We start from the raw sequence: 57,671 nt of genomic DNA, 5'->3' as shown, positions 1-57,671 counted from the left end.
TATTGATCGTATCTTGTTTCTTCAATCTTCCTCGATACTGAGTTTGAAGAAAATCACTTTTGTAACCATTGCTTAGCCAGACAATCTCGCCATCAAAAATGGCAGAATGAAAAAATGAACCGAGTAGACAAGCCACAGATTGAACTAGTTCAGGGAATTCGTGACTCAAATCCTTCCCATTTCTACTCAAAAGCTTAATTCCGGCTTTTGAAACAATGAGAAGGCAACGAAAGCCATCGTATTTTGTTTCAAATAGCCATTTGCCGGTTTTCGGAACATCCTTTACTGCTGTGGGTAGCATAGGTTTTAGCTTCATGTAATCTATCCTCCTTCTTATATCATTTTTCTCAAAAATAATGAGCCTTACACTTTCCAAAAGTTATGATGTTTTTTAAAAGAGAATTAGTAAGATAATAATGAAAAAAAGTAGGTGTTCATGATGCATACGATGTGGAAAGGAAGCATCAGTTTTGGACTTGTTAATATTCCTGTAAAACTCCATGCAGCAACCGAAGATAAGGATATCTCACTACGAAATCTCCATAAAGAGTGTCACGCTCCTATTAAATATGAAAAGGTTTGTTCTGCATGTGGGAAAGAAGTGGAAAAAGAGGAAATCGTACGTGCCTTTGAATATATAAAAGGGAAATATGTAGTGATAGAAGATGAAGAACTTGAGAAATTGAAAAAGGAAAATGAAGATAAAGCAGTAGAAATCATTGATTTTGTGAAGTTAGAAGAAATTGATCCTATTTATTACAACAAAAGTTATTTTTTGTCGCCAAATGAAGGTGGAGGAAAGGCATATAGTCTATTAAGGAAAGCTTTAGAAACGTCAGGAAAAGTAGGGATTGCTAGAATAGTCATACGTACAAAAGAACAGATCGCTATCATCCGTGTTATGGAAAATACTTTGTTAATGGAAACGATCCATTATCCAGACGAAGTTCGCTCCTTTCAAGATGTACCTAACATTCCTGCTGGTGATAATGTTACCCAAAAAGAATTGGATACTGCGATAATGCTGATTGACCAGTTGACAGAAGTTTTCCAACCAGAAAAATACAAAGATGAATATAGAACCTCTCTAATGGAATTGATTGAAAGCAAAAAGAATGGAGAGACTGTCACTGCTAAGGAAACAGCTGCTAAGCCTACGGGTAATGTAACTGATTTAATGGCGATGTTACAAGCATCCATTGATAAAACAAAACCAACAACAGCTAAACCAACAACAGCTAAAAAAACGACAAGGAAAAAAACTACACCAAAAGAAAAGAAACAAGCTTAATTTCTGTTTATTTGATGGATTGGCAGGGAAGCTTCTTTGTAAACCGTTAGGATAAAAGGTGATAGTAATGGGGAAAAAACTGAAACGGAAAAGAATTCAGTATGGGATATTTATCATTAGTTTACTAAGCATATATTCGATCGTTTTCTTTAATCTTGTTGACGAGCTTCGGGAAAATGAACTAGAGCAATTCGATTCGATGATTATAAACTTTATCCAAAGTCATGTTTCTGAACGATTAACAATCCTAATGAAATTTTTTTCTTACCTTGGTTCTGTGAAATGGATAATTGCTATTGTACTAATTGTATCAATCATTTTGGTGATAACACGTAAGAGTAGATATGCATCCTATTTGATCATTTCATCTGGAATTGGTGCATTATTTAACTTAGCATTAAAATGGCTATTCCATAGAGAGAGACCCGATATATTTCCCATCATCATTGAACAAGGTTTCAGTTTTCCAAGTGGCCATTCTATGGGATCATTCATATTATATGTGTCCTTGGCTGTCGTTTTATCAAAGATATCTCGGTACTATATCCTCGAAGTAGTAATAGGAATAGTATTTGGTTTTTTGGTTGTATCGATTGGGATAAGCAGGATTTACCTAGGTGTCCACTATCCAAGTGATGTGATTGCTGGTTTTTCGGCTGGAGGTCTTTGGGTTACTATTTGTGGACTAGCATTGAATTATTATGAAATTCGAACTAAGCAGTATGTTCCTTACTATGAGAGGAAAATGAGAGTAAAAAAATAAGATTAAACAAAACCGTGGATATACCCACGGTTTCAGATTGTCGACAAAAGGTATCGAGAGTACGCTCTCTCGATACCTTTTGTCATTTTTGATATGTATGGAAGACGAAAAGGTGGATTTCCGCTCCAGGCACTTTCTTTCCGGAGGGCGTTCGCCGAGCCTCCTCGTCGCTACCGCTCCTGCGGGGTCTCGCCTGTAACGCTAATCCCCCAGGAGTCTAGCGCCTTCCGCTCCAATCAACCAGTGTCCTTGAAAAATCAACTTAATAACCTGTTCATTAAGCTTTATAAATCATCCTTATAAATCATCCTTATAATGTTTGGCTGGTCACTCGTTATGATTGGAATATTCATTCATTTCTCAACTCAATTTAAAGACTTCTTCAAGTCATACGAACAAAAAGAAAACAAAGAATAAAAAAATTCGCCCTATTAGGACGAAGAGTGAGGAAATCTTTTAAACAATATATAGACGAATTCTGAAAGTTTCGTCTATATATTGTGTACCTATTGTATCACGGCAATCTAATGTAGTGCAATAGTCTATCTTTTACCAATACTGGTAACCATTTTGAAGTTAATATAGGATAGGGCTTTACAGCTATTTTGTCTAAAAATAAGAACAAGTGTTCTTGTTTTGTGGAAATTTATGCTATAATTAGAAGAGTAATAGAATCGTCTTTAATGGTCGGCCGACTCCTTTGAAAGGAGGTGAGGCCATGACAATATTTGAAGCTCTTATGGTTATGTTTTCTTTTGCCACATTACTTATTTCCATTCTAGCTTTTCATAATAAAAAATAGACCTCCTGATTAATGGAAGAGGTCTATTTCTTGGCAAAAGTCGATTTTTAAAGATCTTTATTCTATTACAATCCGAAGTTGTTGCAGCAACTTCGGATTCTTTTCACTTTATGAAAAATATAAATTGGAAGCAGAGAACTAAGTCGAAGTAGCCGAAAATTTTAGAAATATAGAATACATGTAACTAGGCATCGTGAGCGTTAAATGGACTCTAGCCAAGTTTTCTATAAATGTTGTTTCTTATTTCTCTTACATAGATTACCATAAAGCTATATATATGTCACGAGCTTCTCACGAATGACACTTAAATTAAGATAGATCTTCGAATTTGGAGGAATACAAATGAAAAGCCTCATGAACCTTAGTATCGGAAAACCAGCCAAACATATCTTTACTTCAGGTGAAATTGTGACCGGAATTGTAAAACAATCTGTTGAGCAAGCCAAACTTACTTATGATTGCTTTGAAGGAGATGGAGTAGCTAATACAGATTTTCATGGAGGTCGGGATCGGGCGATATGTTTTTATCCGTATGAACATTATCAATTCTGGAATTCCGAATGGAAGACGGAATTGACCTTACCTGCCTTTGGTGAAAATGTGACAGTCAAGAATATGAAAGAAGATGAAGTCTTCATTGGTGATATCTATCGTATTGGTGAAACGGAGGTATTGATCACGCAAGGTCGAATTCCTTGTGCAACCATCTCACAATATAACAATTTACCTCCTTTACTAAAGCGGATAGTTGAAACAGGATTCACTGGATATTTTGGAAAAGTCCTTAAAGAAGGAACCATTCAGAATGGATCTGAGATTCAGTTGTTAGAGAGAAAAGACCATTCAATCAGTATTCTTGAAGCTAATCAAATATACTTTCACGATAGAAAAAACTATTCTAGAATGCAACAATTGTTGAATGTGCCAGACTTAGCTGAAGCATGGAAAGAAAATATCAAAAGAAGATTGGAAGCTTGATCACTTTAACTTTGTTAGTGTAATTTATCTATAACAGTCTGAGTTGATTGAAGCGGGGGTACTTACTTACTCCTCGAAAATGCATTCCCATTTCCTTCGTGCGGTGTTTAATCGAGGAAGCTTTTTCAATGGCATGCTGAATAAAGGAGGGAAGTGGGACACCCCACAGGCTGTAACGCCGAGGTGGCTCCCTTTCCTCCCCACGGAAAGCAAGTGCCTCTCGCTGCAATCAACGGGCAAACGAAAAGAGCCTTTCTTTTTCTACAAACCACAAATGAAACGATGATAAATCCACATTAGACATGATAAAACCACAACATCTATGGGATGATTTATATTTATTATCAAAAACTGTTTGTATGATATTGAAATTAACGGAATATTCATGTAAAGTGAAGGTTATTAAAATTATATAGAATTCTTATCAAGAGAAGCGGAGGGACCTGGCCTAATGATGCTTCAGCAACCTGTACAACCGTACAAAGGTGCTAATTCCAGCAAGCATTGCTTGAGTGATAAGAGGAAGATAAAAAGGCTTCTTCTTTTGAAGCCTTTTTTGTTTGCTTGGAATGGTTAGAATTCGATTTCACTACTAACTTTCAAAGATACATAGAGAAATTTTATAGGGGGGGTACCATGGATTTCAGAGAAGAGTTATCAAAGAGAATTTTGATTGGTGATGGAGCAATGGGAACTCTTCTTTATTCAACTGGCATCGACCATTGTTTTGAAGAATTGAATATCATTTCACCAGATAAAATCGAACAAATTCATAAGACGTATGTGGCGTCAGGATCTGATATCATTCAGACCAACACTTATGGAGCAAACTATTATAAATTAAAGAGATATGGTTTAGAGGATGAGGTCCAGCAAATTAATCGGCAGGGAGTGATAATTGCTAGAAAAGCAGCCAACAATCAAGCATTCGTGTTCGGCACTATCGGGGCAAGCAGAGGGTTAAGGAAAAATGACTTAGACCTATCAGAAATTAAGCGCCAATTCAGAGAGCAGCTTTATGCCCTGTTGTTGGAGGATCCAGATGGTATTTTACTAGAAACTTACTATGACTTAGAGGAAATAGAAGCAGTACTTGCAATCGTAAAAGAAGAATCGAACCTTCCTATCATAGCGAATATTTGTCTTCACGATATGAAGTATTTACAGAATGGTATGCATGTAAGCGACGCATTAATTAGACTGGAACAATTTGATGTTGAAGCGGTTGGATTAAATTGTAGATTAGGACCGCATCATATGATCCGATCACTAGAAGAGGTACCCATTCCACAAAAGTCAGTATTATCGGTATATCCGAATGCGAGTTTGCCAGATTTTCTAGACGGGAAATTAACTTACGAACCCAATCCGGATTACTTTGGTAGCAGTGCCATTCAGCTGGTTGAACAAGGTGCCAGAATCATAGGCGGCTGTTGTGGGACGACGCCTCTTCACATCGAATCAGTGAAAAAAGCGCTAGCTGGAAAAAAACCAGTTCTAGAGAAAATTGTAAAACCTAGGAAAATAGAAATTTATAATTCTTCCTTCGATGACAATGGACCATCTGTCCTAAAAAAAGGCAAGACTGAACGAACAATCTTAGTGGAATTAGATCCACCAAAAAAGTTAGGAATAAGTGATTTTCTTCAAGGAGCCAAGGCACTGATTTCAGCTGGTGCAGATACTTTGACGCTTGCGGACAATTCGCTTGCATCACCCCGTATTTGTAATGTGAGCCTATCTTCAATTTTACAAGATAAGCAGAAGATTAAACCGATTGTCCATATAACATGCCGTGATAGAAATTTAATAGGATTACAATCACATTTAATGGGACTTCATACTCTAGGGTTAAATGAGGTACTCGCAGTGACTGGAGATCCATCCAAAATTGGAGATTTTCCTGGGGCCACTTCAGTTTATGATTTGTCGTCCTTTGATTTGATTGGGCTGATAAAACAATTCAACGAAGGTCGTTCCTATAGTGGTCAATCTCTTGGTCAGAAGACGAACTTTCATGTTGCAGCGGCATTTAATCCAAATGTGAGGTACCTTCACAAAGCCGTTGAAAGGATGGAAAAAAAAATAGCCTGTGGAGCGGATTCATTTATTACACAACCCATATTTTCCATCCATCAATTAGAAGAGTTACATGAAGCTACGAAACATATAGATGCTCCTATTTATATTGGCATCATGCCATTGACGAGCTATAAAAATGCGGAATTCCTTCATCATGAAGTGCCAGGTATTCAACTTACGGACCAAGTAAGAAAGGCTATGTTTTCTGCAGGAAATGACCGAAGACAAGCTGAGATTGAAGGATTGGCGATTGCAAAGGAATTGATAGATGCAGCTTTGGAAAAGTGGAAGAGCATTTACTTGATTACTCCTTTTATGAGATATGGGATGACCGTAAACCTAACAGAATATATACGGGACAAAGACAAGCAAGAATTGAAGGAGGAACGTCAATATGCAAGTAAGCTTACTTGAGGATCAACTATCCAAAAAAATATTAATACTTGATGGTGCTATGGGAACGATGATTCAACAAGCTAACCTATCCGAAGCTGATTTTGGTGGGGAAGCTTTAGAGGGATGCAATGAATACCTTACCATAACCCGTCCAGATATTATCAGTGACATCCATGAACAGTATTTGTTAGCGGGTGCGGATATTATAGAGACCAATACATTTGGGTCAACAAGTGTTGTATTAGAGGAGTATGGTCTTGAAAAACAGGCATTCCAATTAAATGTTGATGCGGCCAAGCTTGCGCGGGCAGTTGCAACCCAATACTCTACTTCTGAATGGCCAAGGTTTGTGGCGGGGGCAATCGGACCTACTACGAAAACGCTGTCTCTTACTGGTGGAATTTCTTTTGATGAGCTTACCTTAAGCTATAAGGAGCAAGCATGTGGATTGTTAGAAGGTGGGGTCGATCTTTTTCTGGTAGAAACCTGTCAAGATATGTTAAATGTTAAGGCGGCTTTTATCGGGATTGAGGAAGCCTTTTTAGAATACGAACGAAAAGTACCTATCATCATATCTGGAACAATTGAACCAATGGGAACCACTCTTGCTGGCCAGTCCATTGAAGCATTTTATATTTCCTGTCAGCATATGAACCCACTTGCGATCGGTCTAAACTGTGCAACTGGTCCAGAATTCATGGCTGAACATATCAGAAGTCTTGCAGAAATTTCATCAGCAGCAATTAGCTGTTATCCGAATGCAGGACTACCAGATGAAGAAGGAAATTACCAAGAAACAGCCAAATCATTGGCAAAAAAAATCAAACAATTTGCAGATCAAGGATGGATCAATATTGTGGGTGGATGTTGTGGAACAACACCTACTCATATAAAAGCTATTTCTGAAGCTATGGCTCAAGTCAAACCTCGAAAATTATCTAAACAGATTAAAACTAACATACATATGGTTTCAGGAATCGAACCCCTCCAGTATGATGATTCGATGAGACCGTTATTAGTGGGAGAGCGCACCAACGTAATCGGGTCAAGAAAATTCAAGCAGCTAATTACGGCTGGGAATTTTAATGAAGCAGCAGAAATTGCACGACATCAAGTAAAGAAAGGTGCACATGTAATCGATATTTGTTTAGCGGACCCTGATGGAGATGAAGACGGGAGCATGGAGCAGTTTATCACCGAAGTGGTCAAAAAAGTAAAAGTGCCGATTGTAATTGATAGTACCGATGAAAAAGTGATGGAAACAGCTCTAAAAAAGACGCAAGGAAAATGTATCATCAATTCAGTAAACCTGGAAGATGGGGAAGAGAAATTCCATAAAGTTGCGGGGTTGGTCAAAAAGTATGGGGGTGCACTTGTAGTCGGTACCATTGATGAAAAAGGAATGGCGGTTACAGCTGAAGAAAAACTCGGAATTGCCACTAGAAGTTACCGGATATTAGTTGAAGAATACGGATTTTCACCAACAGATATTATTTTTGATACATTGGTTTTCCCGGTAGGCACAGGGGATGAACAATACACAGATTCAGCTAAGGAAACAGTTGAGGGAATCAGATTAATCAAAACTGCATTTCCTTCCTCCTTAATAATACTTGGAATAAGCAATGTTTCGTTTGGATTACCTCCACGAGGTCGGGAAATCCTTAATGCTGTGTTTTTGTATCATTGCGTCAAAGCAGGTTTGGACTATGCCATCGTAAATACTGAAAAACTTGAGCGTTTTGCCAGTGTTCCTCCTGATGAGATAAGACTCTCAGAGGCATTGCTATTTGAGAATTCAGAACCCAACTTGCAAGCTTTTGTTGCGCATTTTAGAGATAAAAAAGAAACCAAACAAGTATCACAAGAGAAATTGCCGGTAGAGGAACGATTAGCAAATTACATTATTGAAGGAACAAAAATTGGACTAGTTGAAGATTTGGATGAATTGCTTGCAAAACAGGTTACTCCTTTAGATATTATCAATGGCCCATTGATGAAAGGAATGGCAGAAGTAGGTCGCTTATTCAATGATAATAAATTAATTGTAGCTGAAGTTTTGCAAAGTGCTGAAAGTATGAAAGCGGCCGTAGCACATTTGGAGCCGTTGATGACAAACGATAAAGCCTCCTTACATAAAGGGAAGATGCTTTTGGCAACAGTTAAGGGGGATGTTCATGATATCGGCAAAAACCTTGTAGAAATCATTCTTTCAAATAATGGTTATGAAATAGTTGATCTCGGTATTAAAGTCGCACCTTCTACATTAATTGAAGCAGTGAAAAAACATCAACCGACTGCCATTGGTTTATCAGGACTATTGGTCAAATCTGCACAGCAAATGGTTATCACTGCCATGGATTTGGCGCAGGAAAGTATTCAATTGCCAATCGTGGTTGGAGGGGCAGCCCTTTCAAGGAAATTTACGACAGGAAAAATAGCACCAGCATATGACGGCGAAGTCCACTATGCAAAGGACGCAATGGATGGGTTGCGAATTATGAATGAGATTCATTCAAGCACAAGGAACTCATTAACAATTAAGAAACAACCTTCTGTTATTGAAAAAATTGAGTGGGTACGTCCTTCTGAAAATCATTTAGTTAAAAAGAGCAGTTTGCCAGATCATGAAGTAAAAAGACCGTTACATTTAGAACGACGGTTGTTTAAAGATATAGCATTAGAAGAGGTCATTCCATATATCAATCGTCAAATGCTATATGGGCATCATCTGGGGCTAAAGGGGAAGGTAGAGCAATTACTATTAGAAGGGGATCCTAAAGCCCAATCGATCCATCTTTTAATAGAAGAATTACTTCATTTCCTAAAACAATACCAACCTTTTGCTATCAAAGCAGTCTATCGGTTTTTCCCTGTCCAAAGTGAAGGAAACCAACTTCATGTTTATCCTACTGATCAAAAAGACTTGCCTTTACAAACTTTCGATTTTCCTAGACAACAGTCAGATCCGTTCCTTTGCTTATCTGACTATGTTAAAAGCATTGAATCAAATCAAATCGATTATGCTGGATTTTTCGTCGTTTCAGCAGGTTCTGGGATACGTCAAAAAGCGGAAGAATGGAAGCGAAATGGAGAATATTTGAAAAGCCATGCGATACAAGCATTGGCTCTTGAAATTGCAGAAGGAACTGCAGAATATATTCACCAAAGGATGCGTGAAGTGGCTGGAATCTCGGATGATCCTAATATGACCATGAAAGAAAGATTTGCGGCAAAATACATTGGCCAGCGCTTTTCCTTTGGGTATCCAGCATGTCCCAACTTAGATGATCAGGAAAAATTGTTCGAACTCATACAACCTCAAGATCTTGGCATTACCCTTACAGATGGCTGCATGATGGAGCCTGAAGCATCCGTATCAGCCATTGTATTCAGTCATCCGAATGCACGATACTTTAATGTAGAGAGATAATAAGGCTTTGTTAAATTAGAAAAAAGACTGTATTTTGAACTGCACCTCGAATGTTATGTCTAACAAATGGGGTGTAGTTCAATTTAATCAGTCTTTATTTTTTTATCTGAAACTTTATTTTAAGTGCATCCCTTCACAATGATAATGTCAATTTAAATTTGAAAAAATAGTTTCATTTAAAAGAGTTCTTTTCCAGTAAAGTAAATTTGTAAATTTTGTGGGAATATTCTGTTCATTATAAAAACTACCGAATATAATTTATGTATCAATGGTCAAGGAGGAATTACAAATGAAAAAGATTAAGAATCAAGCCATTCAAACATATAGGGGAGGAACACTATCTAAAAAGTAAACGGTGTACCCCCTAATATGTGTTTAATTAAATAACACAAAAAGGGGTATCTTATGGATTTTCCAGTAAAAAAATTTTTATCTTATTACAAACCGTATTTAAGGTTGTTTCTTTCCATTTTGGCAAGCGCCTTAATTGTATCTTCCTTGTCTTTATTGTTTCCTTTGCTCGTACGCTATATTACAAAGGATGTACTTGAAGGAGACTTGTCCACGGCACTTAGTAAAGTGTTTTGGATTGGAGCATTGATGATTGTACTGGTCCTAATTCAAAATATCGTGAACTATTTTGTGGATTACAAAGGTCATGAAGTTGGTGCGCGTATGGAAAGTGATATGCGTAGAGAGTTATTCGCACACATGCAAAAGCTTTCTTTTAGTTTTTACGATAGGGAAAAGACTGGTCAGCTAATGTCTCGAATAACAAACGATCTACTTTTGTTATCTGAGCTTTATCATCATGGACCTGAAGATTATGTCAAATATATAGTCCGTTTCGTAGGAGCATTTTTCATATTGTTCTTTATTAACGCATCATTAGCTATTATCGTTTTCTGTTTCCTACCATTGTTAGGAGTCGTTTCTTTATATTTTAATAAGATAGAGAACAGGGCATTAAGGAGAAACAAAGAGAGAATTGGTGACGTAAATGCACAAGTAGAGGATAGTCTTTCAGGAATCCGCGTAGTGAAATCCTTTGCCAACGAGCACGTAGAAATCGAAAAGTTTAACATAGAAAATAATCGTTTCCTAAATAGTAGAAAAAAATTTTATAAGACAGAAGCGAATTTCTACAATGGAATTGCAACGTTAATCCAATTGATTACGATAACTGTCATTATTTTTGGTAGTGTCAGTATTGTTAACAATACGCTAGATTTAGCGGATTTGATCACTTTTTTACTATATATAAATTTTATGATTGAGCCTATTCAAAAACTGACTCATATGAACACCCAATTTCAAGAAGGAATCACAGGCTTTCAGCGCTTTATGGAAATCATGAATCTGAAGCCGGCAATCGAAAACAAACCGAATGCTGTTACTTTACAAGAAGTTAGAGGTGAAATTGAGTTTAAAAAGGTTTCCTTTCGCTATGATGACCAATTGAACCATGTCCTGTTAAACATGTCGCTTCATATACATCCAGGAGAGTACGTCGCGTTAGTTGGTCCGTCTGGTGTGGGAAAAACGACGTTATGTTCTCTCATCCCTCGCTTTTATGATGCTACGGGTGGGGATGTGTTAATAGATGGTATTGACGTTCGTAATATCGACTTACATTCTTTAAGAAAAAAAATTGGGGTTGTACAGCAGGATGTTTACCTTTTTTCGGGAACAGTGATGGAAAATATCCGATACGGAAACCCCGAAGCCAGCGATGAAGAAATTATTGCAGCAGCGAACCATGCCAATGCCCATGATTTTATCATGAGCTTCCCAAACGGCTATCACACTGATATTGGTCAACGAGGAGTCAAACTTTCAGGGGGTCAAAAACAGCGACTTAGTATAGCGCGTGTTTTTTTAAAGAACCCACCAGTTCTTATTTTAGATGAAGCAACTAGCGCATTAGATAATGAAAGTGAAAGTTTTATCAAGGGATCACTTGAAAAGTTAGCAAAAGGTCGAACAACTATCGTCATTGCCCATCGTCTTTCTACTATTAGAAATGCACATCGAATCATAGTTCTGAGGGACGACGGAATTGTGGAACAAGGTACGCATGATGAATTGCTTGCAAACGATGGAGCATACGCTAACCTTTACTCAAAACAGTTTGAATTAGCATTATAAATCTATACATCGGCTCTCTTTTTTAAAAAAAGGGAGTCGTTTTGTTTTTTTCTTCTTTCACCCCATTTTTCCAATCAGCAATCATATTAAATAATTGGTAGTGGATAAAAATAATTTCCTTAACAAAAAATATGGGTATTAAAGAATGGAGGGTACTATGGTTAAGGGATTTGTAGGCTTTGTACTAGTATATTTTCTATTATTAACAGTTAATGTTGAAGGCTCTTCCATATATGATGGAACTACTATATTAAAAGATCAATCAAAGTACAGGAAGGTGGCTTATCTTACATTTGATGATGGTCCATCATTGAATACAGTTCCTATACTGGATATATTGGATCAAGAAGGAATAAAAGCTACGTTTTTTGTAATGGGCCACGATTCCACGTATGCGATGAAGGGGTATAAGGAAATTATTAAACGGGGCCATGTTCTTGCATTGCACACATACTCACATGACTTTACGAAAATATATCGATCATCGAGTCAATATTTTGAAGACCTTCATAAATTAGAAGATTTTCTATGGAAAAACTTTAGAGTGAGATCCAATATTGTAAGGTTTCCCGGTGGATCCAAAAATATCTCAAGCAGGCAATACGGGCCATATAATATCATGAGCGATTTAGAAACAGAATTAGAAAAGAAGGGTTATCGAATCTATGATTGGAATGTAGACTCTAAGGATGGAATCAGTCCTACTATTTCTGAATATACCATCCTTTCCTCCGTTTTAAGAGGTGCGGCAGGAAAACAAACGGCAATCATCCTTTTACATGATATTAATGAAATGAAGAATACCGTCAGAGTCCTTCCAAATATGATTACAGCTTTAAAGGAGCAGGGATTCGAGTTTGAAGTCATTTCTGAAGATGTAGAACAAATGCAGTTTTAACTACCATATTTCGCTTTTCCTCAAAAGATTTTCAATTAAAGACACTATTTAAAAGGTTAAGATTCTGTCTATAATTGAATTAATGATAAGTGTAGGGAAAGGAGTAATACAATGCCTGATATCAGTATGGAAGAGTTTTTTGAAATTAATTCTGTGACGCCTGTCGATGTACGGTCACCGATTGAATTTCAGGATGCACATATTCCAGGTGCCATCAATGTCCCGCTATTCAGTGATGAGGAAAGAGCCGAAATAGGAACGATTTACAAGAAAAAGGGTTCAAAGGAAGCTCAATGGAGGGCAATGGAAATTGTATCACCCAAATTACCAAGCCTATTAGCCCAAATAAAAGATTTACAGATGAAAGGTGAAATTGTCCTCTATTGCTGGCGTGGAGGTATGCGTAGCAAATCAATGGCAATGTTTGCTGAAATGGCAGGTGTTGAGTTGAACAGATTAGTTGGTGGATTTAAAGCTTTTAGGGAAAAGACCCTTGAAATCATGCCAACTCTAGTACCTAAAAAAGCATTTGTCTTACATGGGCTAACTGGTGTCGGTAAGACGAAAATATTGGAAAACCTAAAGGGAAAAGGTCTCCCTGTTTTGGATATCGAAAAGCTAGCAGCTCACAAAGGATCCATTTTTGGAGATATTGGAGAAGGAAAACCGCACAATCAAAAAATGTTCGATGCATTATTATTTGATGAATTACTTAAATATCGTGATTTTGCATATGTACTCCTTGAAGCTGAAAGTAAAAGAGTAGGCCATGTAGTGATTCCTGAATTTCTGCTTAACCTAAAGGAAAACGGAACCCATATTATTGTTGAGACCGAAATGGAGATTAGAGTTGAAAACACATATTCAGAATACGTAGAACCATTTCAAACCCTTCCTATATTTAAAGACATCATTTCTGAAAAATTAACCATACTTAACAAACGAATTAAATCAATGGAAGTAAAGCAAAAAATAGAGAAGGCCATTCTTACAAAAGACTATAAAACATTCATTCGATTATTATTTAGTGAATATTACGATTCTCGGTATACACATGCCTTTTCTTCTTACCACGGAGTTATGAGTCTAATTAATGGTAATGATACTGAACAAGCTACTTTAGAAATTGTGAAAATTATTAGCAACACTGCCGAAAATGATACTGTTTTAATGTCAGTATAGAAACATCTATCTTCATGATGGATGTTTAATTTTTTAGTGCGAATTTTTTGAAACTTTTTGGTTAGTGTGGATTTGTCGAATTGGGTAAAAAGATTGGGAAAAAAAATTAAAAAAAATGTCGATATTTTGAACAAGAACTAAAAAAAATGGTAATATAGTTTTGGAAGCGGTTTATCCTTTGTATTTTAGAATAATTATTTATGTGAAATGCTATTGCTAAATAATTTGAAAAAAACTGTTAATTAATTGCTGTTTAGGGTACATAAACAGTGAAGGATATTCGTATCCAACATATCAATTTCTGTTGGGGGTTTAGTGATGACCAACTTTCATAATAGTAACCCATGGAAGAGCTTTACAGGTCCAAACTTGGCATATGCACAAGAGCAATATGACATTTTTGTCGGTTCACCTGAATTAGTCGATGAAGAAATGAGAAAGTTCTTTGAACAATGGGGTGCCCCAGAATTCGAAGAAGAATTTGCAAAAAACACAACTGGAACAATGCAATACAATGTTCCAAACAGTCCTGCTATGATGAAAAAAGTTATGTCAGCAATGAAATTAGCTGAACATATTAGGGCTTATGGCCATTTGGCGGCTAATATTTATCCGTTAAACAATGAGGCAGCAGAGCCAGAGCTTCTAACACTTGAAAAGTACGATTTAACGGAACAAGATTTACGATCTATTCCTGCTTCACTTATTTGCCAAGATGCTCCTTCGAATGTAAAGGATGGCCTTGAAGCAATTAAGTATTTGAAGGAAATGTATACGAAAACCATCGCTTTTGAATTCCATCATGTTCATGATTTGAAAGAAAAAGAATGGTTAAATAGCATGGTTGAATCCGGAAAAATGTTACCGAATTTAACGAACGAACACAAAAAGAACCTGTTAAAGAGACTGGCAGAAGTTGAAGGGTTCGAAAAATTCCTACATAAAACATTCGTAGGTCAGAAGCGATTCTCAGTAGAGGGATTAGATACATTGATTCCAATTCTAGATGAATTGATTTCAGAGTCTGTACAATATGGAACTCAAACGGTAAATATTGCTATGGCACACCGTGGACGTTTGAACGTCCTTGCCCATGTATTAGGCAAACCTTATGAAATGATTTTCTCTGAATTCCAACACGCTCCAAACAAAGATTTAGTTCCTTCTGAAGGTTCCACTGGGATTAACTATGGCTGGAGTGGAGACGTGAAATACCATTTAGGTGGAGACCGTCAGATCAAAGAAGAAAATACTGTAAAAGCAAGATTGACTCTAGCAAATAATCCAAGTCACTTGGAATATGTTGGGGCTGTTGTGGAAGGTTATACTCGTGCTGCACAAGATGACCGCAGTGAAACGGGCTATCCTGTTCAAGATTTCACAAAGTCGTTGCCTATTATCATTCATGGCGATGCTGCTTTCCCTGGTGAAGGTATCGTGGCTGAAACATTGAATTTAAGCAGATTACGTGGATACCAAACGGGTGGTACAGTTCACATTATCGCGAACAATATGATTGGATTCACGACCGAAAGTGAAGATTCTCGATCTACCAAGTATTCAAGTGACTTAGCAAAAGGATATGAAATCCCAATCGTCCACGTTAATGCAGATGATCCAGAAGCATGTCTGGCAGCAGCTTACTTGGCAATACTTTATCGTAAAGAATTCAATAAGGATTTCTTAATCGATTTATTGGGCTATAGACGATTTGGTCATAATGAAATGGACGAGCCATTAGTGACTCAGCCATTGATGTATTCTTTAATCCATAAACATCCGACCGTTAAAGAGCTTTATGCAGAAACTCTTGCTAATAACGGTGTGGTACCTAAGGATCAATACTCTACTATTGAAACTGAAGTAGGATCGAAGCTTTCAGAAGCCTATAACAAGGTTGCTGATAAGAAAGCTGAAATTTCGATTTTAATTGATCCGCCAGAAACAGTTGAACATGGTATCCCTAAGCTTAAGACAGCAGTAAGTCTAGATGAGCTTAAAGAAATCAATGACGGTTTGTTGAAATGGCCAGAAGGTTTCAACGTATTTAAGAAACTTGAGAAAATCCTTTCTCGTAGATTGGATGCTTTCAAAGAAAATGGTAAAGTTGATTGGGCTCAAGCAGAAACATTAGCTTTTGCTTCCATCTTGAAGGATGGTACGCCAATCCGCCTATCTGGACAAGATTCAGAGCGTGGAACGTTCGCACATAGACATATTGTATTGAATGATCATGTTACTGGTAAGAAGCATTCTCCATTACACACGTTACCGACTTCAAAAGCATCTTTCGCTGTTCATAACAGTCCATTGACTGAAAGTGCTGTATTGGCGTTTGAATACGGTTATAATGTTTTCTCTCCAGAAACATTAGTATTATGGGAAGCGCAATATGGAGATTTTGCAAACGTAGCGCAAGTAATCTTTGACCAATTCATTTCAGCAGGACGTGCAAAATGGGGTCAAAAATCAGGCTTAGTAATGCTTCTTCCTCATGGATATGAAGGACAAGGTCCAGAACACTCGAGTGCAAGGTTGGAAAGATATTTACAGTTAGCAGCAGAAAACAACTGGACTGTAGCGTATTTATCATCCGCTGCTCAATATTTCCACATTCTACGCAGACAAGCTGCGGTTTTGAAAATGGAAGAAGTTCGTCCACTAGTCTTAATGACACCAAAAAGCTTGCTTCGTAACAACATGACAGCATCTTCACCTGAGGAACTAAGTGAAGGTGAATTCAAGCCATTTATCGAGGAAAAAGGGTTTGGCGAAAACAAAGAGTCAGTGGAACGTGTTGTATTTAGTACTGGTAAAATGGCTATAGACTTAAGTGAAAAGTCTACGACAGAGACTAATACTGATTGGGTACATCTTGTTCGTCTTGAAGAAATTTATCCGTTCCCATTCCAGGAAATTCAAGACTTACTTCATACTTTCCCTAACTTGAAGGAAGTAGTATGGGTACAAGAAGAGCCTAAGAATATGGGAGCATGGAATTTTGTAGAACCTCGTTTCTCTGCAGCTGTTCCTAAAGGTGTAAACGTAAGTTACATCGGAAGAAAAAGAAGATCCAGCCCTGCAGAAGGAGATCCATTGGTTCACAAAAATGAACAGGCTCGCATCTTGACTGAAGCATTTTCAAAAACAACAAATTAATAGACTCACTTAAAGACATGTAAAGGGGAGACCACCATGGCCGAGATATTAGTACCTGAATTAGCAGAATCCATTTCCGAAGGAACCATTGCTCAATGGTTGAAAAAACCAGGTGAATTTGTAGAAAAAGGCGATTACATCGCTGAACTTGAGACTGACAAAGTAAATGTTGAAATCATTTCAGAACATAGTGGTGTCATTTCCGAACTATTAAAAGAAGAAGGCGACACTGTTGCAGTTGGTGAAGCAATTGCGATTGTTAGTCAAGGTGGGGAAGCTCCTGTAAGTGCACCTGCAGCTTCAACTAATCCTTCAGAGCCAGTAGCATCTTCTGCTGAAACAGATCAAGTTAAACAGGGAGAAAAGGAAGCATTGCAACAATCTGCTTCAACGACTCCTCAAGAAGAAACGAATAAAGGTTTAGGTAGACCAATTGCATCACCTGCTGCTAGAAAACTGGCTAGGGAAAAAGGCATCGACCTAAACGAGGTTGCTGCTCGTGATCCACTAGGCAGAATCCGTAGAGAAGATGTAGAGACTGCTGGTAATGCACCTGTTAGCAAGCCTGCTACTATTACTGCACCAAAAACTGAAAAGCCTGCAGAGAAAAAATCAGCTGCTGAGCAATTTACAAAACCGGTTGAAGTGGTAAAAATGTCACGTCGTCGTCAAACAATCGCGAAAAGATTGGTAGACGTTCAGCATACTGCTGCGATGTTAACTACATTCAATGAAGTAGATATGACTGCTATCATGGAATTACGTAACCGTAGAAAAGATTCATTCCTTAAGAGTAATGATGTTAAGCTTGGCTTCATGTCATTCTTTACGAAAGCTGTTATCGGCGCATTAAAGAAATATCCATTATTGAATGCAGAAATTCAAGGTGATGAATTAATCATCAAGAAGTTCTATGATATCGGAATTGCAGTTTCAGCTGATGAAGGCTTAGTTGTACCTGTTGTTAAAGATGCAGACAAACTTGGTTTTGCAGGCATCGAAAAAGCAATCGGCGATTTAGCTACAAAAGCTAGAAACAATAAATTAGCTATTTCTGATTTAACTGGTGGAACATTTACGATTACTAATGGTGGTACTTTCGGTTCTCTTATGTCCACTCCAATCTTGAATGCACCTCAGGTAGGTATTCTAGGTATGCATAAAACTCAATTGCGTCCGGTTGCAATTGATGCAGAAAGAATGGAAAACCGCCCAATGATGTATATTGCTCTTTCTTATGACCACCGTATTGTCGATGGTAAAGAGGCAGTTGGATTCTTAGTAAAAGTGAAGGAACTTCTAGAAGATCCAGAACAACTATTACTCGAAGGTTAATAGGAAAGCGCACTTCATGTCGTTAATAAAAAAACCCTTGTGGAAGGTAATCTCCACAAGGGTTTTTAGTTTTTTATGGTATATTTTTAAATAATAATAGGCTATGTTAAAGCTCCATATTGACTTGCTAATATGTTGATTGGATCGGAAGGCGCGAGTCTCCTCGAAACTGAATTCACTTTTCCTTCGTGCAGTGTTTATTCGTGGATGCTGTTTCAATGACCTGCGGGAAAAGGGAGACCCCACAAGCGCGAAATGAACGAGTAAGCTCCCAAATGGCCAATTGAAAGCGGGAGCCTCACGCTGTATTCAACAGGCAAGTTTACCAGAGCCTAATAAAAATGATAAAGAGGAGGGGTTAGTTTCTTCAAATTCGATCACATCGTACACTTTATATCTCAGCAAGATACGATAAAGGCAATTAATCTTTTTTCAAAATATGGACTTGAAGTAAAGCCAGGAGGGAGTCACAGTGATTGGGGAACAAGGAACCATCTACTTTACGCAAATTTGACTTATGTTGAATTTCTCCAATTGGAAGACACTTTAAAAGCCAAAAACTCCAATAATCCATTAATAAAACAACACCTTCATGATGTACAATTTGGGATAGGTATTGGTCAAATTTGTATTCGTGTTCGTGAAATAGAAAAGCTTCAGCACAAATTGCATGATCTCGGATTGAATGTAAGTGACATTTATCCAGGAAAAAGAACCCGGACGGATGGGAAAATCATTCAATGGAAAATGCTTTTCATAAACCAGGATTTCAATGAATACTTGCCATATCCATTTTTTATAGAGTGGGAAGAAGATGACAATCTTCGCATAGAGGATTTTCTACAGAATGGAATACTTGGTCCTACATCAAGAAAGAGGGAGATATCTACTGTCTGGTTTGCTGTGAAAGATATTCAAACAGTAGCAGAAAAATGGAGACATTTACTTGAAGGCAATATATTGTCCTTTGAAGATAAGGAATACGGTATGGATGGATTAGAAATAGACGTTCAGAGCACGAAAATACGTTTTGTATCTTATGACTCGTTAAAGAAATCTTCTTATTTTACAGTCGAACATGGCTGTGAGCGTCCTTTTCTAGTTGAACTTAGTAATGGGAAAGATTTAATCCATATAAATGGTGGCTATTATCATATTTGATGTATCATTTTACTGAAATGAGCTACCTGGCTAATTTTGTAGAAGAAATCTGGCCAATAAATAATGACTTATTATAAGAAATCGTTTCTAAGTCCAAGAAACGATTTCTTTTTGTACAAAAAAGAAACTGTCAAAGTTCAAAGCTTGAACTGAACATTCAATTGTCCTTTTAGTAAAGAATTACGAATGTCTTCACTAGTAATCGGAATTTCCTTCTTCTTCATATTTTTTCTAATCTCGTCTGTAAAGACACCGTCTTCTATTTGATTTGCAATTTCTATTAAAAGCTCAACATCTGAAAAAGAGTATTTTCGAAATCCCGTTTCAGATCGATCTGGGAAAATAAGCTTACGTTGTTCATAATATCGAATTTGACGCTCAGATAGTCCAGTTAGTTCACTCACTGTTCCTATGGAAATAACTTTTTTCTCTTTATAACTACGGTCAATCATATTCATATGACTCCTCCAAATTCGAAACCTATGATAATAATTTATTCATATTATTATATTCTACCTCAAACTATAGAACTCCTTTTTTAAATGTTAGGTTATTTTACAATATATATATTATTATTTTAGTATTCCATTCCAAATGTTACCTTTTTAAAAAAAGTGTGTCAGACTATCTGACATAAATGATGACCGAAGATATCAGAAAATTTATACTAATGAAAATAGTGTAACTATTCGTAGGAGAAAAAGCCTACATTAGTTAAAAAGCTATTAGCAATTATTCTATGGAAAATAGGGGAGGGTTACGATGAGATTTAAAAAACCATTTTCACTTTTGCTAGCTGGAAGCTTAGCAGTAGGGTTACTTGCGGGGTGCTCATCAAAAACAACAACAGGTGAAAGTAGCGGTGGGAAAAGCAGTGTAATTGAAATTGCAACCCAAAGCCCACTATCTGGCGGTAGTGCAACATTGGGTGAAGCTATCAAATTAGGTGCGCAATTAGCAATGGAAGAGCAAAAGGACAAATTCAAAGAACTTGGATTCGAATTGAAGCTTGTACCTTATGATGATCAAGGAGACCCTAAGAAAGGGGTAGCAAATGCCCAATTGATTGGATCAGAAAAGGATATTATCGCTGTAGTTGGTCATTTGAATTCAGGGGTAGCCATCCCATCATCTGAAGTATATGAAAAATACAAGATTTCAATGGTATCCCCAGCTAATACGGCTGTAGAAGTTACTGAAAGAGGTCTAAAGACAGTAAATCGTATCGTTGGACGCGATGATTCCCAAGGACCAGCTGGTGCAGAATATGCTGTTAATTCATTAGGAGCCAAAAAAATCTTCGTCATTCAAGATAAAACGGCTTACGGCTCTGGGTTAGCTGATGCATTCAAAAAAGGTGCAGAAGATTTGGGAGCTGAGATTCTAGGATTTGAAGGTATTACTGTTGGTGAAAAAGACTTCAATGGAGTGCTAAATCAGATCTTAAACAAAAAGCCAGATTTAGTCTATTTCGGTGGATTGTATTCTGAAGGTGGATTGTTAATTAAACAAGCACGTGAAAAAGGAATTGATATTCCATTCATGGGTGGAGATGGCCTAGATTCCTCTACATTAGTAGAAATCGCTGGTGATGCGGTAAAGAATACGTTCATTACATCCGTTGCTGGTGACTCCACTAAAACAGATAAAGGTAAAAAATTCTTAGAAGACTACAAAGCTAAGTACAATAAAACGGCAGAATCTTATTCCGTTTATGGCTATGATTCAATGGGTGTTGTTTTAAAGGGTATTGAGGATGCAATTAAAGTAAATGGCGACAAAAAACCATCCCGTGAGCAAGTGAGAGATGCAGTCCGTGCAATCAAAGACTACGAAGGTGCACTGACTAAGGTAAGTTTTGACGATAAAGGGGATAATGAGTTTGCGAAAATCTTCCTTTTCAAATTTACTGAAGCAGCATACCCAGCTACGTTTGAAGGCGAAGTTGGAGCTCAATAAACAATAAAAGGGGTGAAAGGGTATATATCTCGACCGGGAATATACCCTTTTCCACTCTATCTTTGGAGACTAGGAGGTAGCTTATGCTGAACGAAATTCTACAAACGATCCCGCAAGTCTTGATTGATGGTCTTACCCTAGGTACTGTCTATGCGGTCATTGCATTAGGTTACACGATGGTGTATGGGATATTGGAATTAATCAATTTTGCACATGGTGAAATTTTTATGACTGGAGCATTTATCGGAACAGCCATTTTACTTGTATTAACAAGTATAGGATGGGTATCTGCTGTTCCTGCGATTGTAATGCTAATTACAGTTTTGTTGTTAACTGCATTTTTAACAGGATTGATTGGAATGGGGATTGAAAGGGTAGCATATAGACCCTTACGTAATGCACCGAAATTAATCCCATTAATAACTGCTATTGGTATTTCCTTTCTGCTGCAAGACCTCATTCGTTTTATTGCTGAATTAAAAAAGGGTAACTATATTGTTACTGGTCCAAGTATGTTTACAGATCAGATCCTGATCAAGACATCGTCAATTAGCCAAATATTTAACGATGCCTCGATCAAGAGTTCATTCCTGATCGTATTAATAACAGCAGTTATCATGATGGTTTTGCTGGACATTTTTGTGAATCGCACAAAATGGGGCATGGCGATGAGAGCTGTAGCTCAAGATAGGGAAACTGCCTCCTTGATGTCGGTTAATGTTAACAAGGTAATTTCATTGACGTTTTTCATTGGTTCAGCGCTTGGTGGTGCCACTGGCGTATTATTCGCAGTACAGTACGGAACAATTGATCCGTATATAGGTTTTATTTTAGGATTGAAAGCGTTTACTGCAGCTGTTTTGGGTGGTATAGGGAATATCCGTGGAGCGATGCTCGGAGGCCTTCTTTTAGGGGTACTAGAAGTTTTCGCATCTGCAAACCTGACACTAATGTCTGGAGGAGTTTTTGGGTCCGAATACAAAGACGTATTTGCTTTTGCTATCTTAATCATTGTTCTTATCTTTAAACCAGAAGGCTTATTAGGTAAGCCAGTCGCTGAGAAAGTGTAGGTGGGACCATGAAGCAAATATGGAATTCATACAAAGATAACAAAATGGCCCAGGGAATATTCTTATTTCTATTTATAGGAGTGACTTCTCTAAGTCTTTTCTTGGCACAAAAATCTGTGACTGCATTTTTACTTTTACTTTCATCATTATTAATGTTGTATTTTACAAACTTTAAAAATGGGACAAAATGGATAATTGCTGGAATTATTCTTGTATTCCTGCTCCCTTTCACAGCATCGAATGGTGAAGCGTATCAATCATACATGGAAGTAGCAACCCTGGTTGGAATCTACATATCAATGGCGTTAGGCTTGAATATTGTAGTTGGAATGGCTGGCCTACTAGACCTAGGATTTGTCGCATTTTTTGCAGTTGGAGCTTATACATATGGAATATTTGCGACTGCACAAGCATCAAATTTTATGCCATTTGGTACGTTCCCGTTATCAGGTACAAGCTTTTGGTTTTTCATCGTAATAGGCTGTCTTGTTGCTGCACTGTTCGGTGTGCTTTTAGGAATACCTGTGCTTAGGGTTAAAGGTGATTATTTAGCAATTGTAACGTTAGGGTTTGGAGAAATAATAAGGATCGTCTTTAATAATTTAGATCGACCAGTAAATATTACTGGCGGAGCGATGGGGATACCATCTGTTACCCCTCCTAACTTATTTGGGATTGATTTTCTGTATCCAAGCCAGTTTTATTACATCGTATTAGTGATTATGATATTTACAATATTTACTGTTAGAAGATTTGAACACTCAAAACTAGGTCGTTCATGGAAAGCAGTACGTGAAAATGAAATAGCCGCCCAATCGATGGGGGTTCCGTTGGTTAAGACAAAGCTTATAGCCTTTGCAATCGGGGCTTCATTTTCTGGGATGATGGGAGTTGTTTTCGCGGCAAAACAAACATTCGTGGATCCAACGAGTTTTACATTGCTAGAGTCAATTACCATCCTTGTAATGGTAATCCTTGGCGGCATGGGTAGTGTACCAGGAGTAATTTTAGGTGCAGCGGTAATGACGATTCTAAATCTTCAGGTGCTAACTGAAATGACAAACTGGTTGAATGAGCTAAATATGTCAGGTGCATTTACCATCCCTGATGCCTTGTCCCCTTCAAAGATGCAACGCTTTATATTTGGTGCCTTATTAATCATCTTTGCTTTGTACCGACCGAAGGGTCTATTGCCGGCGAAAAACAAAGTGTTTGACGAAAAGGAATTACAACAAAAAGTGAACATCACCGAGGTTCCACCTTTAGGTACACAAAATGAAAAGGCGCAAGTATAGGGGGGATTAGGTATGCATATTTTAGAAATAAAAGATTTAACCAAAAAATTTGGAGGACTTACTGCAAATCAGGACATTTCCATGAAGGTTAAAAAAGGCTCAATAACGGCAGTAATCGGACCGAATGGAGCTGGTAAAACTACTTTTTTCAATATGATCACAGGAGTCTATGAACCTACTTCTGGTTCTATATTATTGGAAGGAAAAAAGATCGAAGGATTAAAGCCACACGATGTATCACGTAAAGGGATTTCTAGGACATTCCAAAACATTCGACTGTTCAATGAGATATCAGTGATTGAGAATGTACTAGTGGGAATGCATACTCATCTTAGATCAGGAATTGTAGGGATATTATTCAACCTACCATTTACTAGAAAAGAAGAGAAATTAGCAGAGCGAAAAGCATATGAATTGTTAAAATACGTGGGTCTTGAATCATTTCTAAATGAAAAGGCTTGTAACCTGAGTTATGGTGCTCAAAGAAGACTTGAGATTGCTAGGGCTCTAGCTGCTGAACCTAAAGTTCTTCTTTTGGATGAACCAGCTGCGGGAATGAATCCAAAAGAAACAAAAGAGCTTACGGATTTAATTAAAAAAATGAAAGTAGAGTTTGATTTAACGGTTATTTTAATTGAACATGATATGAAATTGGTTATGGAAATATCAGAGCATATCGTAGTGCTAGATCATGGGGAAAAAATTGCAGAAGGCCAACCGAAAGATATTCGGAATAACCCTAAAGTAATAGAAGCTTACTTAGGATCTGGCGCTGTTCATGCAGGTTAGGAGGACATCGATATGCAAATGTTGGAAATGAAAAATGTTGAGACATTTTATGGTGGGATTCAAGCATTAAAAGGAATAGATATAAAGGTAAACAAAGGTGAGATTGTTAGTTTAATAGGATCTAATGGTGCAGGAAAATCAACCACCTTAAAATCTATTAGTGGACTTGCCAAGGTGCAAAAGGGGTCTATACTTTTCAATGGGGTAGACATCACTAATAAACCTGCACATGAAACAACATTAATGGGATTAGCCCATGTGCCTGAAGGCAGAAAAATTTTTCCTAGGCTGACTGTAAAAGAAAACCTACTGATGGGTGCTTTTTCAGTAAAGCAAAAAAATGTGATTAATGAAAGATTGGAAAGGGTATATCAGTACTTTCCTAAGATAAAGGATCGACTTGAACAAAAGGGTGGAACCATGAGTGGTGGTGAGCAACAAATGCTAGCCATCGGAAGAGCATTGATGATGAAACCAGATTTATTAATGCTAGATGAACCATCAATGGGATTAGCTCCTATTATTGTTGAGCAAATTTTTGAGATTATTAAGGAGCTTAACGATGAGGGTATTACAATATTGCTAGTTGAACAAAATGCTTTCCAGTCTCTACAAATTTCTCATAGAGGCTATGTCATCCAAAATGGGGAAATAAAGCTCCATGGAAGAGGCATGGATTTGATAGCGAATGATGATGTAAGAGAAGCATATTTAGCATAGTTCCAATTGTCATGAACAGTGATATTCCACATTTAATGGGTATTAGACTTATCAAACCCATAGTGTTGGAATATCACTGTTTTTAAATTAATGCTTATAACGTTTCATTATTGTCCATATTATGGATATGTTTAATTAATTTTCCATAGTTGGAGGATAACATGAAACTTTTAAAAGGGATCTGTTTATTTCTTCTTTTTGTACCGTTACTTATATCTTGTAGTCATGGAACGAAACAGGAAGATGGAGAACTAGGTTTTAATAAACAAACACACGAAGAAAGTCTTCAGGAAAAGGTTCGGAAAAGACCTTTATATCTTTTGTTGGTTGGAATTGATTCAAGAGGGGAAAAACAATCACGGTCGGATTCAATGATAATTTTACAATATGACGGACGTAATAATTCGGTCAAGCTGGCTTCATTGATGAGGGATAGTTATGTAATGATTCCATCAATTCCTAATGGATCCGTCCAAAATAAGCTTAATCATGCTTATTATTTAGGTGGCGAAAAGTTGTTGCGTGAAACGGTTAAGCAAAATTTTGATATTTCCATTGACCATGTAGTCACGATTGATTTTCAAGGTTTTGCTAAAATGGTCGATTTACTTTCCCCTGAAGGTATTGAGGTGAATGTGACAAATGAAATGATTGACGATATGGGGTTCCATTTACAGCCTGGAAGTCAGTACTTACATGGAGATGAGTTATTAAAATATGTGAGATTCCGTCATGATGGAGAGAGCGATTTCGGAAGAGTAGCAAGACAGCAAGAAGTATTAGTCAAAATTAAAGAATTACTCGTGCAACAATTAAAATCAACTGAAGGGATTTTAGGTCTTCCAGGTATTGTGAATGAGGGTATGGGGTATATACAAAGTGACTTGACAAAAAGCCAAATAATCTCCCTATCTGCCAAAATATTATTAGATGGAATCGATACTGTTGATACAATAAGAATTCCCGTTCAGGAAAGCTATACAAATGAAACATATGACCACGCTGGAGCAGTCCTCCAACTTGATTTTGAGAAAAATGTGGAGGCACTGGCAAGTTTTTTTGATTTAGAAGAATCAGGTAAAGATAACACCCCATCGAATCCACTTTAAGGTATTCGATGGGGTGTATTTTTTGATAGCAGGAATTGTAAATAGTTTTCATTCTATTCGATGACTGCCCACATTTCAGGCGGATTTAATTCATATACAGATTCGTGACGATCCATCACCATATTGATGATGAACTCTCTACGTAAAGTTGCAAAGTCTTCATGATATTGTTTAATATACTCGTTTAATTCCTTCTCAGGATATTTTCTACCCATCTCTAAACCTTTTGCTAAGTGGTATAACACAATTAATTTCTTTTTCCTTTGAGATGGGATGTTTTTCAACTTCCCTTCTTTTGTAAGGAAATTTTGAAGAATGGATTGGTGTTCGGATAATTGATCTTTTGGCATACTTTTCTTTTCCCCTCCGTTTAATTTGTTAGGCAAAGACAAAGAGTACTGTTCGAAATCTTTGGCATTAAAATGATAATAAATTGTGTTTTTTTCTCTTTTTTCATGGATGATATTTGCTTCTTTTAACTTGGCTAAGTGATGGGAGATGGTAGGTGGACGTAATCCTAACATTCCTGCTAATGCTGCGTTATGCTTTGGTCCGTGGGAAAGTAGGATACAAATACGGATTCTAGTCGCATCACCCATAACTTTGTGGAAATTTACGATTTTGTTTAATTGCATGACAATCCCCTTTATTTAGATGTGTATCTAATTAGATAGTAATCTAATTAGATGAGTTTTTCAAGCGCTAAAATCTTTTTAATTTTCAATATAAGGAGTATAATGAACAAATCAAATCAAGGGAGGCTAGTATGGCAACGACACATGTTTTTACCAAAAAGGAAGAGCTCGTCAATGCAATCACTCATGGTATTGGAGTAATCCTTAGCATTACTGCATTGTTTTTCTTGATCATCCGTTCTGTGTCTTTTGGGACCCCATGGCATGTTACTACCTTTATTATTTATGGAGTTAGCATGCTATTGCTTTATGTATGTTCCACCTTGGTGCATAGCTTCCCGCCAGGAAAAGCGAAGGACATTTTTGAAATTTTTGACCACGCTGCCATATATGTATTTATTGCAGGAACATATACACCTTTTACTTTGATTGTCATTAACGGTGCATTAGGATGGACACTGTTAGGGATTGTCTGGGGAATAGCATTAGTAGGGATTGTTTTCAAAGCTTTTTTCGTGAAAAGATTTCTGTTCCTCTCAACCATTCTTTACGTTGTCATGGGTTGGCTAATTGTCATAGCCTGGAACCCGCTGATTACAACGATGCCATTGGCAGGACTTCAGCTATTGGTCACAGGGGGAGTAATGTACACTGTCGGTGCTATTTTTTATGTTTGGAGGGGTTTCCCTTTTCATCATGCAATCTGGCACATTTTTGTGATTCTAGGCTCTATAGCCCATTTCTTTTCAATATTAAATTATGTATTACCCATCACATTGTAAAAGGCTAGGGGATAAACTCTAGCTTTTTATTTTTGTTTAAGAATTTTCTGACTTGTTATATAATGGAATTCTACATATTTAAATAATCTAGGGGGTCTATATGGAGCAGGTTGTTGAGCAGATTTTTACAGAGTCCATTATTTCGCAAGGTGCAGAACTGTTTAATTTAGAGCGCGATTCATTGAAGAAAATCGGAGAATTTGAAAATTATATTTTTTCTGGAATAAGAGATGAGGTACCTGTCGTTCTCCGTTTCACTCACAGTAGCCATAGATCACATGAGCAGGTAAAAGCGGAAATTGATTGGGTAGATTACTTATTTAAAAATGGGATTTCCGTCTATGAACACTTTCAGTCGAAACAAGGGGAATTATCTGAAGCTTTAATGGCCGAAGATGGTACACAATTCTTTGTTTGCTGTTATGAAAAGATGCCAGGAGCAAATTTAAAATGGAGCGATTTTAAAGAAAATCTAACGCTGGTAGAGCTTTGGGGAGAAGCAATCGGTGGTATGCATGCCGTTACAAAAAGCTATCAAGTAAACCCAGGTGTTGCGAAGAGACCAGAGTGGGATGAAGAAGATTTGTTGGACATTGAAAAATATATACCAGATGTAGAGCAGGATATTCTAGAATACCGAAATAGAATACTTGTGGCGATTCGTGAATTATCTAAAAATGAGGAAACTTACGGATTAATCCATTCTGACCTTCATTCTGGGAATTTCCATTATCACGAGGGTAAATTATTTTTATTCGACTTTGATGATAGTTGTTATCATTTCTTTGCCAGTGATATCGCGATTCCTTTATACTACACATCTATGGCAAAGAGTTTTACAGAATCAGATGGGTTGGATGACTTCGCAGCAGAGTTTTTAACCTCGTTCCTAAAAGGTTATAATAAAGCACATACAGTTTCAGAAGAGGTAATTCAATCGATTCCTCTATTCCTTCAATTGAGGGATATTGTGTTGCTATCGGTCATATACAAAAAGTTCGACATGAACAATCTATCTCAAAATCAAAAGAACTTTTTTGAGAGTGTTCAAAAAAGGGTTAAATCCCAAAAAACGATTGTCCAATTATAGGAAAAAAAAGCGAGGCTTACACCTCGCTTTTTTTTCGCTTAAAGCTTATTAAAATGGCAGACTAGTATAATGACTTCGTAGAGACCATTTCTTCGCAAATCGGCGAGTGATCATATTTCTAGGCTGCTAGTTTTTGATCGGTTTTTGGTAGTAATCTTGCTGATGCAAGTCTGTTGCGGACTAAAATTCCAATCCATGAAGCAAGAGCGGCTTTTACAAGTCCACCAATAATAAATGGAGTTAAGCCTCCTGCAATCGCTGCTTCCCAAGAAAGCGAAGCGGCAAACTTTAACCAAGCAGTTCCTAATGCTAACGTTATGACCATTCCAATCGTGTTAGCAATCATTGCATGGACAAAAGTGAATTTTGTTTTTTCTAAGTAATACCCAATGATAAACGCAGTTGGAATAAAGCCTACTAAATATCCTCCAGTCGGGCCTACTAATTTAGAAATGCCACCAGACATTTCAGCAAACACAGGGATACCTGTCGCCCCGATGAACAAATATAACAAAACGGATAAAGTTCCGTATCTTGATCCTAAGATCGTAGCGGCTAAACCTATGGCTAATGTTTGCCCTGTAATCGGAACTAAAGGTAATGGAATAGTAAACTGAGCAAATACTCCAATGATAGCTGCAAATAATGCGGTTAAAATTAATAATTTCAATCTTTCACGTTCTTGGTTCACTATGTATACCTCCTGTCGTTTATGTTAACTCAATAATAATGTTAGTTAACATATTTAGTTTAAAATCGTCACATAATTTTGTCAAACAGTTTTTTAGAAAAGTAATTTAGTTTAATAAAGTTTTAATGCTTCAAGTCGTAATCGTGAAACAAGCTTCTTTTGAAAATAAAGGCTACTCCAATATCGGGATAAAATTATCCTATCCATAATGGAAAAGATTAACTATAATAAAAATGTATTATTCAGAAAATTATAGGAGGTACATTATTATGTTAAAAACACTAGTCGGCTTTATACCCTTGTCAGGGGTGACTGTAGTAAACTGACATTCATACATGCACTCCTGCTACTAACAGAAAAACTAAATAGGGTAGGAGAAACTAAATATGTTAAAAAAGAATTCTTTAGGTGCTCATAATAGTCGGATCTTATTCTGGGTTCAATTTTTTGGTTCAGCTAGTTTTTTACAACCTGTAATAACCTTGTTTTATATGCAAAATGGTTTGACCGAAAGGGAGATATTTTGGTTAATCATGTGTTGGAGTGGTGCAGTCCTAATTTCTGAAGTCCCAACGGGCATATATGCTGATAAATTTGGACCAAAAATATCCTTTATGACTGGAGCTATAGTTAAGATCTTAAGCTTAGCGTTACTTTTGGGAGCGGACTACCAAATACTCCTTTTTCTTAGTAGCCTTTTAAGTGGGTGTTCAGTAACGTTCTTTTCAGGGGCAGATGAAGCACTACTATATGAGTCTTTGAAAAAATCGAATGACGAAAACAAAATGGACCGCGTAATGGGGAGAATTTCTTCTGCTACTTTCATTACTTCCTTAGCTACCGTTCTAATAGGGGCGTTTCTGGCAAAAAACCTTACCGAAGGCCAGTTTGATTTACTCATTTACTTGGGAATGGTTTCTTTCATTTTTGTTTTCGTATTATCAGCTTTTATTATTGAACCTAAAGCAGAAATACCTTATAGGGAAAATGCATTCAGCCATGTAAGTGAAGGGTATCGAATAATAAAGAAAACACCTGAATTATTCCTTATGTTCATGAATCTTACATTGGTTTTCATTCCGGCTGCCGCTGTGTTCCAAAATTTTGACCAACCATTGCTAAACTCAGGTATTTCAGTAACTGGGATTGGGGTAGTATATTCTATTGCAGAGATCATCGGGTTTGTCGCCACACATCGTTTAGATTGGCTTCTGGATCGTGTTTCAGGGATGAAATTGTTCTTTATTACGGGACTTGCAGCAGGAGTATCGCTTTTAATCATCTCACAACTAGGGAATAAATCACTCATTGTAATCTTATGTTTTTTGGTACTTCGTTTTGTAAGTGCAATCCGTTACCCAATTTATTCTCAAATACAGAATGATCTTATTCCTTCACATGTTCGGGCTACAACCATTTCATTATTATCGGTCCTGGATTCAATTTGCGACCTTATCATTTTTGGTAGCTTGTCAGGCATTGCGGTATTTGGGCTATCCCCGATTTTCCTGGTATGTGGGATTATTGCCATCCTAGCATCCTTCATCCCTATAAGGAAGGCAAAAGAGTCAATCAAAAACAATTTAGCAGTTTAAAAAATAGCAGCCTTCTCCCTTTAGTTATAAGAGAGAAGGCTGCTTGTATTAACTATGGATAAACCCTATTTGAGCATTCCAAAAAATTTACCTTTTAAATAAATTGATAATCAGACACTTGTCTCAATAAATGTTATTTTAATGATTTTTTCTGTTTTAGTGTCAAATTCAATAGTAATGATTACACCAAATTCTTTATTATTTTGTTTTAATAATAATTTAAATCGCTCGAATGATGACTTTCCTGTAGTAGTTCTTCCGATATGAAGATAATCAAAGATTTGTGCCTTTGGATATCTTTCTTGTGTTTTCTTCATAGCTAAAACTCCCCACTTAGCATAGGAAGGAATCGGTTTTTGATGTGCGATTGCCACATTGTTTAACTTCAGAGGATAGACTCCGCTTGACCAAATACATAATGACACAAAAATTCCTATGAATAATTTTCTCATATATATACCCCACTTTTATTGATAATTACTAAATAATGACTTATATAAAGTTGTTATTACATACTTAAGTAGAGTACTGTTTAAGGGGTAAAATAAAAAATTTCTATACCTGTGGACACTTCAAACCCCTTAATTGGCCACCAATTTGGATCATTTTACTAGTTAGCGTCTTTATTTATAACAATTTCTATACCCATCATTTTATTTATGATTTCCGCTGGGTTTTAAAAGTGCTCATTTTATTGGTTTTTTATCGTATATCATGACGATCTCAAATGGGAAAAGGTAGAGATTGGGAAGAATAAAGGGAAATTTATTGTAAACGATGCAGGGGTATTGATGATGAATTGGAAAGATGGGAGACTACCATTATGATATTACTTATTACACTATAAATATTAAAAAAGTGAATAAAGAGGTATTGATTGATACAGCGGAATCCTTTGAGTAACAGATCTCTTATAAATAGTGTTTTGTCGAAAAATCGATATTTTGAGATTTTCGAAAGTATTTTGGTCATTTCGAAAGTATTTTTCTATTTTCGAAAGTATTTTTCAGTTTTCAAAAATAAAATCTTACATTTCAAAAATAAGTGGGAGCCAGGTCTTGCTTTCAATAAGGAATAACCACTTTAACAGGGAAGCGAAGGAACAAAATACGGCCCAATAGTACAAAAATAACACTTTTCATAACAACAATAACAGGTTTTGTTATAAAAACACTAAAATTTCAGACAGACAATATAAATCGGCGCTTTAAGATTAGCTTCTTGACCTCAAAAATATACCCCTATTTATCCATTTTCGGATAAATGACTTGAAAACAACGAAATTGATAGCGGAAATGATCAAATAATATGGATTCATCGTTAAATTGGTAGTGATCAAGAAATGATATTAACATATCTTCATCTGTAACTGTGTCAAAAATCCCTGAAATATAGAAGTGATTTTTGAACCGTGAAAATAAATGTGATTGATTCATGAAATCCATGATATCTTCAACTTGTTGAAGCTCCATACGACAACAACTCCTTAAAGCTCATTCTTTCCAAATGGATAATTGTTAATCGATATGAAAGTATGAAAACCGTTAAAATTCCAATTAGTATGTATGACAATTTTTTAAACAATTGTTTATGTATGTTAAAGCGCGTCTCCCCTCGGAAACCGAGTACGTCTCAATTCATTTTACACGCAAGTTTAAAAATACTAATTAAATAAAACCCCGAAGGAACGATCCTCCGGGGTTTTGTCCATGTTTAGCTATACATTTCAGCAACTTGTGCTTGTAGATTTTTATCTGATAGGTATTCGTCATATGTGACTTGTTTATCAATAATACCCTTAGGTGTGATTTCGATGATTCGATTCGCAATGGTTTCGATGAATTGGTGATCGTGTGAAGCGAAAATCATCGAACCTTTGAAAGCGATCAAGCCATTATTCAAGGCTGTGATAGATTCCAAATCCAAGTGGTTCGTAGGCTCATCTAGTAGCAAGACATTTGATCCACTTAGCATCATTTTAGAAAGCATACAACGAACTTTCTCTCCACCGGAAAGAACACTTGCTTTTTTCAAAACTTCTTCTCCAGAGAAAAGCATTCTTCCTAGGAAACCACGAAGGAAGCTTTCGCTGTCATCCATTGGGGAGTATTGACGTAACCAGTCAACCAATGTTAATTCGCTACCCTCAAAGTACTCTGAGTTATCTTTTGGGAAGTATGCTTGGGAAGTAGTGATACCCCACTTGTAAGTCCCGGTATCTGGTTCAAGTTCTCCAGCCAAGATTTTGAATAGGGTAGTTTTCGCAATTTCATCACGTCCGACGAAAGAGATTTTGTCTCCCTTATTCATAATAAAGCTTACGTTATCTAATACTTTTACTCCATCAATTGTTTTTGAAATTCCTTCGACACGAAGCAAGTCATTTCCAATTTCACGTTCAGGAGTGAAGTTTACATAAGGATAGCGACGGGAAGAAGGCTGGATATCATCAAGGGAGATTTTATCCAATAACTTTTTACGTGATGTCGCTTGTTTCGATTTAGATGCATTGGCACTGAATCGAGCAATGAAGGCTTGAAGTTCCTTAATCTTTTCTTCTTTCTTCTTGTTAGCGTCCTGAGTAAGCCTTTGTGCTAACTGGCTAGATTCGTACCAGAAATCATAGTTCCCGACATAAACTTTAATTTTACCAAAATCTAAATCTGCAATGTGCGTACATACTTTATTCAAGAAGTGACGGTCATGGGATACTACGATTACAGTATTTTCAAAGTTGATTAAAAATTCCTCTAACCACTGAATGGCTTTAATGTCCAAGTGGTTCGTAGGCTCATCCAGTAGTAAAACGTCTGGTTTGCCGAAAAGTGCTTGAGCTAGTAATACTTTTACTTTGTCTCCACCATCAAGTTCAGCCATTTTTTTATAATGAAGTTCCTCTGTAATTCCTAATCCTTTTAGTAGGATAGCAGCTTCAGATTCCGCTTCCCAACCGTTCAGCTCGGCAAATTCGCCTTCCAATTCAGCAGCACGAATGCCATCTTCATCGGAGAAATCCTCTTTCATATAGATCGCGTCTTTTTCTTTCATAATGTTGAAAAGACGTTGGTGACCCATAATGACTGTTTGTAGAACTTCATGCTCTTCGTATTCGAAATGGTTTTGTTTTAATACAGCTAAACGTTCATTAGGTCCTAGTGAAACATCCCCTGATTGTGCCTCGAGATCACCAGAAAGGATTTTTATGAATGTGGATTTTCCTGCTCCGTTCGCACCGATCAATCCATAACAATTTCCCGGTGTGAATTTTATATTTACATCTTCAAACAGTTTGCGATCACCAAATCGCAGACTGACATTTGTAACTGTAATCATTTAATTAATTTCCTCCAAACAATTATTACTACAGGAATTTCCGCACTCATTGTTAAGTTTTTTTGTTACAAAGGTGGATAATACCTTAAAATTCCCGTGCTTTTGGCTATTGTAATTATAATTTTTATATTGACATCATGCAAGGAAAGGTTTTATCATCTCATACTTTTATCGACTTTAAAAGTGAAAAGGGTAAATCGAAATTTTCAAAAAATATAGGCATAAGTACAAGCTTTCTAAACGAAGGAAAATAAAATAGTAATATATTACTATTAGGATGTGAATGCTTTGATTAACTGGAAGGTAAGATTCAAAAATCCTACTTGGATGATTACCGTTGGTATCCCAGGTACGTTACTACTTGTACAGATGCTTTTGTCCTTTATTAATCAGTTTATTTATCCAATCGGTTTTACCATAACAGATGACGCAATAAATGGATTTATGAAGATCATCAACTTATTTGCAGTAATTTTCCTTGGTATAGGTGGCGTAATTGACCCTACTACTAAAGGAATTAGTGATAGTGAACGAGCAAAGAATTATACAGAGCCTAGGTAAGTTTTTTGAACCATTCTCTTAGGGGTTTTTTAGGAATTAAATGAAAAGATTTGAAACTTTTTCCTCGTTTGTTTCGTTTAATACTATAGAGATTATCTTTGAGGAGGGGGAAGAGATGAAAAAAATAATGGGGGTTCTTATGACTATTTTGATTTTCATTTTTTTGTCCTCCTGTTCAAGCAATTCAAGCCAGATGAAAAAGGAAAATATCCAAATCATTGATGAAAATTTGAAATTGAAAGACAAAATTATCGAATTAGAAGAGAGAATTAAAGAATTAGAGGATGAAAACAATCTGTCAAAGAATGGCTGATAAAAACTGTTACACCAGCTCAATGGTGCTAACAGTTTTTTTAGTTGATAAATGATTTGCAGGTTGAGGTTTTCATTGATTTTATTTTACTTTGAACCATTTTTATCTATTTATTAGCAGCTGATTTTCTTTTCTATTATGTGCCTTATTTACTTAAGGTGTACAGTAGGAATGTTATCCTTTTTCAATTATAATAATTAATAAATATACATCGTATTATAAAAGGGGAGCTTTCAATGAAAAATACCATAGTGGACCATGTGAATGAACTGAAAGAAGATTTCTTGGGAATCAGTCAATACATATATGAACACCCTGAACTTGGAGATGAAGAATATCAATCTTCACAAAAATTGATGGAGTTTCTTAATGATCATGGATTTCAAGTGGTGAAGGGGATAGTGGGCAGGGAGACTGCTTTTAAAGCTATATTTGATAGCGGAAAACCTGGTCCGAATGTTGCTTTCTTATGTGAGTACGATGCTCTTCCTGGTATTGGTCATGGATGTGGTCACAATTTGATCGGTACTATGAGCATGGGAGCCGGAGTTGCCTTAAGTAAAGTCTTGGAACATACAGGTGGGAAAATAACGGTACTTGGAACACCAGCAGAAGAGACGAACGGTGCGAAGGTTCCAATGGCCGAACAAGGGATTTTTGCCGACATAGATGCGGCTTTGATGGTCCATCCTTCCGGCGAGAGCTATGAAAGCGGAGAGTCCTTGGCGATGGACGCTTTGCAGTTTGAATTTTTCGGTAGAACTTCACATGCTGCAGCTTCCCCGCATGAAGGGATAAATGCTTTGGATGGGGTTTTACAGTTATTCAATGGTATTAACGCGTTACGTCAGCATGTTAAGCAGGATGTCCGCATTCATGGAATCATTAAGGATGGAGGCACTGCAGCAAATGTTGTACCTGAATATGCAAGAGCTCAATTTTATATTCGATCAATGGACCGACAGTATTTAAATGAAGTCGTAGAAAAAGTAAAAAATATAGCTCAAGGCGCCGCTACTATGACAGGTGCTGAACTAAAGATAAGTAACTACGAGCTTAGCTATGATGATATGAAAACGAATCATGCACTTTCCTCTGCGTTTACTCATAATATGAAATTGGCAGGTGTAAACGAAGTATTGCCTGCAAAAGATAGTTATGGAAGTATTGACATGGGGAATGTAAGCCAAGTCACTCCAGCCATTCATCCATATATCGGTCTTGGGAAACCTGATTTGATTGCCCATACGAGAGACTTTGCTGAATTGACCGTGTCTGATGCAGGTAAGATTACTTTGCTTCAAGGAATCCAAGCGCTAGCCTTTACAGGATATGATGTTTTGACAGATAAAGATTTATTAGCAGAGATGAAACGAGAATTTCATCAAATAGTAAAAGGGTTAAAATAAGGTGAATCGAAAACATCCTTGACTTGAATAGTAAGACTTGGTATTTTTAAAAGGAAAGCTATCCCTTAATCAAAAGGAGAAATGTTATATGTTAGGTGTCGTTCTTAACTAACCGTTATTTTTATACGGAATTTCCATTCTACAATACATTAAAAAGGTTAATTTAAACCTTTATTTGTGTTGGGCTTCGAATGGGATGTTAAGAACAAAAGCACTGCATATAGCAAGGTAATCCTTCATGACAAGTTTATTTGTCATATTCAAAAAGGGGATAGTCGGATTATAAACCTTGTCTATTAACCGCAATGACTTAGTTCATTGCGGTTTTTTGCGTTTAAAAAAGAAGAATGTTGCAAGCGAAGTTAAAAATCAGCAACTTTTCGTTTTAATTAAAAACTGTTTTGTAAAGTTTGCTACTTTTTAATGAATTTTAACTTTAACAATCTGAGTTGATTGTAGCGGAGGGCACTTGACTCCTACGGGAAAAAGAGGGAAGTGGGAGACCCCACAGGCGGTTAACGCCGAGGAGGCTCCCATCCCTCCCCGCGGAAAGCAACGGACAAACTTTATAGGCTAATAACAACAATCTATGGAAAAAAGCTTTATTAAAAGCACGTCAGATGATTTTAATAAATTAAGTTTCTGGAGGAACGAACATTGAACGATCAAACATTTCAAGTATTAGAATTCATAAAAATTAAAGAAGAAATAAAAGAAATCACAATGACACAAGAAGGAAAAACATTTATTGATAACATGCAACCTTCATACAATTTAAAACAAATAGAAGCATGGCTAGATGAAGTTGAAGAAGCGAAAAGAATCCTTGCTATTTCTTCTTCTGTACCTGTTTCTGGATTAGATGGAATGGAGTCCATCAGAAATGGTCTTCATAAAGGGGTAGCACTTAGAGTCGATCAGTTAATGAAGATTATGCTTTTTTTAGATAGCTGTGAAAAAATGAAACGGTTCATGATTGATAAGGAGTATGTCGCCCCAAGGGTTTCAACCTATGTAGCAGGGATAGAAGATTTATCTTCCCTAGCAGAGGAAATTACGAGGTGTATCCGTAATAACAGAATTGATGATTATGCCTCTAAAGAACTTTTACGTTTAAGGAAACAAATTGGAATCGTAGAAGATAGATTAAAAGAAAAAGCAGAAGCCATGGTCCGATCAAAGAAAATTGAATCATTTCTTCAAGATTCAATGGTCGTGATCCGGAATGGAAGGTACACGATACCTGTCAAAAAAGAGTATAAATCAAAAGTGAAAGGTAGTGTGCTTGATGTTTCTGCGTCAGGTTCAACCCTATTCATAGAGCCCGAGGAATTAATGTACTTTCAAGCAGAGCTTGAAGGTCTAAAGAGTTTAGAGGTAATGGAAGAGGAGCGTATTCTCTCCTATTTGACCGGTTTAGTTGAAGAACAGGATATGAAAATCAAGCTTGCGATGGATATTATGGTGACATACGATGTCCTTTTCGCTAAAGCAAAGTATGCCTTAAGAATTAAAGCCAACAAAGTACAAATCAATGATAGACATTACATTGAATTGAAGAATGCAAGACATCCATTATTAGGAGACAAAGCATTTCCATTGAATCTAGTTCTAGGTGAAGGGACAAATGCTCTATTAATAACAGGGCCAAACACTGGCGGAAAAACAGTCACAATCAAAACTGTTGGCCTGCTAGCTTTAATGATTCAGTGTGGTCTACATGTCCCGGCAGATCTTGATAGCCAAATTAGTATCTATCAAAGAATCTTACTTGATATTGGGGATGGCCAGAGTATTGAACAAAACTTGAGTACTTTTAGTTCGCATTTGAAAAATATCATATCCGTATTAACAGAAACGAATGACCATAGTTTAGTGCTTCTAGATGAACTCGGATCTGGTACTGACCCAAGGGAAGGGATGGGCTTAGCTACAGCGATCCTGGAAGAGCTATTTAAAAAGGGGTGTACGCTACTTGCGACCACTCATTATAGTGAAATCAAAGAATTTGCTGAGTCAACAGAGGGGTTTATTAATGGTTCAATGGAATTTGATTTGGAAACGCTGCAACCGACCTATCGGCTATTATTGGGAGAAGGTGGAAGCAGTCAAGCATTTGCTATTGCATTGAAATTAGGGATGCATCCGACAATCATTCAAAATGCCCATTCCTATACGTATAAAGAAGATAAAAATTATGATTACTCCATTTATGGACACGATATCAAGGAGCTTGAAAAACAGTTGGCACGTAATAAGTTTGCCCATTTTAGAAAACAGGAAAAGAAAGTGCCACTAATAGAACAGTTTCACATGGGCGACAACGTGTTGATTACAGCTACAGGAGAGTTTGGAATAATTTATAAGGGTCCAGATGAAATGGGACAATATATCGTCCAAGTCAAAAATGAAAAACGAGAATATCCTTATAAACGACTGAAACTGTATATCAAAGCTTCAGAAATGTATCCTGAGGATTATGACTTTGATATTATTTTTCAGTCTAAAGATTATAGAAAAAGCAATAAACAATTATCGAAAGGTCACGTTGAAGGGATGACTATTGAAAGGGAATAGTGCAATTTCTCTTTAACCAATGTTGGAATGAATAGACACTTGCTTGACAACAATGGTAACAACAGCTATACAGTTATGGTATAACATGGTACAGTATAAAACAGTGAAAAAAAAAGGAGGTTTGGCAATGACGAATTTATTGCCCGGTACGGTTGAAGAATTGCTTGTAGACCGCCAAACCGATTTTGGGTATTTTTTGACAAATCGAGTGGAAGATGTTCTTTTACCTAATAGGGAAGTTGAAGGCGAGATTGAAATAGGAGACTGGATTGACGTTTTTCTATATCATGATAAATTAGGCAGGATAACTGCGACAATGAAGATACCAGCTATTACTGAAGAAGATTATGGATGGGCTGAAGTGGTAGGAAAGCAAAAAGATTTAGGAGTGTTTGTCAACATTGGTTTGAGCAAAGACATTCTTGTTTCGAAGGATGAGCTTCCTTTGTTTACAGAATTATGGCCTAATTCTGGGGACCAGCTGTTTGTGACTTTGAAGCGGGATCGTAAGGATCGCTTATTTGCGCATTTAGCTTCAGAGGATGCCATATTATCCAACCTAGGGAAAAAGCCTAAAGAGAAGTTGTACAATGCCACTCTTACAGGTAGAGTTTATAAATTAAAAAAGGTTGGAACTTATGTCATTACAGACGAAGGGTATAAATGCTTCATTCACGAAAGCGAAAGGCCAGTGGAGCCTCGTTTAGGAGAAAAAATCAGCGTCAGAATCATTGACCTAAAGGAGGATGGCAGCTTAAATGGATCTCTGCTTCCATTCAGTAAGGATAAAATCGATGATGATGCTGAAGTAGTCTTAACCTATTTGATTGGAAGAGGTGGGGCGATGCCGTATGGCGATAAGTCCGACCCAGAGATCATCAAGGATTTCTTCAATATGAGCAAAGGTTCCTTTAAAAGGGCACTAGGCAAATTGATGAAAGAAGACAAGGTATATCAAGAGGATGGCTGGACCTATACGTCGGATCGTAGATAAACTAAAAGGCAAGCGCATTAATATTAGCGCTTGCCTTTATTTATTATATTTGAAGCTTTTTTATTCACCGGAAGCTTTTTTCATTTCTGGTTTTTGTTTTTTGACAAATGGCATCCACCAGTTCCAATCACCTAAAAGCTTCATTAATGCAGGTACAAGTAGCATGCGTATAATAGTTGCGTCTATAAAGATCGCCAAAGCAATTCCAATCCCAATTTGTTTTACAGGAACAACGCCAGTAAATGCGAATGCCCCAGTTATTACAATCATGATTAGGGCGGCTGAGGTAATAATTTTACTTGTAGAAGCTAGGCCAGCTGCAGTTGCTTCATCGTTATTACCTGTCTTTAAATAAATTTCATGGATTCGAGATATTAAAAATACTTCATAATCCATACTTAGACCGAATACTAAACTGAACACAAAAACCGGAAGGACGAGCGCAATATCAGTTTGGGCAAGACCGAAATGTCCTTCTTGGAATAACCAAACAAGGATTCCGAAAGTAGAAGATAGCCCAATAACATTCATTATAATAGCTTTCAATGGAATAATGATTGAACGGAACCCAACCATTAATATGAGGTAAGTGGAAATCAAAATGATCGCCATTCCAATAGGAAGCTTCTCAAAGATTTCATCAAAAATTTCTTGATTAAATTTTACACTTCCTCCAAATGTTAAAGAATAATCCCAATCCTTTTTGCTCCAGTTCCTGATCCAATCTTTTGCTTCTTCAGAAGTGTCTTGTTTAGAAAGGGTAACAGGCAAGAGCAGCTTTTCCTCATTTATGAATTGCTCCATTACAGGTTCAAGTGATTGTTTGATTTGTGGATTTTTTAAAGCCATTTCTAATTCATTACTAGTCTTAGTTCCGCTATAGCTATACAAAGATTCAACTTCCGTAACGATATCGTCCTTTTTTAATTCGCTCACAAGATTCTCAAGCTCTTTTAATCCTTCAGAATTTACCCAGGATCCCTTTCTTTCTGCAACTACATAAACGGTACTTGAATCCTTTTCAAGGAACTCGTCTTGGATAATATCCAATGCTTTTCTAGATTCATATTCCTTAGGTAAAGAGTCTGAGTCAGGAATGGCTAATCTGATATTTTGAACTGGAAGGATTCCAATAACAAGTATTGTTATTGCAAATAGTGTGATGATAATCGGTCGTTTCATTACACTCTCAGCGAATTTTCTCCAGCCATTCGTACCAGATTTATTAGGTTTAATTAGCATGCCTTTATTCAGTTTATCACCTAAAAGCAATAGAAGGGCAGGCAGCAAGGTTAAAGAAGTAATGACGGCTAGGGCTACTACCACCATTCCTCCAATGGCTACTGTCTGGAAAATGTCAATCTTAATGACCATCATTGCAGCCAGACCAATGAAGACGCATAGCGCAGAAAATAGTATTGACCGTCCCGCAGTCATGACTGTTTTTCTGATTGCTTCAAATTTATTAGTACCCGTATATTCTTCACGGTAACGGTTAATGAACAATAAAGCAAAATCAATGCTTAATGCGAGGCCAACCATTGGTACAACATTTAATAAGAAAATAGACAGATTCAAAGAATCACCAAGCAAGGTCAAAATGCCAAATGAAGATAAGACAGTCACAGCACCAATGATAATGGGTACAATCGATGCTACAATACTTCCAAAAGCAAATAACAGCACGATGATTGCTACTGGGAGCCCGATAAGCTCAGCTCTTTTTAAATCATCCTGGCTTGCTTTGTTCATGTCTTCCCTTATTACAGGAGCGCCGGTCACCATGGTGTGGTCATACTTTTCCATAGTATCTCTAACTTTTTCTACCTGAAGGGACATGTCGTTTTCAGATTTATCGAATGAAAGAATGGTATATGCATATCCTTCTTTATACAATTTTGCATGGTTTAGAGGGGATTGAATGGATTCTGTAATTTTTAAATCGGAAAGATCTTGTATAGCAGTGTCAATTTCATTTTTAAAATCCGTTTCAGATTGATTTTTTTCCTTTTGGAAGAGTATCAGAAGACTGGACTTTGGTAAATCGAAAGTATCTGATAATTCCTTTTGGACTAAGTTGTAATCGCCATCCATCTCAAATCCATCACCATTTAATTTAGTTGGCAGTTGTATGGCCAGATAGGAAAGGACTACAGCAAGTATAAGCCATAATGCAAGAAGTGGTTTCCTTAGAGTGACCACTATAGACGAAAGTAGTTTCATTTCATGCTCCCCTTTTATTTAGCAGTCATCCTTCATTATCTAAAAAAAATCTAAAAAGATAAAGTATAAAGTTATGGGAAAGATAAGTTGGGATTTCATTCATAATTCATGTAAAAATTGCATATGCTATCTCTATGTGGCAAATGCGTGTCACGAATAAAGGAGGGCACTTGCAATGTATTTTTCTAAAAAGCAACAGGATTTTGAAGAGGTCATTATTGAAAATACAGTCGTTTTTTCATGCATTACCGATACCTGCAATGGCTGGATGAGGAAGGAATTTGCTACAGATGCTTTACTTTGCCCTTTCTGTGGGAATGATATGGTAGAAGAAGTAAGAGAGCTGCCTCGTATAAAATAATAGGAAATACATAGTAGGATTCGACCTTAATTTTTAGGTCGAATTTTCATTTTTCTGACAACTCGTCATTGCATCGTCAAACGTCTGTTACTTTTGTAATATAATTATTACCGTGCTGTTCTTTGGATTTCGCATATACATGATATGATTGTCTCCGTTAGCTAAAAACGAGCGGAGGTAATTACATGAGAAAATCAATACTTACAATAGCTGCGTTAGCAACGTTCACTTCTATCGCAGGTCGAGCGAATGCGGAAGAAGTAGTTATTAATAAAGGTGATACTTTATGGGATTTATCTAAACAACATGGAGCAACTGTAGATCAATTAAGAGGATGGAATGGATTAACTTCCGATTTGATAAAAGCAGATGAAACGTTAATTATCGCACCTGAAGAAATCTATACAGTAGTTTCTGGTGACTCATTATGGAGCATTGCTGAAAAATATAATGTGACAGTTGATCAAATCAAAGACTGGAACAATCTTAAATACGAGCTGATCGTAGATGGTCAGAAGTTAGTAATATATACAGAACAGGCACCAAAAGCAAAAAAGAAGCCTGTAGCAAAAGAAAATACTGCAGCTAAAAAAGAAGTTAAAGACCAAAACCCTTCAGTAAATGAACCTGCAGCAAGCACTACTGCTGAAACTGCAGTTAAAGAAGAAAAAGTTGTAAAAGAAGTTACTGTAACAGCTACAGCTTATACTGCCGATTGTGAAGGTTGTATCGGGATAACAAAAACAGGTGTTGACCTCAAAGCTAATCCGGACAAAAAGGTCATTGCTGTAGATCCTAAAGTAATTCCACTAGGTTCAAAGGTTTACGTTGAAGGTTATGGTTATGCCACAGCCGAAGATACGGGTGGAGCGATTAAAGGTAAAAGGGTTGATTTATTCATTCCTTCTGAAGACGCAGCTTTAGCTTGGGGTAAACGCCAAGTCGAAGTGAAAATTCTTGACTGAGGAAAAAAAACTTATTATATTACTCCTATAAACGAGTCTTTAGAAACTATTCTAAGGCTCGTTTTTATTTTTGGCTCTTTTCTAAAGATTTGTTGTTTTTAATTGGTTTTGTTGAAGCAAACGGTTAATAAACAGGTTGATTGGAGCGGAAGGTGCGAGACTCCAGCGGGAGCAGCGGGACAGGTGAGACCCCACAGGCGTAAAGCGCCGAGGAGGCTCACCGCCCGCCCCGCGGAAAGAGAGCATCCTGAAGCGGAAATCAACCACTCCCTTGGTAAATAGCACCAAAGTTTACGAAAACAGCCTTATTTTTCCATAAGGCAGGGTAAACCTTCGTTAAATACACACAATAATTGCCATCATTTAATATTTGCAGTCATTATGACAAAAAATGTTTAATGTTTAAAGAGATTCTATTACAATCAAATTATTCATGTAAAAAGGAGGCGCATAGATGGAATCATTTATTTTATCATTTAATCCAGTCTTAACATTAATAGCAATAATATTGACATTTATGGCGGCCTTTACGTCTTTAGATTTATTAACCCATATGCATCATACAAAGAGAAATAAAGGCTTTTTATTTTGGGGTGGTGTTTCATCCATTTCCATTGGAATGTGGATGATGAACTATTTTGGCATTCTTGCGATAAATATTGAGTATTCACTTGACCAACGATTAGTGGTATCAATAATCTCCATGGTTGCAGGATTTTTCTTAGCAGTGATTGCTTTTTATTTCATAACGGATGGAGTCCAAAAACAGCATAGGCTCTTAATAGGAAGTGGTTTTTTAACAATTGCCATATTCATTTCAAACATCCTTGGATTATATTCTGCTAACCTAGGGGCAACGTATCATTACCCTATCCTTATTGTGTCGATCATAATCGTATATGCCTTGGTTTACCTATCCTTTTGGGCACTGTTTTTTTCTAAAATTTCATCTCAGGATCTCGCTTGGTATAAACCGTTGGCTTCTTCGATATTAACGAGTGGGATTGTCCTCGCTTTTTTCCTATTAGTTAAATCCTTGTATTATGGAAAAGTAGACGGGATATCTCAAAATGTAAACAAACTTCCATTTTCGAGCATTGTCTATTTGTTCTTATTTTTAATGTTGGTCATTGTGGGTAGCTTAATTTTTACCAAAATGATGACTAGTAAAAAGAACGCCAATGAAATCACAGAAAATCATTTAAAAGATACATTAAAGGAATTATCAGATATCAAATCTGCCCTTGACCAAGCGGCTATTGTGGCCATTACTGATGAAAAAGGAATCATTACATCTGTAAATGATACCTTATGCCAAATTTCTAAATATAGTAGAGACGAATTAATTGGTCAAAATCATTCCATTTTGAACTCAGGATATCATTCTAGGGAATTCTTTAAAGAATTATGGAAAACGATTCATGCTGGAGATGTATGGAAGGGCGAAATTCGGAATAAAGCAAAAGACGGAAGCTTTTATTGGGTGGATACCACCATTGTTCCTTTCGTTGATAAAAACGGAAAAATATATCAATATTTAGCGATAAGAAATGATATTACAGAACGTAAGAGAACAGAAGAAATCATTTCACGCCAGGAAAAGCTTTCTGTTCTTGGGCAAATGGCGGCTGGTGTTGCACATGAGATTCGAAATCCACTTACTAGCATGAGAGGGTATACGGAATTTTTGATACTAGATGAAACGTCATCTGAACGACAGGAGTATTTGGAAATCATTATAGATGAAATTGAGCGTGTAAATACAATTGTTGAGGATTTTATGCAACTAGCTAAACCAATGAATTATCAATTCCAAGCAAAACCGGTCATGTCCATTATACTTTCCACCTTGGACCTTCTTGAAATAGAAGCCAGTAAGAAAAATGTTCAATTTGAATTAAAAACGGTTGATGAACCTCTTTGGATTAAATGTGAAGAAGATAGGATTAAACAAGTATTTTTAAACATTATGAAAAATGGAATTGAAGCAATGCCAAATGGTGGAGACCTTTCAATAAGGATAAGCAAAATAGAAGATCATGTCCAACTATCCTTCACAGACACAGGAAAAGGAATTCCACAGGATCAATTATTAAAAATAGGAGAACCATTCTTTACGACAAAGAAAATGGGCAACGGCCTTGGGATGATGGTTTCATTTAAAATCGTGGAAGGACATGGGGGTCAAATCCGAATTCAAAGTGAAGTGGGGAAAGGGTCTACATTCATTTTAACGTTTCCATTAATACAACCATAAAGAGGAAACAGGAGTAAGAACGACTTTTTCGGGTAAGTGAATGACAATCAAGATAAAAGGAGGAAGAAAGCTTATGCTTTGGACTCTTATTGGAATCTTGATTGTTATTTGGATTCTTGGCCTTGTATTTAAAGCTGCTGGTGGCTTAATCCATATCGTATTAATTATTGCTGTCATTTTATTTATTATGAATTTTATCAAGCGAAGAAGATGATAGAAAAAGGATGACTAAAAAACTTTGCTAATTGTGAAGTTTGAATATGAGTCATCCTTTTATTATGGAGAAAAAGAGAGACTGAATCCAATTCTATTATGAAAATCGGATTCAGCCTGTTCCATGTGGCTTTAATCTAAGTGTTTAACAAACCAATTTTTTATATGCTCGACATGGGCTATTTTCATCCAAGGCTTTCCACTTCGAGAAACCTCATGATTCTCATTTGGGAAAGTGACAAGTTCAACTTCTTTCTTTAATCTTTTTAATGCTACAAAAAATTGCTCAGCCTGCTCCAGAGGACATCTATAATCCTTTTCACCGTGCAATAGTAATAATGGAGTTTGAACATCCTTTGCATATTTTAACGGAGAGTGATCCCAAAGCTTTTCGACGTCATCAAAGATGGTGCCGTCAATTTGCCATTCGGTAAAATAGTATCCAATATCACTCACTCCATAAAAGCTGATCCAGTTGCTGATACATCGTTGGGAAACTGCAGCTTTGAAACGGTTTGTGTGACCGACAATCCAATTGGTCATGAAACCACCATAACTTCCACCAGTAACAAACTGCTTCTCTTTATCGATAAATGAATATCTTTCAATAGCAGTATCAATAGCCTGCATTAAATCTTTAAAGTCGTTTCCACCATAATCACCACGAACAGCATTTACAAATTCTTGACCGTATCCAAGGCTCCCACGAGGATTAGTGTATATCACAACAAAACCCTGGCCTGCGAGTGTTTGGAATTCATGATAGTACGTATTACCGTACATCGCATGGGGCCCTCCGTGAATTTCTAGTACAACAGGGTAGGTTTTTCCTTCTTCAAATTCTGCAGGTTTAATCATCCAACCTTGAATAGTAAGCCCATCCGATGTAGTAAAAGTGAACTCGTCAGCAGAACTGATTAGTTTATTTTGAAGAATCTCTTTATTGGCGTTTGTAGCTTGATTTAATTCTTTATTCTCAAGATCAAAGGAGTATAGGTCGCCTGGTTCGGTAGAAGAACTAATACAGAATATGGCTTTTTGGGTTTCTTCATGAATCGAGTATCCGTATATATGTCTTCCATCTGAAAAGATTGGGGTAATATTGCTTGCCAAGTCGGTATAATGAAGGTTTGTTGATCCCTTTTCTGTTGCAAGGAAATATAAGCCCAGCCCATCATTGCTCCACAAATATCCTGGAGCAGATGCCCCGATTTGGAAATCTCCAATAGTAAAATCTCCGATACTCAGATCCAAATCACCTGTTAGACAAGTTGTGGAGCTTGTTTCAACATGAAACACCCATAACTTTGAAATTGTAGCGTTGAAATATTGTAGCCCGTGACCCAAATAGGCTATATATTTCCCATCCGGGGACCAAATTGCTTGGGAGTAATAACCTTGCGATTCCACAATTTTTTGGGATTCTTTGCTTTGTAAATCCATTACATACACATGGTAATGGAGGTTAAAATCCGGTTCCTCTTCAAGGCTAGCAGTAAAGGCGATATGAGCCCCATCAGGACTGAATGAAGAGGGGGTATAATGGAATTCATCATTTGTAAATCTTTCGAACTCATCCGTTAGAACATTGATGAGGACTAACTGCGAGTAGGAATCATTCATGTATCCTGAAGCATCTGACTTATATCGTAATGCTTTATAATGGTCCACTTGTGGTTTCTTTTCTTCCTTTTCCTTCTCATCGAACGATTCATCTACCTTTAGCGAAGTGCTACTAAGCAACAAGTTAGAACAAGGAGACCATACGATGGAAGAAGCCCCTTTAGTGAATTCTGTCACTTGCTTGGCTTCGCCTCCAGATGTTGACATTACATAGATTTGATTCTTTCCTGAACGATTGCTTAAAAATGCAAGTGTTTTTCCATCCGGGGACCAGCGAGGTGACGTGTTTCTATTTTTGCCTTGGGTCCAAGAAACTATTTCGCCACTTTTCATAAAAAGAATATGAATATTCGACACATATTTATTATCTTCTTTATCCATTTCAGTCTGTACAAAGGCCAACTTCTCACCATCGGGAGAAAATTGAGGATCTGTCACTGATTTCATTTTTAATAAATCTTCAGCAATAATGGTCTTTTTCATTTATGAACCTCCTAAACTATTTACTTCATATATTTCGAGAATAGAAATAAAAATCCTGCGGTTTCAAAAACTTTTATTATAGAACTTTGAAGAAGGTAAAATGTTCCTATCTAAAAATCATAGTAAATGTGTTTTGTTTTAAAAAAACGGGTATAGAAGAAGAAAAGATATAAAGGAGGAAGATGAGGATGAATATGAATAAAAGTCTAACCCCCATTGTTGCTTTAGGCGTAGGAATAGCTGGCGTATCATATCTATCAAGGAAAAAAAATCGTGACAAAACATTCTCGTTGTTCACTAGCCTAAGGAATAAATACTTCCGAAAACATGAAGGTCCGGTCACCACACAGCAGTTGATTGAAAAAGGTGGCCATCCAGATCCCCATGATATTGAAGATAACAAGATGGTAGAAGAAGGAGCTATGTATAGTGTTCATTACTATAACAAAAATGAACAACAATAAACTATTTATATTGGTGTTGAATCCAACCTAGCCTAGAATCTCTAAACTACTGAGATATAGGCTAGTTTTTTTATTTAAAAGGAATTTAGTGGGGAATTTGTCCAAAAGAAAAAGGACCCTTAATGATCCTCGAGTAGGAAGTTTATTAAACGAAAGCAACACGCTCTCAAATTGTAAAAAGCATGGTCAACAAGTTCTTGATCTTCGTGTTTTTCTTTCTTTTCGTCATAATTGTTTGGTCTAGTACAGGCAAGGGTTTTATTGGAATACCAAGGTTTTTTTGATTTTGTTCTAAAGATTCTATACGTTCTTTTAGTTTAGTAATTTGTTCATGTAATTCCTCAATTTCGCTGCGGTGCTGCAAAAGTTGATAGGAAACAACTGAATCAGCTTTTTGATCAAGTTTTCTTTCGAGTTCCTCCATTTTTACAAAGAACTTCTCCATGGTATCATTCCCTACCATTTGCTTTCCAGTTCCTTTGCGTGGTTTCTTATTTACCTTTACATCCTGTAGCAAAACTCCATTTTGTAGTTGTTGATGAATAAGTCTTAATTCTTCTACGTCATCTTTTTCAAATAAAAAATGTCCCAATTCATTTCTTTTAAGGTCTAGATTAAGCTGCTTAACCCATCGTTGAACGGTTTTTGGAGATACTTTAAGAATTCTTGAAACAGTCTTTGTATTCACATTCCATTCCCCCTTTTAAAGTAACATTCTCTGTAATACCCCATTATTCCTATGCATGTGACATAACTAGTTCTATTTCGGCAAATGTAGTGGAAAAACTACTTTTATTTTGAAGATGTCGATTTTCCTATGATTTTTAACGACTCATTAAACCATATTGCTCAGCTCATTTCGCGAAATTCACCTTCTTCTATAAGGCTATTTGATTAATTATATTATTTTTAAAAATTTTCTAAAAAATAAGGTGACAATTCAAAAAATGTTGTTATATAATACAAACAGATAAAGTAAATCTGTATTATAACATTGGTTGTTTGAAGGGATGTGGCTTGGTTCATGAAAACAGAAGCAAAAGGCCTGCAAGTGACAGGACCTTTGAAAAAAGGCTACGAAGAAATACTTACTCCTCAAGCTTTGCAATTTGTTGAAAGTCTCCAAAGTAAATTCGGTGAAAAGAGAAAAGAGCTATTAGAAAGAAGAAAAGAAATCCAGGAAAAAATTGATACAGGCATTTATCCGGATTTCCTCCCCGAGACAAAACATATTCGTGAAGGTGACTGGACGGTTGGTCCGTTACCACAGGATTTGCAGGACAGAAGAGTTGAAATTACAGGACCGGTTGATCGGAAAATGGTGATTAATGCATTGAATTCCGGAGCCAATGTATTTATGGCTGATTTTGAGGATGCAAATTCCCCGACTTGGGAGAATTGTATCGAAGGTCAAATCAACCTTCGGGATGCAGTCCGTGGCACGATTCAATATGTAGCGCCAAACGGAAAAAAATATGAGCTGTCTTCAAATCCTGCCGTTCTAAAAGTTCGTCCACGAGGATGGCACTTAGAAGAAAAACATGTTTTATTAGATGGCACCCCTATTTCCGCAAGTCTTTTCGATTTTGGTTTATTTTTCTTTCACAATGCAAAAGCATTGATTGAGAAAGGTAGTGGACCATATTTTTACTTGCCTAAAATGGAGAATCATATTGAAGCACGTCTATGGAATGATGTTTTTGTGTTTGCACAAGACAGTCTTGGAATCCCACAGGGGACGATCAAAGCAACTGCTTTGCTAGAGACGATTCTAGCATCCTATGAAATGGATGAAATCCTTTATGAACTTAAGGAACATTCCGCAGGCCTGAATTGCGGCAGATGGGATTATATCTTTAGCTACTTAAAGAAATTCAAGAATCGTGAAGAAGTCATTCTGCCCGACAGAGCTCAAGTGACGATGACAAGCCCATTTATGAGAGCGTACTCATTGCTAGTGATTCAGACTTGCCATAAAAGAAATGCACCAGCTATCGGTGGGATGGCTGCCCAGATACCTGTTAAGAACGATCAACAAGCTAATGAAGAGGCGTTTGCAAAGGTGGCAGCTGATAAAGAGCGAGAAGCTAATGATGGTCATGATGGAACATGGGTTGCACATCCAGGCATGGTTAAAACTGCAAAGGATGTTTTTGATCGGTTAATGACTACACCTAATCAAATTTACAGGAAGAAAGAGGATGTTCAAGTATCAAGGGAAGACTTGATAGAAGTGCCTACTGGTAGCATTACTGAGAAAGGACTTCGCATGAACATAAACGTTGGTATTCAATATATCGCTTCTTGGTTGAATGGGAGAGGGGCTGCGCCGATTCACAACCTAATGGAGGACGCTGCAACGGCCGAGATTTCCCGTGCTCAAGTCTGGCAGTGGATACGCCACCCTAAAGGGATCCTAGATGACGGGAGAAAAGTGTCTCATGAACTAGTCAACAAGCTTCAAGTAGATGAGCTTTCGAAAATCTTAGGACAAGTGGGAATTGAACACTATGTTTTAGGTCGCTATGAAGAAGCGGCTGGATTATTTCAACAACTGATATCCCAAGATGAATTTGCCGAATTCTTAACGTTACCGGCTTATGAAAAATTATCATAATAGGAGGAATGGGAAATGAGAGAAGAATTAGCGAAAAGATTAGAAGAGAATTGGAGAACGGATGAAAGATGGTATGGTATTACACGTCCATACAGTGGAGAGGATGTTGTAAGATTAAGAGGTTCTGTACAAATTGAACATACATTGGCGCGTCGTGGGGCAGAGAAGCTTTGGAACTACCTCCATACAGAAGATTTCATCAATGCACTTGGCGCCTTAACAGGTAACCAAGCTATGCAACAAGTAAAAGCAGGGCTGAAGGCGATTTATTTAAGTGGTTGGCAAGTCGCTGCAGACGCGAACCTTTCAGGTCATATGTATCCTGACCAAAGCCTATATCCTGCAAACAGTGTTCCGCAAGTCGTAAAACGCATTAACCAAGCATTACAACGGGCTGATCAAATTCATTATATGGAAGGAAAAGAAGACATTGATTGGTTTGCGCCAATTGTGGCAGATGCTGAAGCTGGCTTCGGTGGTCAATTGAATGTTTTTGAACTGATGAAAGGCATGATTGAGGCTGGTGCGGCTGGTGTACATTTTGAAGACCAACTATCGTCAGAAAAGAAATGTGGGCATCTTGGCGGTAAAGTACTACTGCCAACACAAACAGCTGTCAAAAATCTAATTGCTGCTCGTTTTGCAGCGGATGTCCTTGGAGTACCTACTGTATTAGTAGCAAGAACAGACGCAAATGCTGCTGATCTGATTACGAGTGATGTCGATCCTTATGATGCTCCATTCATTACTGGAAACCGTACACCTGAAGGATTCTTCGAAACGAAGGCTGGGTTGGATCAAGCTATCGCAAGAGGTTTAGCATATGCACCATACGCTGACTTGATTTGGTGCGAAACTTCTGAACCGAATATTGAAGAAGCGCGTCGTTTTGCTGAAGCAATCCACGAACAGTTCCCAGGGAAATTATTAGCTTATAACTGTTCACCTTCCTTCAACTGGAAGAAAAAACTGGATGATAAGACAATCGCTAATTTCCAAGTAGAGTTAGGTAAGATGGGATACAAGTTCCAATTCGTAACTTTAGCCGGGTTCCATTCTCTAAACCACAGCATGTTCGAGCTGGCAAGACAATATAAAGATCGCGGAATGGCTGCATATTCTGAACTTCAAGAGGCAGAGTTTGCTAGCGAAGTTTACGGATATACGGCAACTAGACATCAACGTGAAGTTGGAACAGGTTACTTTGACGAAGTTGCTCAAGTCATCTCCGGGGGTATGTCTTCAACTACTGCATTAAAAGGATCAACAGAGACTGAACAATTCACTGCAACTGAACAAACGGTTGAACAATAAATAGGACTAGAATGAAAAAGCAAGCTACCATGTAATCTAATAATTAGATTCATGGTGGCTTGCTCTTTTTATTGGCTGTTTACCAATTGCTTGAATCGTTTGATAAATGCTTCTGATTCAATACGAACTGATACCAATGGGGGATTATGAATTTTCATGGATTCAAAAGGTTGTCCAATCCACAGGATTTGATCGTCAAAAATGATATAAGGAAATTGTACATTTTGGTTAAACGTGGTGGTATATTCTATTATATTTTTTCTTTCATTTAATAGAGTGACCCACTGATCATTTAGTGTTTCACCATTAACCCCTATGATGATAGATTGTTTGGCTAGTTTTATATCCATTTTCAGAGTGTCTAAATTATGTGAATGAATCCATTTCACACGAGGGTGTTGATGCTTGATCCATTTCCCGATTGCAGAATGAGGCACTCGTTTCTTTTGATCTAACTGATGCATGATCAGTTTCCGGACAGTGTTGTTCATATTCATTCTATCCTTCATAAAAGAAACATCACTGACATGTAGAAATTTTCCTCTTGATCGAGTAATGGCGACATTCAGTAGTCTATCACTTTCAGTACCTGTCAAAAGCATACCTGGTTTTTGAAAAGGGGGAGCATCAACTGTATCGAACACAATGGCATCGCGTTCACTACCTTGAAACCGATGGACCGTTGCTGAAATGATATCAGCTTCTTGTTTCTCTTTAAATAGAAGGTCTTCAATTAGAATATCCATGCATTCTGCTTGGATTCGATAGGGTGTGATATAGCCAATCGAGGTTGTACCACCTTCTAGTAATTCTGTAATTAATTGAAATGATATGAATAGTTGCCAAACATTCCACCTAGATTTTGATATAGGATCGATAGAAGCAAACGTGCCTGTTCCACTAGTATCTATGAGTACGGAAGCCGTATTTGGGAACGGAAACCTATTTGCTATTCCTTCTCGTTTTTCTAATACAGAGGAATGATCAAAAACCAAAGAGTGATAAATATGTTTATTAGTGAAAGATGAAATTTGTGGATGCATCCTTCTTTGTTCAGATAATAAGAGTAATTGAGGATGAAGTTTTCCTAAATGGATGGATTCAGTTACACCGGCTTCTAGAAAAATGTCTTGTCTTAGCCATTGATGGACCAATGGATGTCTGCTTTGTGCTATTGGAGGTAACTGTTTAAAATCTCCACAGACAATTACTCTCTTACCTAGAGAAGCCGCAAATCCTATATAGGGAATATAGGCCATGCTTGCCTCATCAACGATGACTAAATCAAAGTCCTGATCATAAATGGTGCTATCACTTGCAGCTTTTGCTAATGTAGTCCCAATTATTTTGGCATCCTCAAGGAGTTTTTTCTCTTTTCGACGTAACTTCTCTTCTAATCCTAAAATCTTTTGTTCCATCTGTAATAAATCTTCGGTATCACGTCTGTTAGTGGAAAATCCTGAATCCCGTTTGATTTGTTCTCTTTGAACCTTTAACTTTTCTAAATTCGAAGTAAGGTTAGGTTCTGTTTCAGTAAGTAATTGAATGGAAGTCACAGGCTCATTTAAGGCCAAATCATTCATGTTTGTATTTCCATAACGTAGCACAGTTCCTGATTTAAACTTATCTTTTCTCAAGAGGAATTGAAACGTTTCATATATTAAGACATCAACTGCACTATTACTGTTCGAAAGGATTAGTACCCTTTTGCCTACTAAATATTTATTGGCTGCTACCCTTGCTAATGTATAGGTTTTTCCAGTCCCAGGTGGCCCCCATACATAGGTAACCGCATTACTTTTGGATCGAATGAAAAGCTGTTTGACAAAGCTTTCATTTGTAGAATTAGGAGTATGCTTTGTTTCCTCAGCAGGCTTTAACGTGTGATGGACTCTGCCTCGTTTCTTTTTATCCTTCTTTATTTCTTCCAATCGGTTGGATAATTCCTCTAAGAGTTGCCAAGGATCATATACAAGGAGGGCATCTGATACTGTATCACCAATGGTTTTCTCTAAAGTCAATACGATGTGATTTCTATCCGATGATACTAGTTTTGCTGAAAGTTCCATATGTCCCCATTGAATGATTACATTGGTACCAGGAGGTATTGAAAGAGGCCGAGCTGTTTCAAAAAAATAAGAAAATCCATCGGTAGAGGATAAGCTAACACCATTTATTAGTCGATATTTACTGCTACCTTTATTTTTTATAAAGCTAATTTCTATTTGAAGGGCTTCTTGCCAATTTGAAATAATCTGTGCTGTTTTCATAGTTATCGGTACCATTCATTAAGGGATTAATATCAACATACTATTATACTGATAAGAAAATAAAATGGCTATTCAATGGTATAAAATAGAATATTTAGTTTATTTTCTTAGCAGAAAAAGGTAAAATATATGAAGATGAAGTAAAAAAGGAGACGATACATATGAGTAATTTCAAAGCAAATCTTGAAAAATACGCAGAACTGGCTGTAAAAGTAGGGGTAAACGTTCAACCTGGACAAACTTTAGTGGTGAATACCACATTAGATGGTGCTGAATTTGTTCGTCTTGTTGCGAAAAAGGCTTACGAAGTAGGAGCAAAAAATGTAGTTGTAAATTGGGCTGATGATGAGCTAAACCGTATTAAATATGATTTAGCTCCAGATGAAGCATTCACCGAATACCCAGAGCATCGTGCAAAGGAAATAATCCAGTTAGCTAAAGAAGGAGCAGCTTTTATTAGCATCGTTTCTTCAAGTCCTGACTTGTTAAAAGGAGTTAAAACTGAAAGAATCTCTAATTTCCAGAAAGCTGCAGGAACTGCTTTAAAAGAGTATAGGAAAATGGCGCAATCGGACAAAGTAAGCTGGACAGTCATTGCTGTACCTTCACAAGGTTGGGCAGACATGGTGTTCCCAAATGAGCCAAAAGAAGAGAGAGTATCAAAGCTCTGGGATGCCATTTTCACTGCTACTAGAACAACAGAAGATAATCCTATCGAAGCATGGAAAAAACATGATCAAAAATTACACGAAAAAGTCGGTTATCTAAATGAAAAGAAATACGCGAAGCTTCATTACAAAGCTCCTGGTACAGATTTGACAGTAGAATTACCAAAGGGTCATATATGGGTAGGTGCTGGAAGCATCAATGAAAAAGGGCATGAATTTATGGCAAATATGCCAACAGAAGAAGTATTCACTGTACCTTTAAAAACAGGTGTAAATGGAACGGTATCTTCCACAAAGCCTTTAAGCTATGGCGGAAATATCATTGATAATTTCTCCATTACATTTGAAAATGGAAGAATTGTAAGCTTCAAGGCAGATGAAGGCGAAGAAGTATTAAAGAGATTGATTGAAACGGATGAAGGCTCTCATTATCTTGGAGAGATTGCACTAGTGCCACATCAATCACCAATTTCTGAATCCAATATTTTGTTCTTCAACACTTTATTTGATGAAAATGCATCCAATCACTTTGCGATTGGAAGTGCATATGCTTTCTGCATAGAAGGTGGAAAGACGATGACTCCAGAACAATTAGAAGAAAACGGTTTAAATGAAAGTTTAACTCACGTTGACTTCATGATTGGCTCTCCAGAAATGAACATTGACGGAGTAACTGAAGACGGCGAAACTCAGCCGATCTTTAAAAACGGGAACTGGGCATTTTAATCAGGACATATTTATTTTGGCTAAATAAAAACGGGTAGGGACTCAAAGGATTCCCTGCCCGTTTATTGTTGCTATGAAAAATATTCAATAGAATGATTGATTAGCTACTAAGAGATGAGATTAAAAAACTTAGTAAAGCATTCCATCCTACCAGTATCAATTTAATAAGAATGGAGATTACCATGATAATTAACAAACTTGATTTCAATGTTAATGGGTTAAAGTATATAGTTAGATCTGCAATCGAAAAAGATGCAAAAGCATTGTCTGAATTAAGGTTACAGATTGATGGGGAAACCGAAAATCTGGACAGAGAAAAAGGGGAGGCGTTCATCGATATCCCAGGATTTGAACAGATTATTAAAACGGACACTGAGAGTACTAGAAATATATTTTTAGTTGCTGAAGTTGACGATCGGATTGTAGGATTTTCAAGATGTGAAGGAATTTATTTAAATAGATTTTCTCATAAAGTAGAATTTGGAATTGGAGTATTAAAAGACTATTGGGGATATGGTATTGGGAAAAATCTTTTAAAAGAATCTATTTCTTGGGCTGATTCCAACGGGATTAAAAAAATCACATTGAATGTACTAGAAACAAATGAAAAAGCCATACAGCTTTACGAAAAGCTTGGATTTGAAATTGAAGGGATATTAAAAAAAGACAAAATCCTTGCTGACGGTAAATACTATAACACGATCATGATGGGAAGATTTAATGATTAGTGGTTTATTAATTTGGTAAGTCAATCAACGTACATATACATAGGGACCCTTCTTGAAAGTAAATCAAGGGATAAACACAAAGTGCAGGAGAATCTGAAAAAATCTCCTGCTTTTTGGTGTGCCAGGCATGTTCATCAACTAGGCGGTGAAAGTCCGCTATGGGCGTTGGGATATGCGAACCATTAGCCAAAAGCAAGGGTGTCCATAGC

Annotated in this window: 48 protein-coding genes and 1 riboswitch (1 of these 49 running past the window's edge); of the genes, 36 read left to right on the top strand and 12 right to left on the bottom strand. The window is 37.0% G+C overall.

Annotated elements, in window-relative coordinates; translation table 11 throughout:
* Positions 1-316, bottom strand: partial view of a DNA ligase D gene (ligD, locus tag G3O09_RS17250; protein ID WP_163102707.1) — the beginning only. The gene continues 1,523 nt to the left of window position 1, outside the view; only the first 316 of its 1,839 coding nucleotides appear in the window; the start codon lies at positions 314-316; the stop codon falls past the left edge of the window.
* A 123-nt stretch (positions 317-439) separates the two neighbouring features.
* Between ligD and ku the strand changes: the two genes are divergently transcribed.
* The 12 genes from ku (at position 440) to G3O09_RS17195 (ending at position 19,628) form a co-directional block, all read left to right on the top strand.
* Positions 440-1,291: a non-homologous end joining protein Ku gene (ku, locus tag G3O09_RS17245; protein ID WP_163102722.1), complete on the top strand. Its 852-nt coding sequence runs from the start codon at positions 440-442 to the stop codon at positions 1,289-1,291.
* 67 nt (positions 1,292-1,358) lie between these two features.
* Entirely contained in the window at positions 1,359-2,054 is a 696-nt protein-coding gene (locus tag G3O09_RS17240) for a phosphatase PAP2 family protein (protein ID WP_163102706.1), read from the top strand.
* Positions 2,055-2,772: 718 nt separating this feature from the next.
* Complete coding sequence (locus G3O09_RS23015; protein ID WP_420850353.1) at positions 2,773-2,856, top strand: putative holin-like toxin; 84 nt, start codon at positions 2,773-2,775, stop codon at positions 2,854-2,856.
* 342 nt (positions 2,857-3,198) lie between these two features.
* Complete coding sequence (locus G3O09_RS17235; RefSeq protein WP_163102705.1) at positions 3,199-3,834, top strand: MOSC domain-containing protein; 636 nt, start codon at positions 3,199-3,201, stop codon at positions 3,832-3,834.
* 418 nt (positions 3,835-4,252) lie between these two features.
* A riboswitch (SAM riboswitch) is annotated at positions 4,253-4,356 on the top strand.
* Between the two features lie 114 nt (positions 4,357-4,470).
* Positions 4,471-6,330: a bifunctional homocysteine S-methyltransferase/methylenetetrahydrofolate reductase gene (locus G3O09_RS17230; RefSeq protein WP_163102704.1), complete on the top strand. Its 1,860-nt coding sequence runs from the start codon at positions 4,471-4,473 to the stop codon at positions 6,328-6,330.
* Positions 6,311-9,745 (top strand): methionine synthase, encoded by a 3,435-nt coding sequence (gene metH, locus G3O09_RS17225; protein WP_163102703.1) that lies wholly within the window; start codon positions 6,311-6,313, stop codon positions 9,743-9,745. The genes G3O09_RS17230 and metH overlap by 20 nt, the downstream gene beginning before the upstream one ends.
* A gap of 405 nt (positions 9,746-10,150) precedes the next feature.
* Positions 10,151-11,893 carry an ABC transporter ATP-binding protein gene (locus G3O09_RS17220; protein ID WP_163102702.1) on the top strand — a complete coding sequence of 581 codons (1,743 nt, stop codon included), beginning with the start codon at positions 10,151-10,153 and terminating at the stop codon, positions 11,891-11,893.
* A 157-nt stretch (positions 11,894-12,050) separates the two neighbouring features.
* Positions 12,051-12,791, top strand: a complete 741-nt coding sequence (locus G3O09_RS17215) for a polysaccharide deacetylase family protein (protein ID WP_163102701.1) — start codon at positions 12,051-12,053, stop codon at positions 12,789-12,791.
* Between the two features lie 111 nt (positions 12,792-12,902).
* Positions 12,903-13,973 (top strand): tRNA 2-selenouridine(34) synthase MnmH, encoded by a 1,071-nt coding sequence (gene mnmH, locus G3O09_RS17210; protein ID WP_163102700.1) that lies wholly within the window; start codon positions 12,903-12,905, stop codon positions 13,971-13,973.
* A 318-nt stretch (positions 13,974-14,291) separates the two neighbouring features.
* Entirely contained in the window at positions 14,292-17,132 is a 2,841-nt protein-coding gene (gene sucA, locus G3O09_RS17205) for a 2-oxoglutarate dehydrogenase E1 component (protein WP_163102699.1), read from the top strand.
* Positions 17,133-17,168: 36 nt separating this feature from the next.
* Entirely contained in the window at positions 17,169-18,467 is a 1,299-nt protein-coding gene (gene odhB, locus G3O09_RS17200) for a 2-oxoglutarate dehydrogenase complex dihydrolipoyllysine-residue succinyltransferase (RefSeq protein WP_163102698.1), read from the top strand.
* A gap of 381 nt (positions 18,468-18,848) precedes the next feature.
* Positions 18,849-19,628 carry a VOC family protein gene (locus G3O09_RS17195; RefSeq protein WP_163102721.1) on the top strand — a complete coding sequence of 260 codons (780 nt, stop codon included), beginning with the start codon at positions 18,849-18,851 and terminating at the stop codon, positions 19,626-19,628.
* Between the two features lie 137 nt (positions 19,629-19,765).
* Here the strand turns inward: G3O09_RS17195 and G3O09_RS17190 are convergent, their stop codons facing one another.
* Complete coding sequence (locus G3O09_RS17190) at positions 19,766-20,086, bottom strand: MerR family transcriptional regulator (protein ID WP_163102697.1); 321 nt, start codon at positions 20,084-20,086, stop codon at positions 19,766-19,768.
* A gap of 304 nt (positions 20,087-20,390) precedes the next feature.
* Between G3O09_RS17190 and G3O09_RS17185 the strand changes: the two genes are divergently transcribed.
* The 6 genes from G3O09_RS17185 to G3O09_RS17160 all read left to right on the top strand — a co-directional run bounded on the left by G3O09_RS17185 (position 20,391) and on the right by G3O09_RS17160 (position 26,570).
* A complete protein-coding gene (locus G3O09_RS17185; RefSeq protein WP_163102696.1) occupies positions 20,391-21,587 on the top strand; it encodes a branched-chain amino acid ABC transporter substrate-binding protein in 1,197 nt (398 codons plus the stop codon).
* A gap of 83 nt (positions 21,588-21,670) precedes the next feature.
* Positions 21,671-22,657, top strand: a complete 987-nt coding sequence (locus G3O09_RS17180) for a branched-chain amino acid ABC transporter permease (RefSeq protein WP_163102695.1) — start codon at positions 21,671-21,673, stop codon at positions 22,655-22,657.
* 44 nt (positions 22,658-22,701) lie between these two features.
* The gene (locus G3O09_RS17175) at positions 22,702-23,952 is read left to right on the top strand and encodes a branched-chain amino acid ABC transporter permease (RefSeq protein WP_420850352.1); all 1,251 of its coding nucleotides are present in this window, start codon (positions 22,702-22,704) and stop codon (positions 23,950-23,952) included.
* A gap of 12 nt (positions 23,953-23,964) precedes the next feature.
* Positions 23,965-24,741: an ABC transporter ATP-binding protein gene (locus G3O09_RS17170; RefSeq protein WP_163102693.1), complete on the top strand. Its 777-nt coding sequence runs from the start codon at positions 23,965-23,967 to the stop codon at positions 24,739-24,741.
* 12 nt (positions 24,742-24,753) lie between these two features.
* The gene (locus G3O09_RS17165; RefSeq protein ID WP_163102692.1) at positions 24,754-25,461 is read left to right on the top strand and encodes an ABC transporter ATP-binding protein; all 708 of its coding nucleotides are present in this window, start codon (positions 24,754-24,756) and stop codon (positions 25,459-25,461) included.
* A 161-nt stretch (positions 25,462-25,622) separates the two neighbouring features.
* Positions 25,623-26,570 (top strand): LCP family protein, encoded by a 948-nt coding sequence (locus G3O09_RS17160; RefSeq protein ID WP_163102691.1) that lies wholly within the window; start codon positions 25,623-25,625, stop codon positions 26,568-26,570.
* A gap of 53 nt (positions 26,571-26,623) precedes the next feature.
* Here G3O09_RS17160 and G3O09_RS17155 read toward each other — a convergent pair whose 3' ends face one another.
* On the bottom strand, positions 26,624-27,205 hold the full coding sequence (locus tag G3O09_RS17155; protein ID WP_163102690.1) for a DUF2087 domain-containing protein: 582 nt from the start codon (positions 27,203-27,205) through the stop codon (positions 26,624-26,626).
* A gap of 131 nt (positions 27,206-27,336) precedes the next feature.
* Between G3O09_RS17155 and trhA the strand changes: the two genes are divergently transcribed.
* Both trhA and G3O09_RS17145 read left to right on the top strand, forming a co-directional pair.
* Complete coding sequence (gene trhA, locus G3O09_RS17150) at positions 27,337-27,987, top strand: PAQR family membrane homeostasis protein TrhA (protein ID WP_163102689.1); 651 nt, start codon at positions 27,337-27,339, stop codon at positions 27,985-27,987.
* 100 nt (positions 27,988-28,087) lie between these two features.
* Complete coding sequence (locus tag G3O09_RS17145) at positions 28,088-29,077, top strand: phosphotransferase enzyme family protein (RefSeq protein ID WP_163102688.1); 990 nt, start codon at positions 28,088-28,090, stop codon at positions 29,075-29,077.
* 118 nt (positions 29,078-29,195) lie between these two features.
* Here the strand turns inward: G3O09_RS17145 and G3O09_RS17140 are convergent, their stop codons facing one another.
* A complete protein-coding gene (locus tag G3O09_RS17140; protein WP_163102687.1) occupies positions 29,196-29,768 on the bottom strand; it encodes a biotin transporter BioY in 573 nt (190 codons plus the stop codon).
* A gap of 386 nt (positions 29,769-30,154) precedes the next feature.
* On the opposite strand from G3O09_RS17140, the gene G3O09_RS17135 reads away from it, so the two are divergent.
* The gene (locus G3O09_RS17135; protein ID WP_163102686.1) at positions 30,155-31,363 is read left to right on the top strand and encodes an MFS transporter; all 1,209 of its coding nucleotides are present in this window, start codon (positions 30,155-30,157) and stop codon (positions 31,361-31,363) included.
* Positions 31,364-31,473: 110 nt separating this feature from the next.
* Here G3O09_RS17135 and G3O09_RS17130 read toward each other — a convergent pair whose 3' ends face one another.
* On the bottom strand, positions 31,474-31,815 hold the full coding sequence (locus G3O09_RS17130; protein WP_163102685.1) for a YqzG/YhdC family protein: 342 nt from the start codon (positions 31,813-31,815) through the stop codon (positions 31,474-31,476).
* A gap of 92 nt (positions 31,816-31,907) precedes the next feature.
* Between G3O09_RS17130 and G3O09_RS22800 the strand changes: the two genes are divergently transcribed.
* Entirely contained in the window at positions 31,908-32,081 is a 174-nt protein-coding gene (locus G3O09_RS22800) for a DUF817 family protein (protein WP_163102720.1), read from the top strand.
* A 523-nt stretch (positions 32,082-32,604) separates the two neighbouring features.
* On the opposite strand, the gene G3O09_RS17120 is transcribed toward G3O09_RS22800, so the two are convergent.
* Complete coding sequence (locus G3O09_RS17120) at positions 32,605-32,835, bottom strand: hypothetical protein (protein WP_163102684.1); 231 nt, start codon at positions 32,833-32,835, stop codon at positions 32,605-32,607.
* Positions 32,836-33,076: 241 nt separating this feature from the next.
* Positions 33,077-34,696 (bottom strand): ABC-F family ATP-binding cassette domain-containing protein, encoded by a 1,620-nt coding sequence (locus G3O09_RS17115; RefSeq protein ID WP_163102683.1) that lies wholly within the window; start codon positions 34,694-34,696, stop codon positions 33,077-33,079.
* Positions 34,697-34,984: 288 nt separating this feature from the next.
* On the opposite strand from G3O09_RS17115, the gene G3O09_RS17110 reads away from it, so the two are divergent.
* The 5 genes from G3O09_RS17110 to G3O09_RS17090 all read left to right on the top strand — a co-directional run bounded on the left by G3O09_RS17110 (position 34,985) and on the right by G3O09_RS17090 (position 40,550).
* Complete coding sequence (locus G3O09_RS17110) at positions 34,985-35,257, top strand: phage holin (protein ID WP_205439677.1); 273 nt, start codon at positions 34,985-34,987, stop codon at positions 35,255-35,257.
* 115 nt (positions 35,258-35,372) lie between these two features.
* Positions 35,373-35,570, top strand: a complete 198-nt coding sequence (locus G3O09_RS17105; protein WP_163102681.1) for a hypothetical protein — start codon at positions 35,373-35,375, stop codon at positions 35,568-35,570.
* A gap of 236 nt (positions 35,571-35,806) precedes the next feature.
* Positions 35,807-36,979: a M20 family metallopeptidase gene (locus G3O09_RS17100; protein WP_163102680.1), complete on the top strand. Its 1,173-nt coding sequence runs from the start codon at positions 35,807-35,809 to the stop codon at positions 36,977-36,979.
* Between the two features lie 657 nt (positions 36,980-37,636).
* Positions 37,637-39,556, top strand: a complete 1,920-nt coding sequence (locus G3O09_RS17095) for an endonuclease MutS2 (RefSeq protein WP_163102679.1) — start codon at positions 37,637-37,639, stop codon at positions 39,554-39,556.
* 127 nt (positions 39,557-39,683) lie between these two features.
* The gene (locus G3O09_RS17090; RefSeq protein ID WP_163102678.1) at positions 39,684-40,550 is read left to right on the top strand and encodes a CvfB family protein; all 867 of its coding nucleotides are present in this window, start codon (positions 39,684-39,686) and stop codon (positions 40,548-40,550) included.
* A 60-nt stretch (positions 40,551-40,610) separates the two neighbouring features.
* Here G3O09_RS17090 and G3O09_RS17085 read toward each other — a convergent pair whose 3' ends face one another.
* A complete protein-coding gene (locus G3O09_RS17085) occupies positions 40,611-42,773 on the bottom strand; it encodes an MMPL family transporter (RefSeq protein WP_163102677.1) in 2,163 nt (720 codons plus the stop codon).
* A 175-nt stretch (positions 42,774-42,948) separates the two neighbouring features.
* On the opposite strand from G3O09_RS17085, the gene G3O09_RS17080 reads away from it, so the two are divergent.
* The 4 genes from G3O09_RS17080 to G3O09_RS17065 all read left to right on the top strand — a co-directional run bounded on the left by G3O09_RS17080 (position 42,949) and on the right by G3O09_RS17065 (position 46,570).
* Positions 42,949-43,134, top strand: coding sequence for a cold-inducible protein YdjO-related protein (locus G3O09_RS17080; protein ID WP_163102676.1), 186 nt, complete (start codon positions 42,949-42,951; stop codon positions 43,132-43,134).
* A 185-nt stretch (positions 43,135-43,319) separates the two neighbouring features.
* Positions 43,320-44,099, top strand: a complete 780-nt coding sequence (locus G3O09_RS17075) for a 3D domain-containing protein (RefSeq protein WP_163102675.1) — start codon at positions 43,320-43,322, stop codon at positions 44,097-44,099.
* Between the two features lie 454 nt (positions 44,100-44,553).
* Positions 44,554-46,356, top strand: coding sequence for an ATP-binding protein (locus tag G3O09_RS17070; protein WP_163102674.1), 1,803 nt, complete (start codon positions 44,554-44,556; stop codon positions 46,354-46,356).
* A 73-nt stretch (positions 46,357-46,429) separates the two neighbouring features.
* Positions 46,430-46,570: a lmo0937 family membrane protein gene (locus G3O09_RS17065; protein ID WP_163102673.1), complete on the top strand. Its 141-nt coding sequence runs from the start codon at positions 46,430-46,432 to the stop codon at positions 46,568-46,570.
* Positions 46,571-46,701: 131 nt separating this feature from the next.
* On the opposite strand, the gene G3O09_RS17060 is transcribed toward G3O09_RS17065, so the two are convergent.
* Complete coding sequence (locus tag G3O09_RS17060; protein ID WP_163102672.1) at positions 46,702-48,675, bottom strand: S9 family peptidase; 1,974 nt, start codon at positions 48,673-48,675, stop codon at positions 46,702-46,704.
* A gap of 188 nt (positions 48,676-48,863) precedes the next feature.
* On the opposite strand from G3O09_RS17060, the gene G3O09_RS17055 reads away from it, so the two are divergent.
* Positions 48,864-49,139, top strand: coding sequence for a hypothetical protein (locus G3O09_RS17055; RefSeq protein ID WP_163102671.1), 276 nt, complete (start codon positions 48,864-48,866; stop codon positions 49,137-49,139).
* A 166-nt stretch (positions 49,140-49,305) separates the two neighbouring features.
* Here the strand turns inward: G3O09_RS17055 and G3O09_RS17050 are convergent, their stop codons facing one another.
* Positions 49,306-49,827, bottom strand: coding sequence for a MerR family transcriptional regulator (locus G3O09_RS17050; protein WP_163102670.1), 522 nt, complete (start codon positions 49,825-49,827; stop codon positions 49,306-49,308).
* A 336-nt stretch (positions 49,828-50,163) separates the two neighbouring features.
* On the opposite strand from G3O09_RS17050, the gene aceB reads away from it, so the two are divergent.
* Positions 50,164-51,756, top strand: coding sequence for a malate synthase A (gene aceB, locus G3O09_RS17045; RefSeq protein ID WP_163102669.1), 1,593 nt, complete (start codon positions 50,164-50,166; stop codon positions 51,754-51,756).
* A 15-nt stretch (positions 51,757-51,771) separates the two neighbouring features.
* On the top strand, positions 51,772-53,070 hold the full coding sequence (aceA, locus tag G3O09_RS17040; protein WP_163102668.1) for an isocitrate lyase: 1,299 nt from the start codon (positions 51,772-51,774) through the stop codon (positions 53,068-53,070).
* A gap of 68 nt (positions 53,071-53,138) precedes the next feature.
* Here aceA and G3O09_RS17035 read toward each other — a convergent pair whose 3' ends face one another.
* Positions 53,139-55,340, bottom strand: a complete 2,202-nt coding sequence (locus G3O09_RS17035; RefSeq protein ID WP_163102667.1) for an AAA domain-containing protein — start codon at positions 55,338-55,340, stop codon at positions 53,139-53,141.
* Positions 55,341-55,501: 161 nt separating this feature from the next.
* Between G3O09_RS17035 and G3O09_RS17030 the strand changes: the two genes are divergently transcribed.
* Positions 55,502-56,734 carry an aminopeptidase gene (locus G3O09_RS17030; protein WP_163102666.1) on the top strand — a complete coding sequence of 411 codons (1,233 nt, stop codon included), beginning with the start codon at positions 55,502-55,504 and terminating at the stop codon, positions 56,732-56,734.
* Between the two features lie 182 nt (positions 56,735-56,916).
* Positions 56,917-57,462, top strand: coding sequence for a GNAT family N-acetyltransferase (locus tag G3O09_RS17025; protein ID WP_163102665.1), 546 nt, complete (start codon positions 56,917-56,919; stop codon positions 57,460-57,462).
* 7 nt (positions 57,463-57,469) lie between these two features.
* Here the strand turns inward: G3O09_RS17025 and G3O09_RS22230 are convergent.
* The coding region (locus G3O09_RS22230) for a hypothetical protein (protein WP_205439676.1) at positions 57,470-57,671 on the bottom strand (202 nt) is incomplete at its 5' end.

The organism is Peribacillus alkalitolerans (genome assembly GCF_010882125.1).
Lineage (GTDB): Bacteria > Bacillota > Bacilli > Bacillales > DSM-1321 > Bacillus_BN > Bacillus_BN alkalitolerans.
The sequence above is the reverse complement of the archived record's forward strand: the minus strand, read 5'-3'. Positions and strand labels throughout refer to the sequence as shown.

Coding starts and splice junctions, on each gene's coding strand:
- ku (WP_163102722.1), top strand. CDS start 440: ATGCATACGATGTGGAAAGGAAGCATCAGTTTTGGACTTGTTAATATT.
- G3O09_RS17240 (WP_163102706.1), top strand. CDS start 1,359: ATGGGGAAAAAACTGAAACGGAAAAGAATTCAGTATGGGATATTTATC.
- G3O09_RS23015 (WP_420850353.1), top strand. CDS start 2,773: ATGACAATATTTGAAGCTCTTATGGTTATGTTTTCTTTTGCCACATTA.
- G3O09_RS17235 (WP_163102705.1), top strand. CDS start 3,199: ATGAAAAGCCTCATGAACCTTAGTATCGGAAAACCAGCCAAACATATC.
- G3O09_RS17230 (WP_163102704.1), top strand. CDS start 4,471: ATGGATTTCAGAGAAGAGTTATCAAAGAGAATTTTGATTGGTGATGGA.
- metH (WP_163102703.1), top strand. CDS start 6,311: ATGCAAGTAAGCTTACTTGAGGATCAACTATCCAAAAAAATATTAATA.
- G3O09_RS17220 (WP_163102702.1), top strand. CDS start 10,151: ATGGATTTTCCAGTAAAAAAATTTTTATCTTATTACAAACCGTATTTA.
- G3O09_RS17215 (WP_163102701.1), top strand. CDS start 12,051: ATGGTTAAGGGATTTGTAGGCTTTGTACTAGTATATTTTCTATTATTA.
- mnmH (WP_163102700.1), top strand. CDS start 12,903: ATGCCTGATATCAGTATGGAAGAGTTTTTTGAAATTAATTCTGTGACG.
- sucA (WP_163102699.1), top strand. CDS start 14,292: ATGACCAACTTTCATAATAGTAACCCATGGAAGAGCTTTACAGGTCCA.
- odhB (WP_163102698.1), top strand. CDS start 17,169: ATGGCCGAGATATTAGTACCTGAATTAGCAGAATCCATTTCCGAAGGA.
- G3O09_RS17190 (WP_163102697.1), bottom strand. CDS start 20,086: ATGAATATGATTGACCGTAGTTATAAAGAGAAAAAAGTTATTTCCATA.
- G3O09_RS17185 (WP_163102696.1), top strand. CDS start 20,391: ATGAGATTTAAAAAACCATTTTCACTTTTGCTAGCTGGAAGCTTAGCA.
- G3O09_RS17180 (WP_163102695.1), top strand. CDS start 21,671: ATGCTGAACGAAATTCTACAAACGATCCCGCAAGTCTTGATTGATGGT.
- G3O09_RS17175 (WP_420850352.1), top strand. CDS start 22,702: ATGGCCCAGGGAATATTCTTATTTCTATTTATAGGAGTGACTTCTCTA.
- G3O09_RS17170 (WP_163102693.1), top strand. CDS start 23,965: ATGCATATTTTAGAAATAAAAGATTTAACCAAAAAATTTGGAGGACTT.
- G3O09_RS17165 (WP_163102692.1), top strand. CDS start 24,754: ATGCAAATGTTGGAAATGAAAAATGTTGAGACATTTTATGGTGGGATT.
- G3O09_RS17160 (WP_163102691.1), top strand. CDS start 25,623: ATGAAACTTTTAAAAGGGATCTGTTTATTTCTTCTTTTTGTACCGTTA.
- G3O09_RS17155 (WP_163102690.1), bottom strand. CDS start 27,205: ATGCAATTAAACAAAATCGTAAATTTCCACAAAGTTATGGGTGATGCG.
- trhA (WP_163102689.1), top strand. CDS start 27,337: ATGGCAACGACACATGTTTTTACCAAAAAGGAAGAGCTCGTCAATGCA.
- G3O09_RS17145 (WP_163102688.1), top strand. CDS start 28,088: ATGGAGCAGGTTGTTGAGCAGATTTTTACAGAGTCCATTATTTCGCAA.
- G3O09_RS17135 (WP_163102686.1), top strand. CDS start 30,155: ATGTTAAAAAAGAATTCTTTAGGTGCTCATAATAGTCGGATCTTATTC.
- G3O09_RS17130 (WP_163102685.1), bottom strand. CDS start 31,815: ATGAGAAAATTATTCATAGGAATTTTTGTGTCATTATGTATTTGGTCA.
- G3O09_RS17120 (WP_163102684.1), bottom strand. CDS start 32,835: ATGGAGCTTCAACAAGTTGAAGATATCATGGATTTCATGAATCAATCA.
- G3O09_RS17115 (WP_163102683.1), bottom strand. CDS start 34,696: ATGATTACAGTTACAAATGTCAGTCTGCGATTTGGTGATCGCAAACTG.
- G3O09_RS17105 (WP_163102681.1), top strand. CDS start 35,373: ATGAAAAAAATAATGGGGGTTCTTATGACTATTTTGATTTTCATTTTT.
- G3O09_RS17100 (WP_163102680.1), top strand. CDS start 35,807: ATGAAAAATACCATAGTGGACCATGTGAATGAACTGAAAGAAGATTTC.
- G3O09_RS17090 (WP_163102678.1), top strand. CDS start 39,684: ATGACGAATTTATTGCCCGGTACGGTTGAAGAATTGCTTGTAGACCGC.
- G3O09_RS17085 (WP_163102677.1), bottom strand. CDS start 42,773: ATGAAACTACTTTCGTCTATAGTGGTCACTCTAAGGAAACCACTTCTT.
- G3O09_RS17080 (WP_163102676.1), top strand. CDS start 42,949: ATGTATTTTTCTAAAAAGCAACAGGATTTTGAAGAGGTCATTATTGAA.
- G3O09_RS17075 (WP_163102675.1), top strand. CDS start 43,320: ATGAGAAAATCAATACTTACAATAGCTGCGTTAGCAACGTTCACTTCT.
- G3O09_RS17070 (WP_163102674.1), top strand. CDS start 44,554: ATGGAATCATTTATTTTATCATTTAATCCAGTCTTAACATTAATAGCA.
- G3O09_RS17065 (WP_163102673.1), top strand. CDS start 46,430: ATGCTTTGGACTCTTATTGGAATCTTGATTGTTATTTGGATTCTTGGC.
- G3O09_RS17060 (WP_163102672.1), bottom strand. CDS start 48,675: ATGAAAAAGACCATTATTGCTGAAGATTTATTAAAAATGAAATCAGTG.
- G3O09_RS17055 (WP_163102671.1), top strand. CDS start 48,864: ATGAATATGAATAAAAGTCTAACCCCCATTGTTGCTTTAGGCGTAGGA.
- aceB (WP_163102669.1), top strand. CDS start 50,164: ATGAAAACAGAAGCAAAAGGCCTGCAAGTGACAGGACCTTTGAAAAAA.
- aceA (WP_163102668.1), top strand. CDS start 51,772: ATGAGAGAAGAATTAGCGAAAAGATTAGAAGAGAATTGGAGAACGGAT.
- G3O09_RS17035 (WP_163102667.1), bottom strand. CDS start 55,340: ATGAAAACAGCACAGATTATTTCAAATTGGCAAGAAGCCCTTCAAATA.
- G3O09_RS17030 (WP_163102666.1), top strand. CDS start 55,502: ATGAGTAATTTCAAAGCAAATCTTGAAAAATACGCAGAACTGGCTGTA.
- G3O09_RS17025 (WP_163102665.1), top strand. CDS start 56,917: ATGATAATTAACAAACTTGATTTCAATGTTAATGGGTTAAAGTATATA.